This is a genomic window from Ignisphaera sp., assembly GCA_038735125.1.
Taxonomy (GTDB): Archaea; Thermoproteota; Thermoprotei_A; order Sulfolobales; family Ignisphaeraceae; genus Ignisphaera.
Genome location: JAVYNU010000004.1, coordinates 1 through 57,671 on the forward strand (window position 1 = coordinate 1; position 57,671 = coordinate 57,671).

Sequence of the window (57,671 nt, forward strand, 5' to 3'; positions counted from 1 at the left end):
AACAGAGAGAATAGATCTTGTAGTGCCATGCATAACAGCTGTGGGTGCCCCAATAGAGCCGCTGATAATTACTAGAGAAGAATTTGAGAAATTAAAAGAGAAAAGAAATCCAGTTGTAGTAGAAGCGCTAAGCAGTGGAGTACCAATAATGAGTTAACAAAATAGAACGAGATTAGATAAATATCTAACAAAACTTTTGGTTGGCTAATAGTCTTCGCTGTTAGAATTCCTGGTTCAACTTCCTTCTCCTAATGTTCTTCTCTTACACATATAGATCCAATAGACATAGTGTAAATAGGTTCGATACACATCATGAAAGATAAAGAGATTATAACTATAAACTATCTACAGCTATTTGATGATACAGCAATGTGAATGCTACAATAGGAAACATCTGCTAGGCTTAAGCGATGATTTAATAAAGCTTGTTGACAAGCCTATAAGACTGCATGTATATAGTTTGAGTAGTGATATTTTGAAGGCTTTATGGGATTATTGTTAGGTATGTAAGCAAATTCAGTTAATTGACAAAGCTTTAAATAAACTCTTTGAGTTTGTTAAAGTGAAGAGGGTGTATACATGCAAAACTTGAAAAGCTTGAGAACACTCCAAGACAATTATTAGATAAAGCATGGATATATGTAATAAAATGACGGTAACACTTAACACAATAGATCATAGAAGAAGCTAGAAAATTCTTGAATCCTATGATAAAAGCGATTTTGAATTAATTGCAACAAAGCTTGCTAGTATAGCTGTTAACAAGTAGTGTGAAACAACAATCAGCATAAGAGATAGACCTAGCATAAATAGGTGTATAGCCGCATGACAAAACGCTTCTATGATACTTTTTCAATGTGGTGAATAGGCATATATATCTTTAATTTTCGTTTTAATATCTATCAATTTTTATTACACGTGAAGTAACTTTAAAAGTTAATCTAAATTCTAATTAACATTAAAACATTAGTGATGATAATAATTTATAATCATCTATAGCATCTAACAATAAACACTATACAGTAATAAAAATACAGCTCATTACCATAAATTAATGCACATCAAAATGTTTATAGCTATAACTATTTTAATTAAAATATAAATATAGGTACAAAAGATATTTTATACTAGGGTGTCCACATTATGGGTGAGGTAAAAGCCCCTGCTATGCGTTGGGTAATACTAGGTGTGCTGGTATTAGCATTTATGTGTGCATTTGCCTATGCATTTGCTATAACAACACCTTCTGCTGTGATACTAGGTAAGGTATTCAACTTGACTGATGTAGAGGTAGGATATCTAATGATGGCCTTATCGATTGCAGCTGCTATAATGTCGCTGCCTTCAGGCATTATAACTGATAAATGGGGGGTTAGAAGGGCTGGTATGTTAGCAATGGCTCTTCTAACAGTTGGCTGGCTGGTATCTGGTGTAGCCCCTAACTACCCTACTCTATTAGTTGGGAGAGCCATTGTTGGTTTAGGAGGAGTTCTTCTCAGCATCGTTGGACCGCCAGCACTAATTGGCTGGTTCCCGCCAAAAGAAATAGGCACTGCGATGGGTATATGGGCTGTTGCAATGCCACTAGGTCTAGCGTGGGAGATACCCTTTGCAGGATGGATTATGAGTACCTATGGTTGGCAAACAGGATATTTAATAGGAGCCATATTCTCTATCATCTTACTACTTCTCTACGCAGCCATTGTGAAGCCGGGTCCGCTACTGGCACCTCCACCTAAAGCTGAAGCTGGTGTAAAGCCAGTTAGAATGAGTGAAGTATTTAGAAATGCAGATGTTTGGAAGTTCAGCTTATCAGTATTCTTCACAATTATCACATTCCAATCTGTTATGACATATTATGCTAGGTGGCTTATTAGCGCAAAAGGTGTTGAAGAAGGTACTGCATATTTCCTCGCCGGCTTAATAGGTCTGATGGGAATTATTGCAGCGCCATTCTCTGGATGGCTTTCTGATAGACTTGGCGGAAGAAGAAAACTCGTTTACCTTCTCGGAGTAATACTATTGATAATACCGCTAATAGCTCTTCCATATGCTCCAGCTGAGCTACTGATACTTGTGACAATATTGCTTGGATTCTTCACATTCGTAATACCTCCACATATGTTCTCAATACCAACACTAATAGTTAGACCAGAGCTTGCAGGTCTATCGCTAGGAATAACAATAACATTCTTCTACATTGCCGGGATAATTGGAGTGCCACTTGCAGGCACAATATTTGAATCCTATGGCTTTGCAGCAACAACACTATTCCTTGTTGTATGCAACTTGATAGCAGCCGCGTTGGCCGTGCTTGTCAAAGCAAAGTAATTCAATTGCATATATTTTTTATCATTTATTATAATAAATTTTTTGTATAGCAAAACATGACGAAATATGTTTAAGTCTCCAAATTCGGGCATAGACCTAGGAATCTCATGAAACTGAGGCAAAGGATGAGACTACATTCCATATTTCTAGCGTACAACTAGCAACAAATTTATTATGTTAAAAAAATATAGAGGGCTGAGACATATACTCTCCCGCTAAGCTAAAAGGTTGTGCTTAGGGTGTATGATATGAAGTTTGCCTTTTTATCTATGTCGAGAACCAAAGATTTGGGAAAGAGGGTTGCTATAATTGGTGCCGGGCCTGCGGGCCTCTCAGTTACTGGCTACTTAGTTACTAGGGGCTTCGAAGTCGATGTTTATGAGAAATTGCCCCTACCCGGCGGCTTAATGACTTTTGCCATTCCAAGCAACAAAATAGATGTTAACGGTATTTTGGAAGGATGTAAAGATTTAGAGCAAAACTTTGGTGTAAAGTTCTACTTTAAAACAAAAGTTGCTTCTGGTAGAGGTGTAGAAACAGGTGATGAATTTGTCGAAAAAGTTATAGACTTCTATGATATTATCAAAAAATATGATGCCGTAGTAGTTGCAACAGGTACATGGGAAAGCAAAAAGCTTAACATACCTGGTGAAAATGCGGCAAATGTTATACCAGCACTAGAGCTTCTCTACAGGATCAGACTTTCAGAGCTTGGCTATACATCAAACATTAAATTGCCGAATAGAGTTATTATTGTAGGTGGCGGTCTTAGTGCTGTTGATGCTGTTGAAGAATGCTTGAATAGAGGTGTAAAAGAAGTCTACTGGATCTATAGAAGAACAGCAAAAGAAGCTCCGGCAGGTATCTACAACATAAATAGGCTCGTAAATCGCGGTGTAAAGTTCCTTGAATTAACGCAACCTATAGAAATACTAACCGAAAATAATGTTGTAAAAGCTGTTAAGCTTGTTAAAATGAAATTTGAAGGTACTGATGAATCGGGTAGACCAAAACCAGTCCCAGTTCCTGGGTCGGAATTTGTTCTTGAAACAGATATGGTTATAACTGCTATTGGTGAGAAGCCTACCCCACCAATTGGTGTTGGTGATTTAGCTAAGTATGTAGGAGATGATGGGAGGCTGTTAGTGGATTTAAGCTATAGGGTTCCTGGTACAAGCGTTTTTGCTGCAGGAGATGTTGTTCAAGGCCCTACAAAAATAGGTTTAGCAGTTGACCATGGTTTAAAAGTTGCTAGATCTCTCGATAAGCTTGTCTCTGGCTCAGCTCCAAAAATAGCGGAGATGATAGCATCTTTACCTAAAGCACGGTATATAGCCAGCTATACTAAGTGGGCCGACGCCATAGGTAAATCTACTTGTGGATTTCTGGCCACAAGGTTAGGTATTGAGGAGGGTAAATGTTTGTCTGGAAAGCCATTCCTAAAGATAATTGATTACAATAAATGTATTGGGTGTGAAACCTGTAGCGCTATTTGCGGTTTTCTCCACGACGGAAAACCTCTAATAAAAATTGAGAAAACAGAAGATGGTGTTGTAATTCCGATAACATGTATGCATTGCACTAATGCAAAATGTGCTGAGGCGTGTAAACGAAAAGCAATTGTTAGAGGATCTATGAAAGAGGTGTTGATCGACTATTCAAAGTGTAATAACTGTCTAGATTGTGTCTATGCGTGCCCCATACGTGCGATAAGGATTAGAGGTGGAAGAGCAGTTAATTGTGATCTATGCAAAGCATTACGAGAGCATGGATTACCTCCTGCTTGCATATCTATGTGTCCAAGCAATGCAATAATGTTATACGCTACATAGAATAGAGGCTTATAAAACTAATTTTAATTCTCAATTATTTTCTGTATTTATGAAAACAAAGAAAAGAAATATTTTTAAGTCTCTGAAGAGTGTTCTACTTAATAGGAGTGGAATCTGTGAGAAGAGTAAGCCCAATAATTCCAACAAATCAATTAGAAGTAAACTTGGGTACGCCAAATCTTGCAATAATTGATATACGTCCTCCTCAAGAATATCTAGAAGGTCACATTCCCGGATCTATAAACATACCCTTCGATCCATTCAATTCTGATTGGGCTGTAACAAGAGATGATTTGATTCTAGAACTTCCACCTCCGGAACAGCTTTTCCAGACAATAGGCAAAGCTGGGATAACCTCTGAGTCTATAGTTGTTGTGGTTAACAAAGTGGATACAGCATACAATAGAGCTGATGCTACAAGAGTTGCTGTAGAGCTTATCTATGCTGGTATAGATAATGTTGCTGTATTAGATGGGGGTATCAATAAATGGGTTAAAGAGGAAAGACCGCTAACAAAAGAAGTACCAAAAGTCTCTCCCACGCAGTATAAAGGTGTGTTGAGGAAAGACATATTTGTGTCGAAACAGTATGTTCTTGAAAGAATTGGCAAGTCTACGATAATCGATGCCAGGCTTCCTGAAGTATATTTCGGTGTGACTGTAGAGCCTTGGGGGCCTGTACCAGGTCATATACCAACAGCAAAGAATCTTCCAACTCCATGGCTGTGGACCGATGAAGGTCTTTTCAAACCAGTTGAGGTACTGAAACAGATGGTAGAATCTGTCGCAGGCGTGGATAGAGATAAGGAGATAATTGTGTATTGCGGTGTTGGAGGTTATGCATCTGCTTTGTGGTATGTGATGACGCAAATTCTCGGATATACAGATGTTAAGATATATGACGGTGCTTGGCAAGAGTGGGTTAAAGAGCCGAGAGGACCTATATCAGTATTTAAGTGGGAGTAACTAAAACATAAAATAAAAATAATTTGTTTTTATAAATTCATGTCTATTCTCTAACTATTTTTGTAAGCTCTCTGTATAGCTCTATTTCTTCTAGCATCTTCATAACTCTTTCTCTATATTCAGCCTCTCTTTGCCAGTAAGATTTCTTTCTAGGTTTCTTATGCAGAACCTCTTTGTAGTACTTCCATATACATTCTTCTATGTTAAGTTTATCCAGCTCCTCAACTGTTAGTTCAAGAGGATCTTTATCTAGGCACCCAGGAATCATTTCATTATCACCTCTATGGTACTCCCTCCCATGCAAGTGGATGCATAATTTGGTCAGGATCTAAAACGCTCTTTATCTTCTTCACAACCTCCATATACGTTGGTATGACTCCCACTTCACCTGTTCTCGCAACACCGTATTTAGCATCGAATCTTAATCCTAGCTTTACAAGTGCTCTGTTTAGTCTTGGAGCAAATCTGGGGCCTATTTCTTTTATTAATCTTGGATCTGTTGGGTGGCCTGCTATCATAAGCTCGAACATTGCATAGTGGGCATCCTCAACAGGGTATACTATTGCACCTCTTTTGTATTTAACATCCCCTTCATCAGGATCTTTGAGAACAGGCTCCGTTGCATATAGTAGCGTTAACATCTTGAAGTATCTCGGATAGGCGTAGAGAGGTGCAAGTATCATACCGGCCGGGGCACCTACTGTGCCTGGATAAGACCAGTACTTAATTGTGTACTCAGAGTATAGAGATGCAGACATATTTAGTTGTGCGTCTTCAAACATTTGATAGAATGGCAGCTTATCTGTTATTATTCTTCCGCCATACTTCTCGGTTATCTCTCTCACCCTCTTCTCTTCATAGTCTGCCCATCTCTTTGTACCTTGCACGGTTAACATCAGCATCCACTCTGGATTAACTCTATCAATGATATCAACAGCATCTGGCGAATCTGCAAAGTACTGGGTATACTTGAACCCTGTATACATCGCTGTTCCTGTACACAGTTCATTTTTCGCAACCTCTTCTAGAGCTAGTGTAGCTGCATCAACATTGTTGAAGGCTGGCTGGAAAACTCTGACTTCCTCGTCAAGTGGATGGGTTCTTAAGGCAACTTTTGTAACTATACCCAGAGTTCCCTGTGCCATTCTCGGAATATGTCCTAGGTCAGGTCCTGGTCCGTGAGGCCATAAGGGTCTTGGATTCTCATAGTTTGCTAAGCTTCCTGTTCTCAGTATTGTTCCATCTGGCAATACCATCTCATATCCAACAATCTGTCTATTCACAAATCCTAATCTTGCATTAGCCTTATTTGTTATTCCATGGGTGAAGTGAGAGCCTATGTAGAATGTTGAGCATGCACCTGGCTGGTGAATGAACATCCTTCTTTTGAGAAGTTCTGTTTGGAGCTTGAATATTGGGCACCCAGCTTCGACTACCGCTACCATGTTATCTTCATCAATAAGCAGTATGCTGTCCATTCTGCTGACATCAACTATTATACCTCCAGTTCTCGGTATATGCCAGCTAAACTGGCTTCCAGTAGAACCCACAGGGACTACAGGTATTTTGAATTGGCGGGCAACCCTGACTATTGCTCGAACTTCTTCAACTGTTCGAGGTAGAACAACTATAAATGGGGAGTACGACTTCCAGTTAAATTTGAGGTAAGCCGCATAGTCTTTAGAATATCCAATAGTGATTGCAGGGTCGTCCGAAACCCACTCTGGCCCTACGATATCCACTAGGACTTGCTTTACCCTGGCCAAGACATCTGGATCTATGTAGATGTTGTTACTTTCTTCATGTGGGGATCTTAGAACTGAGGTCATATCCGGACACCTTAAACAAGAGCCTTATCTATAAGCTCTATCAGGTTATACACCTCAACACCAAATTCATTAGCAACTGCTTTAAATGATCTGACACAGGATGGACATGTCGTCACTATATATTTTCCACCTACTGCGACAGCTTCTTCAACTCTTCTCCTAGCTGTAACCTTGTTGAGCTTTGGAAACGTGAATTCAACACCTCCTCCAGCACCACAGCAATAGGTGTTTAGTCTATTCCTAAACATCTCAACAACCTCTACACCGATAAGCTTCAAAATTTCTCTTGGGGAATCCCATACAGGGAATGGCATGATATGTCTCGTTAAATTGCATGGATCGTGGTACACCACCTTCATGTTAAGTTTTCTTAGCTTTGCTGACTCTTTCTCTAATAGCGGTAATATAAGGTCTGTGATGAACTTAACCTCGAATGGAAGCTCGATATTGGCATCTCTAACCTCCTTTATGAATGTTCTATAGTCATGGGGGTCGAGGAACACAACAGTTTTTGCACCTGCATCTGCAAGAGCTTTCGCATTGTGCCCTAGGAACTCAAGGCCATCGTCGTAGAGGCCTGCTCTAAAGAGGAGATAGCCACTGTGCCACTCATCTTCATAGAGATACCCAACCTCAACACCTAGCTTATGAAGTATTCTCAGTACGGCTTGGGCTACATATGGAGCTCTATAGCTGTATACATCACCCACAAACAGCATCGTATCTGCTTTCCTAGGTAGCGATACACCTGGGGGTATCCAAGAAGCTCTCTTCTCCAGAGGTTCACCATATGGATTTCTGAATTTCTTCAAGCTCTCTACAATAGGCTTCCAATACTCTGGAAGACCAACCTCTTTGACGTAGTGCTCCTTCATTATCTCCATAATGGTTAGGGGATAGACCCTCATCGCATTTTCGCACCAGAACTCGCAGTGGCCACAATCTGTACAGGTGTATAGTATATGCTCAATTGTTTTGCTCCATGTAATCCTACCTTCGAGAATACCCCTCGCAATCTCAACAGTGCCTTCAGCATAGTATGCCGCAAATCCAAATGTTTCGCCTCTCGGGCATTGGCTAACAAATCTGTGATCTCTTGCATCTGGGGCAAACACGAATCTGCAGTACTTACACTTATTGCATAGAATTGTAAGGTCGTACATTTCTCTAAGTTCTCTTTTTCTAAAGGCTGGGTATCTCCAGATTACTTTCCCACTACGAGGGGTTGAGGCTTGAGAAGTTTGAGTCATATCCCACACTCAAGAAACTCATTCTTCTATTCTTAGTTTTGTGGGATTCATGATGTTGTTTGGATCTAGAGTTCTCTTAATCTTCATCAAGACCTCGTAGTATACTTGGCTTCTGCTGTACATAAGCTTAGCAAGCACTCCATAAGGCCTGCTATAGAATGCCCCTAGTTTTAACAGCTCTTCAGCTGTTTCATAGTATAGCTCTTTCACTCTTGCTACTTCCACACCCTCTAAACTTCTATTGAACACCACATTGCATGCAACAACACCGATCCTATCTGTGGGTACAATGGTTACTCCCAGCTGCTCCATGGGAAAACCATATTTCTTGCATAGTGCTTCGAGAGCCTTATACATAGCTGGTATATCTTTTAAAGAGCATATGAAGGGTAGAAGAGTTCTAGCACCTCTGAACTTAGAGTACTTAATCCAGCCACTTGGATACGAGACTTCCTGCAAGAACCTCTCTTTCGCTTTTGGAATATCTGGTAGCTCATCTAAGAGTCTTAATCCGTGTTTTCCTAGCTTCTCAGTTAAGTCAGCTAGCATAACCTCTATGCCATCTCTTCGACCTCTTAATGAGAATGCTATAAGCCACCTTGGCAACTTTGACATCAAATCTAAGGCTTTTTTCTCGTAGCCAGGGCTTTCCTCTGCAAAGAATAGAGCTGCATCAACGTTATTGAATATCACCATATCTCTTGGGTATCTAAGCCACATAATCTCTCTAACAATTTTATGAAGATCCTTCTCATCATTTACAGCTACGAAAAGTGCTTCAACACTTTCACCAATAGGCTTAAGCTTGACCCACCCCTGCGTAACTATACCTAGAGTGCCTTGCGACTGATACCATATATAGTTCATGAGCCCTGCATATGGAGATGCGTGAGAGTGTACATAAGGCCACTTAATCTGTGGAAAAGCCTGTTGACCAGTTTTCAAGAGCTCTCCTGTTGGAAGCACAAGAGTCATTGTTGTTAGAATTTCTTCGCTGTAGTATACCCAGCCATATAGAGGAGCGAGATCGAGATAGGTTGAAAGAGCCGAACTTGATTTAGGCAGTTCAGCGGGTGTTAGAACTCTAAGTCCATACTTTGATACATGTTGCTGCAGCTGCTCAAATGTTACACCAGCTTGTATAGATGCCATAGCGGCTCTTGCATCTACATCTAGTATCCTATTCATTCTTCTGAGATCTACTATAACACCTCCTGGCGCTGGTATTGTGCCACCCAAGTTATTTGTTCCACCAGAAAGCGGTGTTACAGGTACTAGATATTTATTAGCATATTCAATTATTTCCTGAACTTCGTCTGTAGATTCAGGTCTTATGATGGTCTCAGGTTTTACAGGTTTTACAAAGCTGTGGTCCTTAGAGTATTTCTCAAGCTCCTTCTCATCTGTGATAACATTGTTATTGCCAACAATTTTGGCTGCCATTTCTACGAACTTATCTAGGCCACCCATACCTCCTACCCCTACCACCATCTAACTATGACAACCTTTCTGTCAGTGAAGAAGTCTACTGTATCAATCTGTGGATGATGACTACCAACACCAGCTAATCTTTTGCCGCCAAATGGGAACCATGCAACTGGCGCAGCAATGCCTATGTTGATTCCGACATTGCCTACATATGCTCTGTGCATAAACTCTCTGGCTGCTTTGCCACTGCTTGTAAATATTGCCGCGCTGTGGTGATACTTGTTGTTGTTTATCCATTCGATGGCTTCATCAAGACTCTTAGCCCTTATGAGGTTGGCTACAGGTCCAAATACCTCCTCTCTAGCAACAGTCATATCCGGCGTAACGTCTTCGAGTATTGTTGGCCCGAGGTAGAACCCTTCTGGATATTCTGGATGCCTAAAGTTCCTTCCATCGAGCACCACCTTAGCTCCCTCATTAATACCCTTCTCAATCATCTTTATAACGTTGTCCCTGTACTTCTTGCTCGCCATGGGACCCATATCAACTGTCTCATCTAGTCCGTGGCCAATCCTCAGCACTTTTGTGGCTTCTACAAATGCATTTTTGAACTTGTTGTAGAATGCATCATCCCCAACTACAACAATGTTCTGTATCGCTAGGCACCTCTGCCCCGCGTTTCCAAATTTCGAGTCTCTTAGGGTCGCAACAGTTCTCTCTAGGTTGCAGTCAGGCATCACAACTGCATAGTTAGATGCACTCCCACCTCCTAGGAACCTCTTTCCGTGTGCTGCCGACAGCTCGTAGAGTCTTAGAGCAGCAGAACTAGTGCCAACAAATGCGGTGCCCTCTACAAGCTTGTGTGTGACGAGATATTCTCCAACTTCGTGTCCTGTGTATATCAGGTTCAAAACTCCAGGTGGTAGTGCTTCTGCTAAGAGCTCAAGTACATATGCCATTGGTATCGGGGTTACGCTACTAACTTTCACAACAACTGTGTCTCCCAGTGCTAAAGCAAATGGTATGAACCAGAACGGTATCATTATCGGGAAGTTGTAGGGGCTGATGATAGCAAAGACTCCTAGAGGCTCTCTAATCAGTATCTCATCAATGTCTCTAGCGATATCTCTTTGGAACTCGCCTTTTGATAAGGTGTATATTGTCGATATAGCTGCTTCAATATTTTCAATGCTTCTCCTCAGATCTCCTCTTGACTCCTTAATAGTTTTGCCATGATTTTGAGTGTTTACCCTAGAGAGTGACTCCCTATACTCATCAAAGATGTACTTCATTTTGAAGATGTACTGAGCTCTTTCAGGAACAGACAGCCTACTCCAAGACTTGAAAGCTTCATAAGCAGCTTCAACAGCCTCATCAACAACATTCTTAGTTACTTGTGGAACCTCTCCTATAACCCTTCCAGTTCCAGGATCATATACCGGTAAATATCCCTCTACCTCGGGTTCAACCCATCTACCATTTATGAATGCTTTAAGCTTTCCATAGTGTTGTCTTGGGGGTTCAAGCAAGGGCATGCCTAACACCACCTCATAGACGTTCCAATAAATCCCAGACTTCTGGATCACTTTCAGCAAGCTCCTGAATCTTACCTATAATACCGAAGACCGTTATCCAATCACTAAGACCTATGCTAGAATCGTACTCAACATTATTTCTCTTATCTGCCAAAGCATATACAACCCTCTCTTTCCCAAGAGCCATATCCTTAAATACGTCTAGAGGCATAGAAACCCTCAAACAGGGATTAACAGCCTTTCTTGACTCAACCCTAAAGCTTCTATCATCGTTAATACGAACTGTAAACACAAAGCGCTCTGGCACCTCAAGCTCCACAACATCGCGTCCAACAAGCCTTGTAACATTATAGCCTTTTGCTTTTGACCATCCTGTTGGATCCATAGCCAGATTCGGCGGTGGATATGGTCCAGGGCCTGGATATGGTGTAGGTCCGCCAGAAAACGTTGTCACTGGTTTAAGTCTCCGCTTAAGAATGTCATCTCTGTTCAAAGACTCTTCATACTTTTTCAAAAATGTTTCTAGTAAGGGGTTCAAGTCCACAACCCTAGGTACTATATTATATGTGTAACCTGTATAAATATTTTTCTGTTACAAATGAACAACAATTGGTATAGAAGCACATATTTATGTTTATTGATAAGAGGTTTAGGTCAGAATGCTGGGTAAAAACAAGGTGAAGGAAAAATACTTAACTTCAATTCTAATTTACAATTTTAACTTCCACTCACCCAGCTGTAGAACTATATCCGATTTTTCAAGTTTCCCCGTAGCACTCAAAACCACATCTCCATAATATGATAACGTTATTTCTATCACCCTTTTTTCTGCTGGTTTTAGTCTTATTTTCTCACTATGAAGAGATTTATTGTCTGGGGTCTTGATATCTACTGCTATAACAGCACCCTCGCTACAACTGTTTGTGATCTCGATTGGTATTACAGGTTGATCTACAGTATCGTACCAGACACTTTTAACTACGAAGTTTATACAAGACTGTGTTTGTGCTACCAAGTATTTTCACCTAGCCTCCTGATGCCATGGGCTGGATAATTATTTTATCGCCATCCTTTATTAGTTTATTTGGAGATACCTCTATAACTCCGTTAATCACCACAAAAATATCTCTTTGGAGAAAAAGTTGATACAAGACCTTGCTCAGCTCTTCACCTATGGATGATGGCAGAATCTTTTGAAAAAGATCTTCTAATCTGATCTCTGTAATATTGTCTATCTCAAGCCACATATATCTTTTCCCAACTTTTTCAGCTACAAACCAGCCAAACTCGATAAGTATCCTCATATTTTTGCATTCACCCAGGTAGCTTGCCCAGTCTCTCTAGCTCGTCAGCAACATCCTTAAGCCCAAGCTCCTCTAACTTCTTTCTTGTTGGCAGACCCATCTTGACATCCCAGCCTCTCGCAGCATAGTAGTCATTGAGAAGCTTATCTAACTCGAATATCTGACCTTTTGCAGGCATTCTCAGGAATGGTTCTTTTAGGAATCTCTCTGGCAATGTATCATCTTTTCTTGAGAACCCTTCTCTTGCATTAAAGGCTCTTTCAAGGTTAACAATTCTTTCTCCTACTAGTAGCAAATATTTGACATCTTTAAATGTCTCAATACCTGTTGCTACATAAAGCATCTTTGCAGCTAGATCTAAGGGGACCATACCGTTAGATACCGGAAACTGGCAGAACCCTAAAGCCTCATATGTAGCAAGTTCGTCTTGAACTCTCTTAGCTAGCTCTCCCTTACCCTCAACTGCAAATGGATCGACCTTCTCTGGGAAGCCTAGAATCTCATGACCAACCCACCCATACATGTGGCTTGCCCCAATGTTAGAAGTTGCAAAATTAAGTCCATGTGCTTTAGCTGCTCTTGGATCATATGCAGGTATTTCGAGACCTTTAACTTGCATAGAGTATCTTTCTGCACCACGACCAATGATTTCAGCTGCTCTCTTTGTTCCTTCAGCAAGAATATTCCCTATACCCTCTCTTAAGGCTATCTTCCTTATTAGCTCAATCGCAGGTTCTGGGTCACCCCATCTTGGTTCAAGACCGTCTAGCTCACTTTTTGTCAGAATACCTTTTTCATAGAGTTCGTATACAAATGCTATTGTAGAGCCTGTCGAGATTGTATCAAGACCATACAAATCGCAAAGCATGTTAGCATACATTATAGCCTCTAGGTTTGTTACACCTAATGCACCTCCAAATGACCATTGGGTTTCATACTCCGGCTTATCCCATATGATGCCAGCAAAAGGTCCTTTAGATGTCTTGAAGTATTGCCAGCACTCCATAGCGCAATTATAACAGCCCCTAGTTTTCACCACATATGTTGCTAAAATCTCGGGTTTGAATCTCTCAACATTTTCGAGTTCTAGCTGTTTGAAGTTATACGTCGGGAAGTGGCCTAGGGTGTAGAATAGGTATACAATTCCATCTGTACCAAGACTTCTGAAAGCCTGGAATGCTGGATTTTTGTGGTATAGGTCTAGTTGTTCTTCAGCTAGCTTCTCAAACTCGTCTTCGTTATACAGCTCTGGTCTGCCAGTTCCTCTAATAACTATTGCCTTAAGGTTTTTAGAGCCCATAACAGCTCCTCCACCACCCCTACCGGCACTTCTACTTTCACCAGTTTGAATTGATGCAAATTTGACTAACTTTTCGCCAGCTGGGCCTATGACAACAAGCTTAGCCTCTTTATCAGTCTCACCAAGGAGAACCTCTGCAGCATGTGTTGTTAACGCCCCCCATACATGGGAAGCATCTCTAAACTCCACAGATTCATCGCTTATCCATAAATACGTTGGCTTATCAGCCTTACCTTCAACAACAATGGCATCATAACCTGCGAACTTCATCTCAGCACCGAAGTTTCCTCCACAAACACTTCTAAAATATGTCCCTGTTAACGGAGACTTGAACGTCACAAAGAATTTGCTTGCACTTTGCGCACCAGTACCTGCTAGTGGACCTACTGAGAATATCAACAAATTTTCTGGAGACAAGGGATCAGTACCAGGTTTCACGTGATCCCACAATAATTTGGCTCCAAAGCCTCTTCCACCAATGAAATTGGTTATCAAGTCTTTTGGAGTTTCAACAATTTTAGATGTCTTTGTTGACAGATTCACCCAAAGAATCTTTCCTGCATACCCATATATTTTACTCTCAGACATTTACCCACCAATACATATGCTGTTCCCCGGTTATATATATTTTTCTGCTTTTGTCACAGTCCTAAACAAACTACAACAGTTTAGATATATCAGTCCAATGCTTCTATTCTAAATAGTGCAATAAAAAATAAAAATTAAATTAATCGAATACTACAATTTGCCTACCAATTACCTTTCCTTTTTCTAAGGCCTCTAAAGCTTCTGTTGCCTCTTCTAGTTTCAGTCTTCTTGTAACTACCGCGCTATAGTTAACTAAGCCTTTTCTAGCCGCTCTAATAACCTCTATTTGGTCTCGTAATGTTCCTACAACACTTGACATAATCGCCTTCTCCGATGCTATAAATGGTACTAGAGGACCTATAGTAGCCTCTACACCCATCATGCCGACTAACATATATATACCTGTTTTTGCTAAAACATTGAGGTAGGTTCCAATTGTTTTAGCGTTTGCCACAAGATCTACAACAGCTTTTACACCTTTGCCTTTTGTAGCTTCCATAATAGCTTTAACAGGATCTGTTTTAGAAGCATTGACTGCAAAATCTAGTTTTGATATCTTATCTACGAAGCTTATGGCCTCATCTTTTACGTCAGCGCCTATAACGTTCACATGCCTTGCTAACGCTCTTAGCCACTGTACCTGGTAGCTTCCAAGCCCACCAAGACCAACAACAAGTACATAGTCATCTGGGTCTAGAAATGGCAAAATCTTTTTAGTGGCTCTATATGTTGTCAGCCCTGCGCATGCCAAAGGTGCTGCAGTTGGCAGATCCTCGAGCCCCTCAACATCAACTAAGAATCTGTAGTCCTGTACAAGGAAGTATTCGCGTAACCCGCCTTCTGCTGTTACACCAAGGTGTAGAGGACGATCATTTAGGTGTGTAAGACCTTTAATAACCCACTCATCTTCTTCTGCCCATCCCCATGCATATACAAGAACCTTCTCTCCGATCTTCACATTATCGGGTACTCTGTCTCCTTTAGCAACAACCTCTCCGACAATCTCGTGAGAAATTACAAATGGTAGTTTTGGAGGAAGCCCCCCTGAAGCCCAATCGCCTTTCCAAATATGTACATCTGTATGGCATATACCTGCACTTATCACCTTTACGAGAACCTGCCTATCCTTAGGCTCTGGCGTAGGAACCTCTTCTATGACAAGAGGCTTACCAAATTCTTTTACAATTGCTACCTTGTGTCTGTTTTTCATAGCAGGCACCAAATCACCCGCTATATACTGGTTTACACAGTTATATATAGCTTTATGAGCATAATATGGCGATTCGTTGGTCTATTGCGAAGAACTGTATTTTTGACCATGGTATAAAGTGAGTAATAAAACAGTAAAGTTTATAAATAGTAGCAAGTCAACTCTCATTTAGGGTGAATAAAACGGGTGTATTCGCTATAGATGGCTATATTGAGAAAAATAAGGCTATAGCCTTCTGGATAGTGTTCTTCACCACCGCTATAGGAACGTGGCTATTCCCCTTCATAACAGCATTGTTCATTATAGATCCGTTGCAGCCGATATGGTGGAGCATAGCTTGTGGCACTATTAATACAATAGCAACTATATGGTGGATCCAAGCATCTAGTAGAAAACCTAAAGGGTGATTATGATGCTAGGCACAATAATATTTATCATTATTGTGGCTATTGTATTAGCTATTGGAGCCTATGGCTATAAAATCTCTAAGAAAACAGTCCAAGACTATGCAATAGCTGGTGGCACTCTCGGATATGTTGTTATGGCGGCAAATGCTGCTGCAACGCTTGTCAGTACTGGAACTATGATGGGCTTCATGGGCTCAATGTATCTAATGGGCCTCCCCTACTTCACATATCTAATGATGCCCATATGGCATATGGCTATGCTCATGTTGTTCCTAGGCTCAAGATTTATAGCAGCAAGAGAGGTATACGGCCATTACTCGCCCATTCACACCCTACATCAAAGATACGGCTCTAGGGTATTTACACTTATTCTAGCCATACTATGGTTCTTTACATGTGCCATATATGCTGCAATGCAATTCACGGGTGTTGCTACATTAATAGAAGCTATTGTAGGTATACCATTTATCTGGGCGGCGATAGTTGCTACCATAATTACTGTGGTATACATTCTCTTAGGTGGTTATAGAGCTGTGGCTTGGACTAATGTAGTCTGGGTTGTACTATACTTCCTAGGTTTTTGGATACCAGCAATAACCCTCTTCACAAACTACAGCGTTTTTGATCTTGCTCCAAAGGTGGATCCAAAGGCATTTACGCTAAGCGGCTTTGTAAACTATAGTGCACCCCTACTCCTCTGGACAAATATTGTGAATATGTGGTCTGGACTGGGATTCATATGGTCGTTCTACAGCATTATGGGTAGCAGAAACCTTAAAATAGCAAAGGTGTCATCGCTGTTTGGTTGGCTAAACTACGTAATTCTGATTACCCCTAGCTTCGCTATAGCCACTATATATGGAAGAGCTCTTCTATCACCATCTCAGTTACCAAGAGTTGACCTAGTATTCTATAAACTTATAGAAATATATTTAAGTGCGACATTAACGCTACCATATGCCATAGCTATTGTAGCTGCAGGAATCAGCACTGCTGCAACACTTCTTCTACTCCAAGGTGTTATAATAGAGTCTGGCATTGTGAATCTTGGTCTTGGTATAAAACTTAGTCAGAAAGCAAGAATTAATATAACTAGGCTTGGTGCAATTGCAGGCGCTTTAACAGGACTGTTAATTGCATTAGTGTTGAAGCTACCTGTTGGTTTAATATTCTCATATGCTATGGCTTTCATGGGATTCACAGTTCCTGCTGTGCTAGGAGGTCTTTTCTGGAAGAAGTCCAATACAACATCAGCTGTTCTAAGCATGGTTGCAGGGGTTCTGGTCTACATAATAGGAATGTTCGTGAAATATCCTGTTCCAGGTAACCCAACAAGATTTATAGTACCCCCAGAACTCCTCTACGGCTTCACAATATGTGCATTAGTATACCTGATAGCAACACCCCTAACAAAACATACCAAAAACGAAGATGTTGAAATGATAGACAAGCTCTCAGCATGGATAAAAGAGAACGCATAAATAATGTCTTTAATAATTTTCACTTAATTTTTTATTTAGATATCAATAAAAATTTAATTAATGAAAAAGAGATCACTCCATGAACCAAGTTGTTTAGCCTCCTCTACACAGAAGCTACTTAGCTTAATCATACAGGGAACAACTCATTAAATCAAGGTATATACATCACAAATCCCCTCAAGCAATATTTTAATTTTACTTAACACAACCCCCAGTAAAACTCACCCAGAATTATCTCCTTCTTCCTTTTAACATCTATCTTCTTAGTCTTTTTCCGTTCTCCTCCTACGAGCAGACCAAGAATTTTATCGACAACTTAAATGTCAGACTACAATGAGATAATTAGCTTCAGCAAAAACAAAGCTATAATATTACTATGCGCTTTAACAACTTATAGATAACTCTTCTCCTATAAATTTGGAGATAATACTTTGAATACCTACTGGAACTCCCCATCATTTTCTGATAGAAGCATTAAGCTGGATATTGGCTCCATTCTAGCTAGTCCGTAGGGTGCTACAACGGTCATTCTAACTATGTATAGTTCTGGCATTACCTGCATGTTTTTCTCTACAACAATTTTCTTGATAACTCTGTATAAGCCGAGTTCCCTTCGAGAAGCACTATCTTGGTCTTTGACATCTCCTTAACAATTATCTTAAGAATCTCTGTATCACAGCCTGATACATTTCAATAGCTCTGCTCATAATAAAGATGAGCCACAGGATTTATACTTACAAGAAGAGGCTTCCACCCGAGGTAAAGGAGGAGCTAGGTAACACTATTGGGGAATACGAGCATTACCTTGCCTGCCTTGAGGCATTTCCCTATTTCGAGAACTAATCAATGCCTTCTAAAGAGCCTACTAAGAAAATAGAGACATGGGAGCTAGAAGAACCAGAAGATAGGTATATAGCCATATCTGAGACAAGATTAGCTAATGGTCAGAATATATGTAGAATATTCTAGTGCTTAATCTTATTTTTAATCCTATTTCATCATTATGCAGCTATACCTATGCTGAAAATGATTAGGCTGTTGAAAAGTTTTGAAAATGACTTTCCAGCACAAGGTAATGCTTAACTATAATGAGATATGTGAGACATGAAAAGATATATATTAGCTTTCTTATAATCTGGCTTTAGTGTTGTGTGGTGGTGTTTTTGGGTAGTATAGTCTTTGGTGTTGATGTGCTTGACAAGTATTTTAAAAATGCTTTGGAGCCTCCAGCGACGATTGTTGTTGCTGGCCATCCAGGAGCTGGAAAAACAACGCTTGCATCAACTATTTGCTATGCAAACACTTTGAGGGGGTATAGATGCTTGTACATATCTTTTCAGGAGGACAAGGAGAAGCTTTTCAGGAATATGGCCGGGGTTGGAATGGATCTTCGATTAGCTGAGGAGAAGGGGCTGTTAACATTCACAAAACTCCCGATTGTTTTAGATGTTGAAAAAGTTGTTGAGCACATAAACAGTATTGTTATCGGCTTTAGCCCAACGATCATAGTTGTTGATTCTATCAACTCCATGCTGCTGGCTGTTTCAGACGAGTCTAAAAGGGCTTTGGCTACAGAACTACTTCTATGAGCTGACCAAGCAGATCAATGGTCTTGCTGTTTTAGTGGCTGAGCTTCCCTTTGGTGTTGATCAGCTTGGGCTTGGATCGCTCGAATTCGTAGCTGACGCTGTTGTTATTCTCAAGCATAGGATAGAGGATGGAAAGCTGGTTAGAATTATGGAGTTTAGAAAAATACGTGGCTCGCCACTAACACTAGCTGAGTTGCCGTTCGCAATAATACCCAATACCGGGTTGAAGATATACACACCAATTGTGTTAGAGGAGTTGCCTGCTGAAGGAGAGGCTGTTAAGAATCCATGTAAACTACTCGACACAACCATTGGCGTTGTTCGAAGGGGTCACATAATCCTCTTCCTCTATCCACTCTATGCAAGACCCCCAGATCTATTCCTGCTAATATATGGTTATATGCTGGTTAACAAAGCTAAGTCGCTTCTGATAAGCTTTAGGGCGTCACCTAAAACGATCCGCGATACCATCATCAATAGTGTGGCGCAGTTTGGGATACAGACTGGCTATGCAAAGAGTTTTGTTGATGAGAACATTGTTTTCAAAAGCTTTAACCCATACTCTCTCTCGTCATCTGAGCTTCTAGCACAGCTAATAGAGCTTGTAGAGCATACCAAACCAGATATGGTGATACTCCATGCACTAGACATTCTAGCGATATCGCTAGAGCCAAAGCATTTTCAGGTTATGTACAACCTTCTCAACTATCTAAAGAGCAAAAACATACTAACGATAATAGCATCAGCCGATGTCAACACAGATATTAGAACAGCGCTGATGAGACTATCAGATATTATAATAAGGTTTAGATACAGCCTTGTTAACGGTCTTTCAAAAAAGGTTTTCATTTGGAGAAGAGAAAAAGACCCATTCATAGCCACAGAAATGGAGTTGAGAAGTTGCAGAGACGAGATAGCCAGACTAGCCAAATAAAATTGAGGACAATCATAGAATTGCCTAGAGGTTACTCACGTATTTCAGCATTTTATTCCACTATTAGATGTGAACACGGCAACCATGGCTACTCCTTCGTATTCTGGTTTTTACATATGCTCAGAACCATTCTCTGAAAAGAGAATTGTGCATAAAAATGCTGAGACCTTGTATATAGTCTCTATGGGTAATCCATTATTAAACACTAATTATGTTATTCACATTGTTGCTTTATTATAGAGACTGTCATCCCCCAGAAGGTCATAGCCATTAAGTTGCCTGGCCTAAGAACAACCTTAGTCTTTCTATCCTTAGTAACTATGACAAGAGGATCTTCAGATTCGATAATGCATCCCCCATACTCTTTAGCCACACCAACCAGCTGCTCGGGCTGAAGCTTTTCAACCATATCCTTAACATTTTTACATGTTTCTTCATCAGATGCGTAAATCTCGTAAGCTACTACAACACCATTCTACTTACAGTCGACGACAAACACAAGGACAAACTCATTTTCACCCCACTTATGTTCGCATGAACCAAAATAAAAATTTGTTCTGATCATGCCCTGGACCACACTCTGCAATGGATGTTGCGATAGCCAAAAGATTTTTAACAATATTATGTTGGGGTAACAATTTCATAATTTTTGAAATAGTTTAATCTAAATAATTTTTAATCTTCTATGCCTAACAATGTATGTAAATCTATGAAGCGTGATAAACAGGTTGGTGATGTATTGTGAGGAGTGTTAGGGTTAGGGCTTATTGTAGCTCCGCTAATCTTGGGCCGGGTTTCGATGCCTTGGCAGTCGCACTCGATGCTTTTTATGATGAGGTTGAGGCCAGGGTCGAGAGTGGGGGGTCTGGAAAGATAGTTGTCGAAGAGGTTAGAGGCCCCTATGCAGAATATGTCAAGAATCCAACTACCGTCGTTGGTGTCTTCGAGGTTTTGAAGAATTATCTTGGCCATGAACTTGCAAGCAATGTTGATGTTGTTATCAAGCTTTTCAAGGGGGTTCCAATAGGTGTTGGTCTTGGAAGTAGTGGTGCATCTGCAGCCGCAACTATTGTTGCTTTATCAAATCTCTTCTCACTTGATCTTGGCCCAAGCGATCTTGCCTACATCGCTGGTCTTGCAGAGGGTTATGCCGCTGGCACACCTCACTTTGACAATGTTGCTGCTAGTGTTCTTGGAAAGCTTGTTGCTCTCGCTATTCTTGATAAAGGTCTTGCTGTGAAGAGAATTGATTTTGATGCCTGGTTCGCTATAGCAATGCCTACTAAGAACATTTTTGGAGAGGGGAAGACAAAGGCCATGAGAGAGGTTCTTCCAAAGACTATTGATCTACGCAAGGCAGTAGCTAATTGGAGTAGACTAGCAGTTATGGTGACATCTGCTATGCAAGGTGATCTAGAGACCTTTGGAAAATTGATGGAGTTAGACGAAGTAGTAGAACCAGCAAGAGCAAAGCTAATACCATGCTTCAACGAGGTTAAGGCAGCAGCAAAAAAGACTAATGGGCTAGGCGTTGCTATAAGTGGTGCAGGCCCAAGCATAATAGCACTAGCCAGAGATGAGAGCCACGCAAAGGAGATTGCCAATGCAATGGCAGAGGCATATTCGAAATGCGTTGAAGCTGTGGCTATAGTAACAAAAACTGCGCGGGGTGCTCACATACTATACTCCATAAGCAGATAAACTTACCGCGCAACAGCCTCCTATAGTGGGTGGTTAGAGTACCTGACTAAGGCCCCCAGCTAATCGTGGCTAAGATCTTTTTGATGTTTAGAGGAAAGATTTATATGGGTTGATGGTCAATAATATTTATTGAGAACATGAGCCTGCCTAGGCAATGGGAGCAATGCTCCGAGCCTAAGCGAGTTAAGCCTAGATGAGGCCCCGTGGCGTTGGGCTCGACAGCTATCCACGAGCCCGTGGAATGGGCTAGGAGATCCCTCTGGGCACGACCATGAAATTATATAAAATGTTTGAAATGAACGCCTAGGAAGAAACAGTGCTGCGAGACTAGGCTTCTCATCGCTCAATAGTTAACTTGGCTTGTAAGCTATTACATCTATCTCTATCCTAGCATTTCTCGGCAAGGCCGCTACCTGTATAGTTGTTCTTGCAGGTGGATTTGCTTTGAAATATTGGCTATATACCTCATTGAATTTATGAAAATCTTTTAGATCAACAAGATAGACTGTTACCTTAACAACATCTTCTAGTGTAAACCCAGCCTCTTCGAGAATAGCCTTGACATTTTCCAAAACCCTTCTCGTCTGAGACTCTATATCCCTATCAATAAGCTCGCCTGTTGTGGGGTCAATTGGTATCTGCCCAGAGACAAAAAGCCAGGGGCCAATCCTTATAGCCTGTGAATATGGGCCTATTGGCTTAGGCGCTTTCCCTGTATAGATAATCTGTTTCATTTTAGATACCACCTTCCTATTTACCAAATAAAATTAAAATTTATTCCCTAAAAAGCTTCTTGTATTTGTTCTACTGGAGCTATCATTGCTTTCTAGACGTATGCTTTATCAACAAAAGACTTGTGTACGGTCAGAAAAAGACTATATCAAATAATTGGGCATTCTACTCAATCTATCGGCAAAGTTAGAAGAGGTAATAGTGCAGACATCTTCATAATGGGTTTACAGCCCTTTGTGATTAAGGTTTAAGATAGGGTATGGTCGTGTATTGGAGAAGGATATTAGGATTATGGAGCTTGGCTATAGAGTAGGTTTTCCAATAAACTTAGAGGAATTCGAATTCAAGGAAATCCCAGATGAGGATATTATGAAAGCCGTCAAAGTGATCACAAAACCAGGTGAGACAATAAACAACATATAATAGAAAACTCCAAGCCTTCGACTAAAATAAATTTAACTATATTATTATGTTATTTTATTGCACATAAATTTCCTAGATGAAGCAGCGGAGGCTATGATAACCACAAAAAAATGCAGTAAATGCATATAATACACCTGGCATAAGCAGAGCCTCGATGTCTGTAATACTAATTATGCCATTGATGATAAACTCATAATCGGTTCTAGCCATAATTATTAACTAATACTAACTAATAACTAAAATTCTAAAAGATTTGCGTCTGCTATTCAATCGATATCTTTAAATAGTGTCTAAACATTTATTATGACAATTAGCGGGGAGGATAATGGCTGTTAGTAGAAGATTTTGTAGATCTAGAAAGGATAGGGTATTATGCGGTATTTGTGGTGGTCTCGGAAAATACTTTAATGTTGACTCAAATATTGTTAGGTTGATAACCATAGTCATCTCTCTTTTTGCACCAATACTAATACTTGGTTATGTCATAGTATGTCTTATAATACCTGAAGAAGATGAGAAAGGAGAGTGCAAAACATATGCCCCAAGCTTCACCACAGAGCCAGCGAAATCAGTTCTGATCATATTAGGTCTTGTGTTCATTTTTGTAGGTGTGCTCTTTATGCTATTCATTATCGCTGCAATCATAGCTTCTTTGAGCTCAATACGCATAAGAGAAAATATTGTGGTGTTGGTCGTAGCGAGCATTGTACTCTTGGCAATAGGTTTGATACTCATAGAACGCTCTAGACATAGCATTACGCAGCCACAATCTAATCACCTCTAAGCATCTCCCAAGCCATGTCAAGGATGCTATATAGATGATGATAGGTGATACACTAAGAGCATTATAGATGATCAACTAGTTCTTCTCAACGTTAAAACTATAAAAATTGAAAGTAATAAAAGTTTATATAGGTGTTCTTTGGTATGGAACTCCGAGAGATTTCATTTACGGTGTTTTATTTTGTTTGATTTAGAGTCATGGATCACAACATTTTTAACAGTTTCCATGGCTATTTACATTGTGTCTTTCTCTCTATACCTCATTAGAATCGTTAAAGGGCCTACAATACCAGATATGGTTATAAGTGTTGATGCACTTGGTTACGATCTTGCAGCATTTTTCGTTATTTTAAGTATTTTACTTAGATCTCCTATACTAATTATCTGCGCTATTGTTTTATCTCTATGGATATATGCTCTTGATATTTATATTGCAAAGTATTTAGAGTATAAAGAGTTTGGTGATTAACTAATGGATTTGAGTCTCATAGACATAGTTCTTATTGTTGTAGGCCAGATTCTTATAGCAATAGGTCTTTTCTGCGATTTTGTAGCAGCCATTCTCATGCTTAGATTTCCAAACTTTTTTGTTAGACTTCATGCACTTACCATTGGGAGTATTGGAGGAGCTGTTGTTCCAATGATTGGGGCAGGACTTATAGCCCTTGGCTCACCATTTCTAGGGCAATACAGATGGTTTTTAGCTGGAGGTTCTTTTGTTACAGCATTCTTCACATTTATTTTAGGTGGTGCTGGAAGTCACGCTATTGCAAGAGCTGCATACAAATCTAAAGCAGCTATTTTACGTCCTTGCCATGTTGATCATCTTGCTGAGGATCTTGGTGAGAAAAGTTGTTGAATGGAGTGTTTTCTTTAACAGAGGATATAATATTTGTTGCGATGGGGATTGCAGCAATACTTTCAGTGATATTTGTGGTCTTGGCTATCATAACTAAAGATCTTGTGAAAGCAACTATTTTTTCAGCTGTTCAAAGTACTTTATATGCATTTCTACTTTATCTCTTAATGTCTCCCGACATAGTCTTAGTCTATGTTGCTGTTTCCGTTGGTCTTCTACCTCTAATAACACTTGTTCTTGTGAAGAAGGTTGGGAGATATGAGAAGGTATAGAGATGTAGTCTTCGTATCCTTACCGATAATCACAATAGCACTTATTTTAATACCAACGCTTTTAGGTGCTATAGGGCCTCTTCCACCAATAGATGTTAGAGACCTTGCAAAAACGTATCTATACTTTACATTGGATATATACAATAAAAGTTTGTGGGCCGCTTCCCCAGAAGCTGTAACGGCTATTGTCTGGGATTATAGAGGTTTGGATACATTCTATGAAACAATAGTCTTTTATACAGCTATAATAGGTTGTTTGGCATTGTATAGAGAAGTTGTTAGAAAGCCTGATAGGTCCAAAGGTGAGGGGCTGAGTATTGTTGTGAAGAAAGCAACAGCCATAGCAATGCTTGGCATTGTTGCTGTTGGGGCATCTACTGTTCTCCACGGGATGCTAACGCCTGGTGGGGGTTTCCAGGGAGGATCTATAATAGCAGTTGCCCCAGTCTTAGCGATAGTTGTTTTCTCAAGAATCTTAGTAGACTACTCAAAGATAACCTACGAGAAGGCCATAATGCTTAGAAACTTGAGCATCATTGGAATAGCATTAACAGCTCTAGCACCTCTCATAATATCTCTTGGCAATGCATTTATATTTCAAAACCAGGTAAAAGCCTATACCACCTTCTCATACCCCTCAAGCATACTCGACGTTTTTATGGGAGGCTCACTATGGTTTCTAAACTTGTTTGAAGGTATAGCAGTCTCCATGGCGTTTTTCATAGCATTTAAAGTGCTTCTATATACTGAAGAAACATCGAAGGAGGTTTTAATTGGTGAAGACTATGGATATTAAGACAATTATGTTTGTAGCTACAATAGTTTCTTTGTACATAAACATTGGTGTATGTATATACGGTGTTCTCTCAAAGCCAAATCTAGTTAAAAAATTTATTGCTTTAACCATTTTGCAAGACTCTATAAACACATTTATGATATTAGATGGGTATAGATTGTGGAGAGCTGGTCTTATTCAACCACCTGTTCTTCTAAATTGGAGCCCTACTGAAGAAGATCTCAAACAGTTTATGATGAGAGCTGTAGATCCGTTGCCACAAGCACTTGTGTTAACAGCTATAGTCATAGGATTAGCTGCAAATGTTTTTCTAGCGTCTGTGATCCTTCATCTCTATAGACATTTCGGAACTGTTGATGTTGATATAATTGGAGTGCTGAAGAGGGTGGCAATAAGTGAAGAGCTTAGCTAAAGCCGTAACCCCAATTATAGTAGCATTTGTGATCTATATTATCTACACAGGGGCTGTTACGTTATACGATATTGTAACAGGAGCTTTTGTAGCAATATTATCTGGTGTTGCATTAGCCTCGATGCTTGTAGAGGATTGGAGAAAGAGCCTCGACATTAAGAGATTCTTATATTTGATTAGATACACAATTAGATATTTTATAGTTGATGAGGTTAAATCTCACTTAGATGTTATTAAAATAGGCTTGTCACCTAAAATGCCCATTAAACCAGGGATTGTTAGAGTTCCAATAGAATCTAGATCAGATCACGGCATAATGCTAGTCTCAATATCTATAACTAATACTCCAGGTACTGTTGTTGTGGATATCGATAAGGAGAAGGGTATTCTATATGTTAATTGGATATATGTTAAAAGCGTTGAACCTTTGGAATGCTACAAAGAAATTGCACAAACATTTGATTACTATGCAAAGAAGATATTTGATTAGGTGATGTAGAGTGTACAACCATATAGTCAGTTTAATTCCATTTGTACCAGCAGTCATAGCTGTTCTAATACCTATTGTGTCTATTTTCATAAGAAGTAGATGGCTTATTGCAACACTTCAACTAGTTGCAACTGGATCTATATTTCTATTCTCTATAAAGATTCTACTTGATGTTATTGATAGAGGTGTTGTTGTATATCCATTTGGTGGCTGGCCGCCTCCAATAGGCATTGTATATACAGTTGATTTTATTAATGCTATCTATGGTGTTATAGCAACATCTATTGCTTTAATAACATCGATATACTGTTTCTGGTATTTCAAAGTTGTTGATGGGCCTACGTGGCTATCAACACTTTTGCTTTTGCTAATAGCTGGGGTGACTGGATGTATCTATACAGGCGATATATTCAACTTCTTTGTAATGCTAGAAGTCTTGGCAATTTCATCTTATGTTTTAGTGGCATTCTTTAAGAAGAGGAGGTGGGCTATTGAAGCTGCTGCAAGCTATTCATTTATAGGTGTTTTAGCAACAACATTCTTTCTCTTTGGCGTTGCATATCTCTATCTATCATTTGGAACACTAAATATGGCTGACATTGCTAGCAAATCAAATAATATAGAAGCCCGTATGCTTAGTACATGGAGTGGTGTTTGCAGAGATGGAATATGTTTTGGGAATATACAACTGGCTTCTGCAATGGCTTTAGCATTTATGCTATGGGCTTTAACTTTCGAAGCCGGTCTCTTTCCAAATAACTACTGGCTTCCAAGTGCATATACAGAAGCGCCAACACCTGCCTCAGCAATGTTTGCAGGTGTTGTTGATAAAGTTGGGGCCTATGGAATTCTTAGATTGTTTATCACTATATTCTCTCCTTATAGCTCGATCCTCTTATTCAAGTTGTGGAGCATTCCATTTAGAGACATAATCTTATATATGCTAAGCTTCTTAGGCTTTTTAACAGGGTTGTTAGGAGGTCTCTTAATGACTATTCAAAAAGATGTTAAAAGGTTTTTGTCTTATAGTACAATAAGCCACATAGGACTGTTATTTATTGTTATGGCGGGACTTGCATCAAATCAAAACGAAGATGCTATTGCATTAACTGTTGCTGCACTGCTATTCCACAGTATTACACATGCATTTGGCGAATCTATGCTGTTTATAGGTCTTGGTACACTAGCTACAACTGCAAGAAGTAGAAGAATAAGGGATTTATATGGCTATGGAAGAATCTATCCAGGGATCTCAATAGCTATTGCAATAGGGTCTCTAAGTTTATTGGGGGTAGCTCCACTAGCAGGGTTTTTCAGTAAATACATGCTCTTCTTATCAATGATTAACGGAGGTTTTATATTCTATGCCATTTCCATAATAGTGATTTCAGGAATTACAGCAATAGGTTACTTCAAACTAATTTATGCTTTATTCATACTAAAGCCTTCAAAAATTGAGAAAGCCGATATATCACTTCCAACACATTTATGCTTATCAATGGCTACGATTCTTGTAGTATTGGGAATATTATTCATACAGGGAACACTATACAGCTTTTTAATAAGTAACGCTAAAATTGTTTCAAGTGTTAATGGCATTAAACAGTATATCAAGTCTGTTGAAGATATAGCAAAATTTATGGGTGGAATTCCATGATAGAATTAATCAAATCTCAATATATCGTATTAATAGCTTCTTTGGTTGCCTTCATACCTGTCATTGTGGGGGGTTACATTAGAAAGAGCTTGCTTAGAATTGTTGGCTATGCAGCTATGCTCTCTGCACTTATTACAGGGTTTATCTATGGATATGTTGATTTAACTTCATTCTTATTTGCATTTCTATCACTCATAGTAGGATTTTCATCATCTATGTACACTAATCTATATGAAGTTTTGAAATATGGTTCATCAGATCTTCACATACTTATAGACCTTTTCGCATTTTCTATATACATAACATTTATTGCTCCCAATATAATGCTTTTCATAATTTCTTGGCTTATTGCTGAAATTGTCGGATTTTTCGCAATTGTCTATGAGATTAAGGAAGAGACGTTGAGAGCTGGTTTAAGATATCTTGTTGTCTCTATGGTTCCAGCGGATTTAGCTTTAATGACGTTGCTAGCCTATCTAGCAGTTCTTATAGGGTTTTCAAATGCTATATCTTTACCGGTTACCCAAATCCAAGATACGATAAGTTCTATGCCATCATACATATCAATTATAATTCTGCTAGGCTTTTCTGCCAAAGCTGCTATAGCCCCCCTCCACTTTTGGCTACCAGATGCACATTCCCTTGCCCCTGCACCAGCATCATCAATTTTATCTGGCATAATGGTTAAAATGGGGTTATATGGAATTTTAAGAATTCTCCCCGCCATCGACATATCTACAACCCCCATAATCTTCCTCATTCTAGGTGGCATATCAGCTGTCTATGGAGGTCTTCAAGCAATAGCTCAATCAGATATTAAAAGAATTTTAGCATATAGTACCATAGAGAATACAGGTTTAATGATAATCTCTACAATGCTATATAAGCTGACTAATAGCCCAATATGCTTTGCCGCCTCTATCACACTCATAACTGCTCATGCTCTTTTCAAATCAGCTCTATTCCTAAATTCTGGTACCGTTGAAGTTACTACTCACACTAGAGAAATTGAGAAGTTAGGTGGTTTATCAAGGGTTATTCCACAAGCATCTACATCAGCTTTAACATCAATGCTTTCTCTAATGGGTGTTCCACCAACAATTGGCTTTATAGCAAAACTTCTTTTGATTCTATCGTCTATAGAGTTTCTAATAAAAAATGTTGTTGGTGGAACACTATTGTTAGCCACAATAGCTGTTGCATTAGCATTGGCAATTATATATGGAGTTAAATACCTAGCTGTTTACTGGGGCTCTTGGAAAGCAAAGGACATTGAAGTTAGCAAAAATGCAAGTAGTATTATTAAATGGGAGTTTATACCAGGCTTTCTGGGCATAGCCATGGCTCCTTTAATTCCTGTTCTTCTAAACATCGCAATAACTGCAGAAATTGTGCTTGCCATAGCTTTTAGCACAGCTTTATTTATATTAACAATTACCTATGTGCATACACGTGTAAAAAGGATTTCATATGATAGTATATGGCTTGGAGGCGAAATGCCTTGAGCTACACAGTTGCATCTATAATTAATAGAATTGTCGATGCTTTAAAGCATAGAGTTGTGAGACTTAAACAGCGAAATAGACATATATTATCCTATGTGATAAACTTCGCATTAAAGCTTCATGACATTTTATCTAAAGAAGATAATATTATTAACTTTATGAAGGCAGTTATGAAGACCATTACAATTAATATGCAAAGAGAAGATAATATTATTAACTTTATGAAGAACACTACAATTAGCATGCAAAGACTTCAATGCTCATTAGAGGATTCCCTATCAGTTCAATCACTTCTTCTTCAAATTCTATCAGTTATATCAATAGTTGTTGTAGTGATGGTGGCATGGCTAATGCATTAGAGCTTATATCAATAGCTATTATTTCACTTATTCTATACTCTCTATTACCACCTCTACTAGACGGCATTGAGCGTAAGATAAGAGCTGATATACAAAGTAGAGTTGGTCCTCCAACAGTTTTACAAACTTGGTATGACATATTAAAGTTGATGTCTAAAGAAGTTGTAGCAGCATTAAATGTAAAAGTCGCAACAATTATTCTTTCCATGACCATAACATTACTATTATTTATAGGAGTCTATATCTCTGCACATCTAGCTTTTCAAAACATAAACATCTTCTTTATAGCTACAACAATAGTTTTGGCAATCTCTACGCACATTCTCAATACACTAGTATATACAATATCTTCGAATCCATTTTCATTTATAGGAACGTTTAGAGCTTTAACAATTAATATAGGAAATGAGGTAGGTTTCATCACATTCTACACGCTATCTGCACTAACTATGCTAACTAGTCTTGGAGGTATAACTCTTTTCATAATTTCATTCATACCCCTCCTAATCTCTGTTTTCGTCGCTGGTAAGAGGCTCCCATATGATTTACATGAAGCCGAGCCAGAACTTGCTTCTGGGTCTATAATAGAGTTTTCTGGACCTATTCTAGGCTTATATCTATATAGCCACACTTTAGATAGATATGTTTTTGCATCTATACCAATATCCTTAGCTTTAGCAATATTCAAAAATTATTTGACTAATCCTTTCATATATCTCCTTCTACTACATATTTTCACAATACTTCTATTTCTATTATTTGCTATTGTAAGCATAATGTTGGGAAGATCGAGAATAGATATAGCATTCAAAACAGTCTTCTTTATATATCTTTTAGCTATTCTAATGTGGGTTGGCGTATATGTTTTCACAAACTTCATATCTATATGATAATAGCAACATATTAGACAAAGTTATTAAAAATGTTGGGGGCTTGGGAGCTGAGGTCTTAGAGCGTAAACCTGATTTTACAAGAGTATTTGTTTCTAGAGATAAGCTAGTTGATGTCATCAAAGAGTTGATGAAGCTAGAAAACGTTTATTTAAGGACTATGACAGCATCTGATGAGAGGGAAGTTAATGGCTTTTTTAAGCTATATTATGTTTTTGGTGTTGACTCTCTTCACCACACAATTATTGTAGAAATTCCTCTATCTGAAAATAGCCCATCCGCACCAACGCTCATAGATATTGTTAAAGCTGTTGACTGGTATGAGAAAGAAGCCCATGATCTCATGGGTATAGATTTTGAGGGTAGAAAGCTACATAAATTTGTTTTACCTGATGACTGGCCAGATAAGGTGTATCCTCTAAGGAAGGAGTATGGGATAGAGGATTTGAAGAAGCTATACAAACCTGTTTTCGAATATGCGAAAAAGGTTGAGGCTGAAGCGGCTGTTATCATCCCTATAGGCCCCTATCACCCAGCATTACACGAGCCAGAATACTTTGAGCTTTATGTTAGAGGTGAGAGAGTTGTTGATGCAAGATATGTTGGCTTCATGGTTCATAGAGGTATTGAGAAGCTTGGAGAAAATATGAAGTATGATCAAGTTCCGTTTCTTGCTGAGAGAATATGTGGTATATGTGGCTTTGTGCACTCAACATCATATTGCCAAGCAATTGAAAACGCACTTAAAATAGATGTTCCTGAAAGAGCTCATTTCATAAGATCTATTATTCTAGAAATTGAGAGAATACACAGCCACCTCCTATGGCTTGGGGTAGCCCTCCATCTTCTAGGCTATGACACAGGCTTTATGCATGCATGGAGAATTAGAGAACAGGTCATGGTTTTAGCAGAGCTTTTGACTGGTAGCAGGAAAACATATGGGATAAATATTGTTGGTGGTGTTAGAAGAGATATAGACGAGAATAAGATTAGGAAGTGTCTAAATGTTTTAGACAATGTAGAGAAAGAGTTTAAAACATTTATAGATGTTGCGCTTTCAGTACCCCAAGTCAAGTCTAGGCTTAGAGACACAGGACTGCTTCCGAAAGGCGAAGCCCAAAAACTCTCGCTCGTCGGCCCAACTGCCAGAGGCTCTGGAGTCCCAAGAGACGTCAGAAAAGATTATCCATATGCAGCATACAAACATGTTTCATTTGATGTTATTGTCTATAGCGAGGGCGATAACATGGCCAGAACCCTTGTTAGAGTTGACGAGGTTTTCGAAAGTATAGACATAGTTAGACAGCTTCTAGATAAAATACCCAAAGGCCCTATAGCTGTAGAGAATTGGGATGCAGAGCCATATAAAATTGGTATTGGAAGTGTTGAAGCACCTAGGGGAGAGGTAATACACTTTCTTATAACAGGTAGATACTCTCCATATAGATGGAGAGTTAGGGCACCAACATATCAAAACCTTCCAGCTGTACCCATAATGCTTAGAGATTCAGAGCTTGCAGATGCCCCAATAACAATTGCTAGCATCGACCCATGTTTTTCATGTACAGATAGGGCTCTTGTTATAGAAATTAATAGGGGGAGTATTAAGGAGGTGCCCCTTTTTGTAATATCAAATAAATTTAGATTTGGTGTTTAAAGCTATGGTGAAATTCGTAAAAATAATTCCCATAGCATTAAAGGTAGGCACTGTTACAAGAAAATACCCATTTGAGAGACCTCTCATAACAGAGTCGTTTAGAGGTGCTATAGAAGTTGACCCAGTGAAGTGTACTGGGTGTGGGGCATGCACAAGAATTTGTCCACCTAAAGCACTGTCTCTCATTAGAGAAGGTGAGACGCTTATACTAAGATACTTTGTTGGTAAATGCATATTCTGTGGTATGTGTGCTGATATATGTCCTGAAAAAGCTATAGCCATTACAAAGGAATTCGAGCTTGCATCTGAAAATCTAAGTGAACTCAATGTAGATGTTGAACATGAACTGAAGAAATGTGTTAAATGTGGGGCAACATTTGTGTCTACAAAGCTTTTGAATAAGGTTAGAAGCCAGGTAGAGGCTTTACCAGACGACATTGCTGAACTGTGTCCGAATTGCAGAAGATTAGAAATTCTAAAGAGATTTACGGGTGGAAGGTAGAAAATCCATGGATATTACAACAATCTCTAGCTTTAGTAAAGAGGATTTAGAGAAAGCACTTAAAAGAATTAAGAGAAGCATTTGGGTTTACCACATCAATACGGGTGGTTGTAATGGATGCGACATAGAGATTCTAGATGTTTTAACGCCGTGGTTTGATGTTGAGAGATTCGGTATTAAACTTGTTGCAAGCCCTAGACACGCTGACTTAGCCTTAGTGACAGGCCCTATAACAATAAAGACTCTTCCAAGAGTTGTAAAAGCTTTGAGGGCTATGCCAAGACCTAGACTAGTTCTTGCAATAGGTTCCTGTGCTGTGGGCGGAAATATATGGTTTGAATCATATTCAACTATAGGAGGCTTCTACAAAATCTTAGATAAGTTGCATGAGCTTGGAGTAGAAATAGATAAGATTGTTTATGTCCCTGGCTGTCCTGCAAGACCAGAAGCTATTATATATGGAGTTGCCCTCCTCCTAGGGCTTGTAAAACAAAAAGTTCATTATGTGAGGAAAAAGGCATGAAAAAAGCAAGAATTGTAATATGTAAAGAGGTTGAGCGTGAGCCCCTGCCAATTTTACTGCCAAGACACATTACATCCCCTATAGCTGTATGCAGAGATGTCGTGGAGATGGATTTAGAAAAACTTTCAAGAGAAATCCTGGAAGATATAAACGAAAGGGGATATGCATTAATAACATCATCTAATGGAAATAAAGAAGCTATTAAGGGGATTGCAAATATAGAAATTGAAGAGAATGAATATATAAAGATTTTTGTAGAGTGATTGAAAATAGTTTAGAGGTGAATTGTATGAGATTTGCATTCCTATGCAGGGAAGGTGGAGGAAAAAGAGGTTCTGTAGCTGTTGTAGGTGCAGGGCCAGCGGGTCTAGCAGCAGCAGGATATCTTGCATGCGAGGGTTTTGAAGTTGACGTCTATGATAAACTTCCATATGCAGGAGGCATGATGATGTTTGCTATACCAAGTTACAGGATCTATCCTGACAACATTATTGAGGGTGTTGAGGATCTTAGAGATAGGATGTCAGTTAAATTCTACTTTAACACAAAGGTTTTTGCAAAAGGGCAGAAGAGACATGATGAAGGAGATGAATTTGTTAAAAATGTTGTTGAGCTTGAGGATATAGTTGAGAAGTATAAAGCTGTCTTAATTGCTACTGGAACGTGGAGCTCAAGGAAACTTGATGTTGAGGGTGAGGACAGCAAAAACGTTTTCTCAGCCCTCGAATATTTATATCATTGGAGAATATATGAAGAGGGGCTTGTATCAGAGAAACCACCAAAAGGAAACAGGATTGTGGTGATTGGAGCAGGTCTCTCAGCTGTTGACGCAGCTGAAAAGGCTTTGGAGACGGGTGCAGAGGTTTTCATGGTCTATAGAAGAACTATTTTCGAGGCTCCCGCAGGGGTATACACAATAAACAGCTTGATTAGAGAAGGTGTTAAGTGGATGGAGCTTCTCCAACCAACGAAAATAATATCTAAAAATGGTTTTGCAACAGGTGTTGAGTTTGTGAAGATGAGGCTTGGTGAACCAGATGAAACTGGCAGGCCAAGGCCAATACCAATACCAGGTTCTGAATTTGTTATAGAAGTGGACTTGGTTATACTTGCGGTTGGAGAGATCCCTACACCTCCATTCATGGGACAATACACATCGGTATCATCAGATAAATCAGGTAGAATAATTGTTAATAGATATCATCAGACAAGCAAAGCAAATGTTTTTGCTGCAGGAGATGTTGTTACCGGACCAACATTTATAGGCAAAGCTTTTAGCGGTGGTCTTAGAGCAGGAAAAAGTATTAGTAGTTATCTGAGTTATGGAAAGCTTTGATGGTGATTGTATGAGCAACAAACCCTCCTCTATCATTCAAGAGATTGGGATAAGAAGATTTATATTATATGATAGATGTATTGGTTGCTACACATGCGAAGAGGTTTGCAGATTCCTGCACGACGATGAAGCCACATTCATAAGACTATACGAAATCGAAAGCGGATTAAGAAAACCTATATCATGTTTCCACTGCACCAAAGCACCTTGTGTAACAGTTTGCCCTACAAAGGCGCTTATCTTTGATAAGGATGGAGCCGTAATAACAAGAACCATGAGATGCATAGGATGCACATCATGTGTTATAGCATGCCCATTCGGAATACCAGAGCTTTTGCCAATAGGTCATGTAGTTAAATGCGATCTCTGTTCAAAGCTTAGATCTCAAGAGCTGGAACCTGGATGCATAGCTACATGCCCTACAAATGCCATTGTGTTTGGAACTCCGGAAAACATTACAAAGACTGTTCGTAAATTGACTCTCACAAAGCTTGTTGAAGCTTTTAAAGAAGGGGGTAGAGCAATTAGATAATGCACCAATATAAATTTTTGATAGATAAAAGGCTTTAAATAATTATAAAAATCTGCTGTCTTTATGTTGTCTCACTATTTCATATGTCATAGTTATTGGTATTCTATTCTTTGAGAGAATAAAATCAATTCTTCTAAGCTATAAACTTCTTAACTTATTCGATTGCTATATACGCCATATATTCCATAACTTTTGTTGCATGAAATGCTTTATGTCTAAAATTTAGCTGTTCATTCAAAGCTGTGAGTTGAGATGCTTTAGGAGTGTTGGAGCAGGTTTATAGAAATGTGATTACATAATTGAACGATAGTTATACTGACTTTATGATGTGGTGGTTTTCTCCCTAAAACGCGAATCTTCATGTTGGTTGTAGATGATTGCATTTGTTGTTTTCAACTCCTGCTTTAGTTCTGTGAGATATCTTTCAATAATTTCAATTCTTTTAATAGCCATCCTCTTTCCAGGTTCAGTAAACATCATTTTCGGCAACTTTAGAATCTTATCATAGAAGTGCTTCAAGCTATCTTCAAGTGATCTACCTTTATTACAGCTATGTGAAAAGACTCTTGCTATGCCTATCGCCCCCATAGCATCTAGTTTATCAGCATCACTAAGTATCTTAGCTTCAATAGCTCTGGGTTCTTTACCCTCAGAAAAGCTATGAGATTCTATGGCTTCTACAACCCTGGTTATTCTATCCTTTGGATAGTTTGCAAGCTCTAAAAGTATCCTAGCAATCTCTGCACTTCTCTTAGCATGTCCCTCATCACTATAGAGCCTCCCAATATCATGCAGAAGAGCTACCAACTCCAAAACCTCTCTATCAACAGATTCTTCAATACTGCTAGCAATCTCCAAAGCCAGCTCTCTAACCCTTAACACGTGACCAATACCATGCGCAACATCGTCTGGAACCAGCATTATAACAAGTTTTTCTATCAAATCAACAACTCTGCTCCTCTCTCCAATAAGCATATTCAACCCCGAAAAATGGCTTTTAAAGAATTGGATAATGTTAATAGATTAAAAATGTGATCTATTTTATAATTTAAACCAGGGATGGTGCTGACGCTGGAGCGGGTGGTTGTGGAGTTGTCTTAAGTCTTTCAATGCTTCTACCAAGGGCTATATACATAAGTATCCATGCTACGAACATTGCAAATGGTATGATTATGCCTAGTATGAAGAGTATTCCAGCTGCTAGATAAAGACCATCATGTTCAACATCATTAAATTTAAATGCAAGTATTATAATCCCTATATAGCCTAGGATCACAAGTATCAAACTAATTATTATTATAACCATACCGGCAGCTAGCGCCATAAGAGCTCCTCCTGTAATGAATTGCCCACCGTGAGACATAGTGGCAGGGAGATAGAAGATGATCCCCATAACAGCAACAATAATTCCTACTATTAACAGTATCACTCCCCATACATATCCAATTCTTATAAGTGTTGAAGCTGTTGAGAACCTGTCATCGACTTTGGAAAGCCTTCTAACACCTGGAACCAACCCCATATACAAGCCAATCAAAATCACTGTAAATCCTATGAGCAAAAAGATTATAGCTACAATGCTTCCAAATATTGCATGTAGTACATTGTGTGGAGCTGCAGGTGCTGCTAATATCGTTGGCATTGACAACACTATCATCAGGTCTCCAATACCGGTGAGCAGGTATCCTATCACCATTAGCAGTGCTACTGATCTAATCTTCTGTAGAGGCTCTGCCAATGATGGGCTAGCAGCTGGTGTAGACACCTCTCTACACCAACATTGTTTATGAAGAGCAGATATATATAAATTATTGAATTTACTTGGATTTGTTTGCCCTAGGCGACTTCTTCACCGCTACAATAAATGTTTATATATCTATCTACTGCATAGTGTATTTGGTGCTATTTATGAAGAGAAGGACATTGCTAATTATAATAGTTTCGATGGCTGTTATTGCATCGATTGTTTTGGGGGTTACCATATGGTCTTTCATGCAGCAGATTGAGAGACTGAGGATAGGGGCAGTAGCATTGATAGAGCTCAGCGGGACTATAAGCTATAGCAGCGCTTCTCTAAATATAGTTTCAAGCGGCTCTATAACACCATCCGATGTGAAGTACTATGTAGATCAAGCCCTCTCTGACCCATCTATAAAAGCTGTTGTCATATCAATTAACAGTCCAGGTGGGTCTGCGGCGGCATCTGAAGAGATATACCAGTTGATTAAGAGGTTGGCCAAGTCGAAGCCTGTTGTCGTCTATTCCCCAGAGGTTTTGGCTAGTGGCGGCTACTACATCTCTCTACCAGCACAAAAAATTGTGGTGAATCCACATGCACTTGTAGGCTCTGTTGGCGCTGTCATGGAGATCATTAACATTGAGGATCTCCTCAATAAGCTCGGGGTCAATGTAACTGTGCTAAAATCTGGTGTGTACAAGGATATCACATCCCCGTTTAGGCCACCGACGCAAAAAGAGATTGGGATTCTGCAGGACATCATCAATAAGACTGCCCAGGTATTCATAGAGAGGGTCAGGGAACACAGAAACATTAGCGATAGCGAAGTTTTCCAGGCGAGGATATACCTTGGCGAAGACGCTGTCAAAGTGGGTTTGGCAGACTATGTCGGCACACTAGACGACGCGGTCAATATAGCTAGGCAACTAGCTGGCCTATCTCCACAGGCACCAGTTATAAAGATCGAGAAGCCAAAGGGCTTGCTACAACAGCTTCTAGGCTTAGATATTGGGATCAAAGGTGTTGAGATAAAAATTGGCGGACCAAGTAACTTAGAAAGCTATTTATCAACAGAGTTCGTGGGCAAGCCACTATACCTGTGGATGCCCAGCCCAAGCTAATCTAGATGCAAACCAGTTTTAGAGTTATGGCTTTTAGCATTAAATAAAAATTAGATCCTTAGACCATAAATGCATTGAAAACCTCTCTTTAACTTCGAATTTTTGTTCTGAAATCCAATGCAAGCAACAGGGACATACATTACCCAGAGCTAGCTATGCGAGGGTATGGTCAGGGTATACTAAATGTTTTGTTCAATTGTTTTCAGAGCTGTGTAATTATTGATCATGAGGCTTGTTGGGGGGTATAAGCATCATTAGCTTAATGCTCTCATCTATATACAGATATATACTTTAGATATCTACAGAAAAATATCTTTGGCTGATCAGATATGGGCATGGACAGATTTGTTGGAAAGGTATGTGTTGTGACCGGTGGTGCTAGGGGGATAGGCGCTGCCATAGCTTATAGACTGGGTTTAGAGGGGTGCAAAGTAGCTATACTAGATATTGACAGTGATGCTGGTGAGCATAGGGTTAAGATATTTGGTTCTAGGGGCATAGAATCAATTTTTGTATATGCTGATGTATCTAATGAAGAGCATGTTAGAGATGCTATGGACACTGTCTACAAAAGGTTCAAAGCTATAAACGTTCTTGTTAATAATGCTGGAATAGGATTCCATGGCAAGAGTTTAGAGGAGCAGTCACTAGATGAGTGGAAAAGGGTTATAGATGTTAATCTTACTGGCCCCTGGTTATGCTCGAAACATGCTGTTAGGTATATGAAGATGAACGGCGGTGTTATAATCAATATTGCTTCTACAAGAGCATTTCAGTCAGAGCCAAATACAGAGCCGTACTCGGCTTCCAAAGGTGGGTTAGTGGCGTTGACACACTCTTTAGCGATATCCCTTGCAAGATATGGCATAAGAGTTGTTTCCATCTCGCCTGGCTGGGTAGATACATCAGCTTGGCAGATCCCACCAAAAGAGTCTAGGCTATCACCATTGGATCACATGTGGCACCCTGCTGGAAGGGTTGGGAGACCAGAGGATATAGCTACTCTAGTAGCCTTTCTAGCATCTGATGAAGCATCATGGATAACTGGTGTGAATATAGTTATAGATGGTGGTGTATCCGCTAAGATGGTGTACCTAGATGAGAACGTTATTGAAGAGGGCTTGGCAATGCTCTTCCAAGACAGGGATCTTGGGAAGATGTTTAGAGAACTTATTGAGAGGGTTAAGGGGTATAGAAGTGTAGAAGATGCTAAGAAGAAACTTGGGGAAATCCTAAAAACACTGTAGAGCTGTTTTACATAAGGAGCAACACTAAAAATTTTATATATGACTACACAAAAACCCTAATTGGTGGCATAGACTATGAGAATAGGGGTTATAGGAACAGGTATAATGGGGTCTAATCTAGCCAAATGCCTCTCTTCTAAGGGTATAGATGTAAATATTTATAGCAGAAGCTATGAGAAGGCAGTAAAGATAGCTTCTGAGATAGGCGGGAAAGCCTATGACGATGTTAAGAAGCTTGTAGCTGATAACGATGCCGTGATTGTTTTTGTTACCGATGATAGTGCTGTACTCGATGTTGCTACCGCCATAGCTTCTGGGGGCAGATTTAAAAGAGGACTATTGATAAACGCTAGCACAGTAGTGCCATCAACTAGTATTGCAGCAATGAAGATTCTCAGAAATGCTGGTGTAAACTATTTAGAGTCTCCTGTTTATGGAAGTGGTGATGAGGCTAGGGAATGCAGGCTCTTATCAATGGTTGGAGGAGATAAGAACCTATTTGAGGAGAGCAAAAAGATTTTCGAGTTGTATAGCCAGAGGGTTATATATGTTGGCGAAGTTCCAAAGGCTATGACACTCAAGCTAGCGTTAAACCACATAGGCCTGTCCATACCGGGTATATTAGCAGAGTCTCTAGCACTCCTAACAGCATGGGATGTAGACATAGACGTTTTTAGAGAAGTTGCAAAGAATCTTTGGTTTGGCTCTATCATTGAGAGGTACTGGAGTAGAGTATTTGAGGAGAGGCCACCCAGATTCAAAACTTGGATGGCTGGAAAAGACTATATGTGTATAGCATCAGCATTAAAAGAGAAGAGGATACCGTCGATAGTAGCAGAAGCAATGTCAACCCTATATATGATGGCTAGTTCAACAGGATATAGAGAAAAAGACTATCCACAAATAGCAAAATATTTCATAGAGCTTGCCAACAAAACAAAGACACTAGAAAACAGCTAAAACATGAATCAAATAGCTATAAACCTAACAGATTTTTGGAAGTATTGCCCAGCCTAATAAGTTAAAACCGCATTAAGTAAGTCGCTGTTCTATTACCATTAACCGAGGCATTTAACCAATCATTCTAGATTCTATATAGTTACTAGAGCTATGAGTAGAACTATGGGTAAGGATTAAAGCTAAGATTGTTTTGTTCAAAACCAGTTCTCTGGTCTTGGGTTAACACCATCTCCTCGCAAGGTTTTATCATGGCTATTCTAAAGCTCTTTTACTAAAATACTATTTATAGTCTCCCAGTGTAGTGGTCTCCGCCACTTACTGTTTATCTATACCCTAAACAATCTTTGCTAAACTTGAGATCGAATGTGCTTTGGCTAAGCTGTTATATTCACACAAGCTAAATTTATATTCCGTTTAATGCAAATTTTGTTTGTGAGGCGTTGTTTAATGGAGGAAGATGATTGGGACGAGTTTTATAGAATGGCTCGAGAAATCTTTAATAAGTTGTTCAACGAGTTTCTAAAGGACTTTAATGATCTGTTTGAATACCTTGGAGAGGATCCCAGTAATAGAAGATTCTATGGTTTTAAAATAGAGATTGGGCCAGACGGTGTACCAAAGATATATAGATTTGGCGATGAGTGGCAAGATAAACCAAGGGTTACTGTAGTAGATGAGAAGCCGGGTGTTGATGAGCCTCTAGTAGATGTTTATGACGAGGGTAATTCTATAAGAGTTGTAGTTGAGTTTCCAGGGGTTAGCGAGCAGGATATAGCTGTTGCACCTATTGACGATAGACACCTTCTTTTAGAGGTTGTCGACGGCTACAAAAGGTATAGAAAAGAGATTGAGTTACCAGCTGATGTAGAGTCTGGATCCATTAAGCACTCTTACAGGAATGGACTAATAGAGATAGTTGCTTTGAAAAAGCGGAAGAGGATAGAGAGAGACCAACACTAACACCCACAAATTTCTGGTTATTGTAGCCTCAATTTTTGATTATATCTAACCACTTATATGAGTGACTAGAACTATGATCAAAGATGCAAAGTTCAATGACAACAATTATTCTTACCACCCTTTCCCACTTCTTGTCAAATGTATAACAGCAATGGGTTTGCACAAAGCTTTGTCAATTCTAACACTATTTGGATATGGGTATCAGGTATTCCATGCACTAGACAAGCAACTTGTTATCACTTGTTGGTGGCAACAGCTCTATAGCTTCAAAAAAGTTTTATGAGTAGTATTCCTTCTGATGTAGGGATTGTGAAAACCATGTAGTTTCTACCTTCAATAACATCTTTGTAGAAGTTGTGTACCATGTATGCATTGTGAAATGCTATAACACCTCCACCTGCAATCTTGCTCAAAGCCCTTACAAGAAATGCTCTATATAAATTCTTATCTATATCAACGAATGCGAAGTTTATATCACCGTCTCCAAAGGTTTCGATAAAGTCTACAGCATTTTGATTCACTACTTCCACATCTACACATCTAGTAGTTATCTTACTGAAATTCTTTTTCAAAACTTCATATCTCTCCCTATTCCACTCCACAGCAAACACAGTGCCTCTAACACATAGATCTTCGAGAGGGGCAACTATCCAGAGAGTTGAATAGCCCACACCAGCACCAGCATCAACAGCTATAAACTTTCCGTAACGATTAACCATTGTAGATATAATTGTGTATAGAACCAGCCCATCCTCCCTATCAATTCTTGGCACAAACATTCTATCAGATATATCCTCGAAATACTCAATGAAATCGAGTAACCTGTTCAATTATATCAACCATGTAGTAACAATTTCTATTCTACATAATCGATCTAATAAACTTGTGTCAAATAATACATTAAGTTGCGATCGAAAGCATTGCCCCTTATAATGGGAGGGAATCAGAGCTTCTTGCCCGCTCATTTCTTCAGTCTGATCTAGGTTCATCATATTTCAGCCCGGATTTCACTCATCAAATATGCTTCAATCGTTTAAATCTATTAATCTGTTTTTAGAAACATATATCTTTATAATAACTTTTGTGGATGGCAAAGGCTTTGACTGGAGTCTCTTTAGAAAAGCTGTTGGATGATGCTACAATCAACTCTATGACAATATTTTAGGTCTAGATAGCGAGATCTATGGTTTTAGCTAACTATTCTCTGAATCTCTATTCTTTGCCTAGGCTCTTTTAATCCATATGTTGCTATGACTAGGTCTCCGTAGCTTACATATCCAAGCTCTATGGCTTTCTGCACCGTTTTTTGAAGACCTTCTTCATAGTTGTTTGATTCTACGCGGAGTGGCTGTATCCCCCATAGTATAGCCAGTTTTCTCATTATGGATATGTTTGAGGAGCCTACATAAACTGGTATTGTTGGTCTTAGCGATGATATTCTCTTTGCTGTGTTTCCGTATAGGCTGAAAACAACAAGCTTGGCATTCATATCCTCTGCAAGCTCTATAACACCCTTTGCAAACATTAGCCTCAGCTCACTTATGTTTTTCCTAGCTTTCTTGGCTATGTCCTCGAACTCGCTTTTGAGTGTGCTTCTCTCTACAAAGTTAACAATTTTTATCAGCCACGACACAGCCTCTAGAGGGTACTTGCCGACAGCCGTCTCCCCAGTCAGCATCAAAGCATCTACACCCATCTCAACAGCTGTACTAACATCAACAACCTCTGCTCTTGTTGGAACAGGTTTCTCAACCATTGACTCTAGAAGCTGTGTTGCCACAATAACTGGCTTTCTGTGTTGCAGAGCCTTGTCAACAATTGTGCTCTGAAGAGAGTGTATCTCCTCTAACCCAAAGTTCATCCCCAGATCCCCTCTTGCAACCAGAACAACATCGCTTTTCCCAATAATCTCATCTAGATTCTTTATAGCACTCTTGGTCTCTATCTTAGCTATTATCCCAATGTCTTCTCTTCCAACCCTCCTAAGATAGTCCCTTAGAATATCTATGTCGCTCCCACTCCTAACATAGCTAAGCCCAATATAGTCGAAATCATGGGCTATAGCAAACTTCACATTGTTCATATCAGCCTCGCTAAGAGGTGGCAGATCAATCTCCTTATTGTATACAGTAACAGCTTTTCTAGATGTTATAACAGATTCTGTTAGAGCAGTTATCTCAATGTAGTCTGTCTGAATCTCTGAGACCCTGAGCCTCGTTCTCCCATCATCCATGACAAGAATGTCCCCCTCCTCAACAGCATCAAAAAACTTGTTTATAGGCATTGGAATAATCTTCTCATTTCCACCTTTAGCCTCTAGACCAGATACAATACGAGCGGTTTCACCTTTCTTCAAAACTATAGGTTGCTCAACCCTGCCAATCCTAATTGAAGGCCCTTGCAGATCACCTATCAAAGCAACTGGTCTTCCAAGTTTGCTTTCAGCAGACCTAATTGCTTCAACATATTTTGCCCAATCCTCGGGAGAACCATGAGAGAAGTTTATTCGAAACCCTGAGACCCCAGCCTTAATCATACTTAAAATCGTTGCAGCATCACTACTTGCAGGGCCTATAGATGCTATAACCTTTGTGAATAAAGGCATTGTCATTTTCACCAAGCCTATAGCTTATACCAACCTTGTTTATAGGGGTATAAATATTTGATCAACAGCATTGTTAGAATTATCAACTCTGCTGAGAAACCTCGACAATAATCTTGTTTGCAACCCCTCTCGAAAGAGCGACCACCCTACCAAAACCACTGTCAAGAGCTACTATGACATGGCCAGAGCTATTGTCTATAACCTTTATCTTCGCCCCATTGACAAACCCCATTCCTATCAGCCTTGCCTTCAGCCCTGGACCCGCAACAATGTCTACTACCGTAGCTACTGTATTTGGTGGCAGATCCGCTAGATACACCTTTAATCGCCTCTGCGATAACTAATCCACTCTAAAATTTTTTGCTAGAGTTAATAAGTTTGACTAGTCTAAAATCTTTAGAAGCAATTCAATGCTGCAGAAGAATGGCTGTTCCATAGACCAAGAGAGATGCTAGAAGTGCTACAGCTACTATATAAGCTACCACAAGTAGTGTGAATCTAATGCTCTTGCTCTCAGCATATATCATACTTACTGTGGCTAGGCATGGGACATAGTACATGAATAGAACTAGTATTGCAATACCCTGGGCAACTGTTAGCCCAAGCGCTTGGAGGGCAGATTGATACTCCTCAGCACCAGTCATAACAGCTATTGATGCCAACAGATTCTCCTTAGCTATAAAGCCTGTTAGCAGTGCAAATCCAATTTTCCAGCTAGAGTCCTCGCTCAATCCATACAGAGGCTTTATTACATATCCTATTAGCCTCCCAATGTTGGAGGCCCAGCTTTGAGAGGGATCTTCAACGAATCCCTCTGGCCCAAAGCTTGTTAAAGCCCATACAACCGCTACTAGAAGCACAAGCACTGTTCCAGCTCTGACAATGAAGTGTTTTGTTAGTGACCAGCTATCCCACCAAACAACCTTTAGACTCGGTCTGTGCAGACTGGGAAGCTCCAGTATAAGTTCTGGAGGTGTTGAAACCCTCAACACACCTCTTCTAAAAATCTTCGCAGTCAATAGGTAGAGTAGTGCACCACCAAAATAAACACCTATAACCACAAGTGCTTGGAGAGCTGGATTGCCCGGGAATAGAAAGCCTACTAGTGCAAGCATGACGATTAGTCTTGCCTGGCATGGAATGAAAGAGGCAGCAGCTATTATCTCGAACCTCTCAGCATCGTCTAAAGCTGCTCTAGAGGCCATGACCCCCGGCACATTGCATCCAAGAGATATGAAGAGGGGGTATATGGCCCTGCCGCTCAAACCGAATTTTGCGAATAGGCTATGCATGGATATTGCCATTAGCGGCCCTAGACCAGAGTCCTCAATGGCAGACATAATCATCATGGTTATCATTATCAGTGGGATGAATGAAGATACAACACCAACACCCTCTATAATACCGTTGGCGAGTAGACTAGCTAGAACAGGGTGTGTAGATCCCAAAGAGCTTTGTACCCAGTTCTTGAGATAGTCGAAAGCCTGCGATATTAGTCCAGAGATTGTGTAGGACTCTAGCGCCTCTGCCAAGTCGCTTCTTCCAAGAGCCTCTAGAATGACTGTGAATGGAAAGCCTGTGTTAACCGCAAATGCTATGAAAATAGCTGAAAACAGTGTCGCAACTGTTGCTACAAAGCCTGTATAGGGATTCCCAAAAACCTTGTATGCAAACCCCTTCTTCTCGAATCTCTCCAAAGGCTCTATGGCTATGAGGCTTGTGAAGGTGCCTCTAATGAATCTGTATATGCTTTCTGCAATGTGTTCACCAACATCAATGTTCATAGATTTGGCTGTTTCCTCCAGCACCCTGGCTATATGAGACAGGCCAATCTTCTCAGCAATATCGATGTTCCCTCTAGCAATCAGTGTTGCAAGCCCTCTAGGGTCGATCCTATCACTCATAAAGCTGTTTGTAATCTCTTTCACAATGCTATTCAATGTGTTTTCTAGAGAGCCATAGTCAATGTGTATACCCTTAGCAGCTTTTCTACTGGATGTCTCGACAACAGACTCTAAGGCTTTCAGCAAATCCTCTATGCCCTCCCCCCTAAGAGCTGATATAGGTGCCACAGGAACTCCTAGGATCCTACTCAGCCCATCTAAATCAACTCTTATTCTACGCTTGGTAACCTCGTCCCACTTGGTCAAAGCCACAACAGCTCTATCCGTTAGCTGAAGAACTTGTAGAGCTAGGTACAGTCCCTCTAAACCTCTAGTCAAATCAACTAGTATTAGAATAGCATCCCAATCCCCAAAAACTATATAGTCCCTAGCTATCTTCTCATCAAGAGAAACAGCTTTTAAATCATAGATCCCGGGGAGATCAACAAAACACATGGTTTTGTCTCCATACCTCCTTCTACCAATGCTCATAGCAACTGTTGTACCTGGGAAATTGCCTACCCTTTCTCTTCTGCCCGTTAAGACATTGAATAGAGTTGATTTACCGACATTAGGCTGGCCCACAACAGCTACAACAATGTTGCATTGTTCTCTACGAAGCTCTGACAAACTATATACACCAATCGATCTAGCTAATAGTAAGGTTAATAAGTTTAGATGTGTCTAAAATTATTATTTCGAATTGAATATTATAGAAGACTCGAGGCAACATACAGAACTTTGAAAGACTTCTCAATATTTCTAATAATGCTGGAAACAATGTTTATCGGAAGAATCTTTTCAACAACACCCAGAGATTCAGCAACGCCAGCTCTGGAAAACGCCTTTATCTCAACATCAAAGCTTTGATACCTCACCCTCAGAGTCCTCATAGTAACACCAAAAACATAGTCAACCTCTTTAACAATATCGTAGTTTGCTTTGCCTAGCCACAGAACATACTCTAGAAATTTTCTCCCAAGAGACTCTAGACCTGTTTTTGGACTTGCCTTCACCGCCTCTATGGAAGGACCTGCTCTCATAGCATCCATGGCTGCCTCAACATATGTTCTTAAATTGCTTGGCAAAACACGTAGAATGTTCTTCTCACTAGGGTTTTCAACAATCTTGTCTGCAATGGCAGAGGCTGCTAAAACAAGGAGTTTCTCATCTTCTGACAAGTTTATGACAGGGGCTTTGCCAAGCTCATGTTCTCTAAAAACATCTAATTTGCTGTTTTGCCGAATGTAGACAATGGCTTTGCTCTCTTGAATATATATCGTTGCTATGGGCTCGAGGAAAACCCTTTGGGCTGGGAGCTCGTCAGAGTCTATAACAATTGGGAAGAGAACACCATGAACAGCTATATAGTATCTCCCAACAAGAAAAGTGAGATCCATGTATTGGATCCTCGCCTTAAACTCCTGGGAATAGTATGGGAAAGAGTCTAACAGGTCTAGAACATCTATAAGAGTCTTGGGCATATAACAACAAGACCTCTGAAAACTCCTAGCATCTAATAAAATTTTTCAAGTTTAAATGTTTTAGCTATTTGATGCTTTTCTAGGAGTTATTATTTTGTTGCTTTTTTCACGGCGGCTGAACTTATTAACCCAGTACATTGAATATTCCTTGGTGTCTACATGCATGGAATAGACCCAGCTGGTCATATAGCTGAAGAGGATGTCGATGAAATATTGAATAGAATGGCTTTAGAACTTACAAAGGTTCCTAAAACTGAAGAGAGGGCAAGGTGCTGTAGAACATCATACGGGTTCAGATCTATACACAGCATAGAGGAGTTCATGAATGCTATAACTAACTGCAAAGTGGTGTTTGTTCTTGTGACAACGACTTACTGCCCATACTGCAGAATGTTTAAACCGATATTTGCTAAGGTAGCTGAGGAGTTTAGGGGGTCAGCCGCATTTATAGAGGCCAACGCCGACTATGTTCCAGAGGTCGCAATGGGATTTGGCGTATACTCAACACCGACAACTGTTGTGGTGATAGATGGAAGGGCTGTTGATGCACTGCTTGGGTATATGCCATACCAATACTTTAGGAGCTATGTAGAGGAGGTTTTGAAGAGTGCTAGATGTGGAGAGAACTAGAGCTCTATAAACTCTCTCCCAGAGGCTATAGGGAATCCCACCCTAATTAGAAACTCCTTCAGGCTTCTCCTAGACAGCTTGCTCAATCTGTGAACAACATCGAGGGGTAGTGGGTATCCAGCTGGAGAGAACATCTTCACGCACCTTACAATTGCGTCTACATCAGGCTTTCTATCTATGTATGGAATGCTCAACTGGAACACTTGGGAGTTTCTCTGGAGCCGTACATAAGTCACTATAAAGCCTTTTAGACCGCATTCCTCGAGCCCAAGAAACCTCTTTATATCTCTGTTTAGCTCTATGTCCAAAGGCTTTGAGTAGCCAGCTTCGAAATATGGTGATATCCCATATATTCTAGCCATTTCAAATAGTTGAAAATCTGTATAGTTAGATCTTGTGTAGAAGCTAACAGTACTCGATTTAGCTGTGAAAACCGGTGTTGTTTTTTGCGCCAGCTCTTCGATTATCTTCACCTTTCTGCTGTATACGGAATCCAGATCCTTTGATCCATGAACACTTTCAATAGTCATGTTCTTGGCAATGTCCCTTCTCGTGACAAGAAATGAGAGTAGAGAGCCATCGAGAAGAGCCAAGTCAGTGTTGTTTCTCGACACTATTCTCCCAATGGATTCAACCTCATTCAGATAGGCATATGCTGTCAAAGCCTTTTTGAATGCAGACCTTCTTGTCGCTACCCTTCTACCTGACGACTCTATAAAGCCAGAGTCGTAGAATCTATCGCTATCCTTTGTAGTTATCTTCCCACCCTCAATTGTGTAGAGCTGTGATATCCCCTGCAATGCGTATAGCATTGCAATTCTCGACTCAATTAATATGAAGCTGGAATCGGATGCTGCAACAGCTCTGCATCCACATCCATCATCACCTATGAGAATCCACTCTATAGGTGAAATTGCCTCTGCTACACCACCCCTTTTCTTATCTATCTCCAAACCCATCTTATCTCTCAAAACGAGGAGGAGCTTCACAAGCTCTGGATACATTGTAGCCGCCATGCAATCGCCTCAAAGCCTTGCTACATATGTTACCCCGAAGTTCTTTAGCTTTACCTCGCTAGACGCATCAAGATCTGTTGGGATGACCCTCATCGCCACAACCCTGTTCTTAACTCTGTAAACTGTTAGCATATCCAATGCAATTCTACGGACATCTGCATCCCTCGGCAAAGCAGCCATGTCAAGACCGGCAACACATGCAAAGCTATAGGCTATAAGATCTCTGACCATGACCGAGCCCTCTCTCACACGATCACTAAGCACAAGATCCTCTGCCACAGGTAGCATAACTTCGTTGAAGCCTATGTGCCTCACTCCAATCTTTTTGATCAGCCCCCTCAAAAATGTGTTCAGAGCATATATTGTGGATAGTGTTCCTGGAGACCCCATTCTAGAGTTGCTCAGAGATTCTATGAGACTTGCAATGCTCTCTTCCTCTTCGATCCACGGCGATAAGGAGTAGTCTATACCCAGAAAAGCTACACCGCTACACCTAGCAGACTCCTCAAGCCTCTTACCAACATTCTCAAGAAAGTCTCTAAGAAGCTGGGTTCTGCTATAAAGCAACGCCTGCGATGCAACATCAACATATCTGAGAGATATACTAAACCCGAGAACATTGGATATGTTTGCTGTTGCTGGGAAATATGGGGTCTCTATCCACATACCAAAAGATATTGCAAATCTTGTGAAGAAGTCTAGCTCCACATTTCTATGCCCAGAATAAACATGTTCAACAACCCTGTTTACGCAGTCCACATCCCCGCAACTTGTTGAGAAATATGCTGAATCAATATTTGATAGGTTATGCAACTCTTTTAAGCATTGACTAGACGGTGCAAGCGGAAATGCCACAAGTATTCTATCCCCCATGGACCCGCTAATCTCATTAACTATGTGCTCAATGTCTCTACAATCCAACGAATTTTCCGGCAGTATAGGGAGAATGAACCTCTTTGTCCACACCTCCAAGCCGACACTCTTTAAACAGCTGAAGACCTTGTCACCAAATGATATTGCATTCGACACAATCTCGTCTTTCGACCAGCTGTGGACAGGAATATGAATGGCTATGGCTCTAGGTTTTGCCATGTGATCACAGCTCAAATTTTAAATCTAGGAAAAAATACTTATACTTGTCGCCGCATCTTAGTGGTGTTGATAATTAATGAGCCTAGGAGACTATATAGCTAAGGTAGAGCTTGTTGTTAGAGACTACAGCGAGTTCAGGATACTAACCGAGGAGCTCTACAACACTCTGCAATTCGAATCTAGACTTAGAAATGACAGAAAGTTTGTTAAACTCGATTGTAAATGCAGAACAGTTTTCATAGGAGATGTACATGGAGACTACTACACACTTTTAAACATTTTAGAAAGGGTCAAGGCACTAGACATTCTTAGAGATGGGGGTAGAATAGTTCTTCTTGGAGACTATATCGATAGAGGTGATGAGCAGATCAGAACAGCTGCCTTAATAGCCATGCTTAAGAGGGATTGGGGTGATAGAATAGTTCTTCTAAGGGGGAACCATGAGCCCCCTCCACAGCTTCTTCCATCGCCACACGACTTTCCATATAGACTCATGGAGGCATTCGGCTATGCGAATGGTGAAGAACTCTACAGTTTGTTTCAAAAAATATTTGATTTGCTTCCCCTAATACTCTACATACCAGACACCCTAGTTGCTTTTCATGGAGGTCCCCCAGTATCGAGACTCCTAAAATTTAATGGAGTTGAAGATATTTTGAATGTTGATGCAAGTGATTTTGAAGAGATTCTATGGAGCGATCCAAGCGAAGAGATTGAGGAACATGATTTCAACTTTGTTAGGGGAGCTGGGGTTATATGGGGTAGGAAAATAACTGAAACCCTTTTGAAGAAACTCAATGTGGTTGTTGCGGTGAGGGGGCATGAGCCATGCAACGGCTACAAGTTTAACCATGGAAAGAGGGTCCTAACTATATTCTCCATGAAGGGCTACTATGGAAATTCGTATGCTGGTGCACTTGTTATCGAACTTGATAAGCTTGTGGATAGAGAAAAGGCTTTGAGTTATATAGAGAATGGTATTGTCCTTGTGTAGAATCATTTCGTGGTCCGCTCATCACATTTCAGTCAGGCTGGCTAGGACCAATCATCAGTTTTAATACTGTGGAAAAAGACTAATATTCTATTTAGATGCTACTATGTGTCTGCCGACTAGATAGAACCATCTGCCAGCCCCATGGTGAATAGGACTAGCTTTCTGCAGCTGCCACCCCCACTCCGATACAGCATCAGCTTTTGCATAGTAGTCTAGAACCTCGAAAACGTATAGCCTCGTTTCGCCAGCGTCTACAAAGCTCATGACCCTACCCTCTAGCCATCCAATAGCGTCTTGCCAAATAGGTGCGCTAACCTTATTTGCTTTTGCCAGGTTAAGGCCGAACATCTTTATCTTGTCAACGCTTCTCCCAGAGACACTCCCAAGCTTGTATACAACATCTACATGCTGAGCAGATGGTATGTTGAATGTAGCCTCCTTCGAGTATTCAATGCATGAGAATGTATATGACTCTCTATCGATTGCAACAGCTATTGTCGGTGGCTCTTCGGATACTGGTGTTACCCAAGAGGCTGACATTGCATTGTATCTCCCACCCTCACAAGTTGTTATAATGACGACTACAGGTCTTGGGTGTAGAAGATAGTAGAAGTGCCTGGGCTTTGCAAAATCCATTTTCACCAGCCGACAAGCTCTCTATATGTCGCAGCATCCATGTTGAACATGTAAGCAATTTCTCTAATCTCATCGACAAAGTCTCCAGGTATCATAATGTGGTGGTTTGATGGTGCGTACCTGGGTATATGCTCAACTGGAAAGTCGAATTCTAGCATTATCTGTGTTCTGCATGTTGAGTATGTCAGTAGACCCGATTTTACTATCCTCCCCTTATCGGCTACGGCTATGGTGAAGTCCCTGTCGACAGACACTACAGTTGCTACTGTATTTTCTACAGATGCTGTTATTGCGTATGGGGCTCCAGACTCAAAATGCTGTATAGCCCTAGGCTTTCCAGAGACTAGGTCGAGAGCTATTGTGCAGTGGGCTAGCATAGCTGATCTGGATTTGAATGACACTACATTTCCTATCCACCCACTCCTACCTGTCAAACCCCTTGCTAGAAGCATACCGAAAACAGCTGTTAGATCTGCTTCGCAAACAGCTGTAATCCCCTTGCTGTTTAGCAGCGATAGTGGTATGCATGGTGTTACACCATATTTTAGTATGAATGGGAAACAGTCTATTGTTACAACATCGTATTTGTTCTCCTTGGCAAGGCTCTCAAGAGCTATGTAAAGCCTGGAAACCTTCTCCAAAGCCTCTTTAGATGCCTCAAACTCTATCTTCGACTCTATCTCTCTGGCGACAGCCTCTACCCTCTCCCTTGGGGCGGAATCCATCATCGAGGCTATTCTTGATGTAGATACAATATCGACTGTTGCATTGAATCTAGACTCAAAAGCATCCTCTACATCACCCTTTTCCCTATCAGCAACCACAGCGACCTTAGAGCCGTCAATGAATGCAACAGCTCTTGCAACAGCCATCAGCTTGTCAACAACATTCTCACAGTCGATAGAGTAGTACTCTTCACACCAGTAGAGCCCAGCTGAATACCCATCCCTCTCAATCTTGCTTCTAGCAGAAACAGCTGAGGCAAGGCTATTGTGCTCCGTATGGGCAAGTATAAAGACCTTGTCTATAGAGCCTGTAGACACAAACCTGTAGATAAGGTTACTCGTGCCACCAGTCAAGACAAGCGCTATTGGTATAAACCCCTGGTATCTGCTACCCAGCTTCTCAGCAGCCTCGGCAGACACAACAATTTCGCTGTGGAACTCTATACCATATCTACTGAGATGCTTCCTAAAAACCTCTAAAACATTGGCGTAGTACTCCTTTCCATGAATCTCAGATGCAAAGGGGACAACAACAATAGGCTTCAAAACACATCACAAAAACTACTTTGCTACCACAACCTAAAAACTGTTATCCCTACACAAAGACAGGCTAAAGCATGTGACAGAAAAACGCAAGCCCTTTGCCTACGGCCCAGACCCTGCTATTCTAAGAGGTGGTGGCCCTTTCAACGATTTAACAGCACACTTCCTCTTCATCATCACCTTCAAATCTCTTCAGCTACCAATATTACGTACAAAAACCTTTATCATTTTCTAGTCTCACAAACTGTGGATACTTATCGACTGGATTAGAGCCCGTTTCTTTCAAGCTTTCAACAATTGCATTTTGAGATGACGTTAATTAATCTTTGATTATAAATTAATGAGGTTTGTAACCGATCTATTCAAACCTCACTTCAATACCTAACTTACTTAGCGCTTTTGCAATTTCAGGCATTTCAACAACTGTTTTGAACTGCGCAATGGCATAATATGCATATGCTATTCTTCTCATATTTTCTCTCCTAAGCAACTTTACCTCCTTTATAGGCTTAGGCACCGTGAAAACAGCTTTAATGTTCAAAAACTTGAATATATCATCAAATGCCTTTTTGTCAGATGTTACAGCGAAGCCCTTTGCCAACGCTATTCCGATTTCACATGGCCGCTGACTAGAATTCTCATCGATTTGAAGTCCTAGTGTCCTAATCTCATCTAGGATAAGGCTGGCTATGGCTGATCTCAATTCCTCATATGGGTTCTTATAATGTGCGACATGCCCCAAAAGCTCTACATAGGCACATAAAGGTGTTTTGACATTAATTTTTGATTCATGTAATAACATGTGAAGTGATGTGTAGAATATGTTTGTATCCATAAGAGCCTCTGCCCCTATCTCAGATAGAAAATCTGTCAAAATAACATCTTTGTATTTCTCACAGTCATATGTGCACTCCTCAACAGCTAGTGGGATGAGTCCAGAGAACTTCGCTATCAATTCTATTGCTCTACCTGCCTCACTTTCAATGGTATTGAATTTTTTGATTTGAGAGCCAAGACTGTGCACAAGCTCTATAACCTCATCATAGTTGCAATAGTCTCTTGCTTCAGCAACTATCTTAGGAATTTTGTTAACTGTAATTGTGATTCTGAGTCCTCTACATCTAAAATCCAATGGATATATAATTGAAGACGTTGCATACTCAGCATTGATTTTGTATTGAGTATATGCAACGCCTCTTCTAAGTCGAGATAATGGAGGTTTTACAAAGTTGTCGAGAAGCTTCTCCAGATCTTGCTTCTCAATGAGAATTTGACTAGGTTTTACAATAGATCTCACATCATCTGCACTTGGATGTAGAATTGCTATTGGTTCCAAAGGCTTTGGTGTAAAGGGATAAAAAAGGTTGTTCCAAGGGCCGAAGAAAAATGGTGTGTAGATGAGGGAAACACTTTCTCTTTGCCTAGAAGCTGCTAAGATAGTTGCTGAGACCTCTAGTCTAGAGCCCGTGTAGGTAGCCATAACAATTCTACTATCTTTTGAGATGCCTCTCAAAACATTGTAGACAGTTTGCGAAAGACCATCAAATGAATTCAGGTCGCTTGGGTCTGGGAATATGGGATATAAACTAAATTCAGTATTCTTCACATAATTCCTCAATAGGTTTACAGCATTTGAAGCCTCGGCTTCTCTAGTTTTAGAAGAAAAGACTATTATTTGACCGCATCCAAAGACCTCATATAATCTAAAGACTGAGGTTAGAAAAGATTCAACTGGGTCGCTATAAAAAGTTATTGCAGCGCATTCCTCACCCAATAGTATTGCACCAAACAAATTTGTCTACATATCCATTGATGGCCTCTTTACAGCCTTTCTATAGATTTTAGCTATTCTATGATAGATCCGTAGACAACTTCTATACCAAGTTCTTTGGCTCTCTCCAAAGCTTCACGTAGCATGTTCACAGCTATCAAAAGCTTTTTATAGTTCTCAATGTTTTTCTCCTTAGCGAAAATACTGCATTTTGTGTTAAACCATTCGACATCATCTTCATCTGCAAAGCTCTTCACCTCTATGAAATACGTTGCCTTATCACTTATGTAAATGTCTATTTCTAGTTTAGCCCCCTTCTGAAGGTACTTACCATCGTAGTCTCTGAAAGAGATCTTCTCAATTTTCTCAACATCTATGCCAAATCTTTCGATGGCGTCTTTGTATAGGGATAGAATTGTCTTCTCTAGGTCTCTCCCCAGCCTCCTACCAATAGATCCCAAAGCAACCTTAAGCTCTCCAACAATTTTAGCAAGCTCTGCAATCTTCTCCCCGTGAAACTGTAAAGTCTTCTCAATAGCCTCGAACCTCTTATACGTTTCCTCCCACCTCCTCTCCTCCAACTCAACAAACCTATTGAAATCCTCTCTAAGAGCCCTCAACTCATTCTCAATAGCTTCGAACCTCTTGTAAGCCTCCTCCCACCTCCTGTTATTCTCCTCCCATCTCTTCTCCTGCTCTTTGACAAACATTAAGAAGTCTTCTCTAAGCTTCTTCAACTCCTCCTCATGCCTATCAAGCCTCTTCAAAATCTCGCCATAGCCTAGGAGGCCGGCTATAGCATACCTAAACTCCTCATCCTCCTTCAAAAGCTTGAGAAGCTCTTGCTTAGTACTTCTATTCTCCATAACCTTTTTATCCTCCCACCAATTTTCTAGTGTTTTAAAAAGCGTTATAAGCGTTGCTCTTTAGTTTCTACTGAATTCTTATCTCATAGACTATTACATTCTGTTTATTTACCCTATTTAGTATCTCCTCTTTTGTGAGTTTCTCAAGAGCTATCTCTAAGTATTTTTTGTCTGGGTCGAATCCATACCATTTTTTGAAGAGTTCTCCAATTTCTTCTATGCTCCATGAGCATTTGCCTCCTCTTCTGCACTCCTCCTCCATGGCGACTTTAGCAAACTGTTTGTAGTCTGATGCTCTTGACCATGGGAATTGGAACCACACAAAGCTTCTAGTCTCGATGAATACATAGTCGGGCTTTAGCTGCGATGTAGATGTTTTCCAGACTAGGGTTGCTGTCTTAACATCTCCTGCTCTCCATTTTTTGATCAGAATCTCCCTAGCTTTTGCGAGGTGCAGGCCTGTGGCAGATATCTCTTCAACTGCGAGTGCTTTAGACCCATTCAAATCAATTTCAAAGTTGAATGCTGTTTCTATGCTGAGGCCCTTAACAACATCGGCTATACAAAGCTCTATGCCAGAGCCCTTTGCAAAGCACCTTATTAGCTCAGCTAAATAGTTTTCGCCAGGTCTTCTAGACTTTTCTCTCCATCTAATAGGCAAATAAAGGATTTTGTCAACGTCTAGAACGTCAGCTAGAATCCTAGAGACTGCTAGACCACCTCTACCAACAGCGACTACAACATCTGGCTTAAACCCACTACCATCAACAATCCTTGCAAGTCTCAAACTCCATTCAGCAACTTCGCTCCACGAAACATGCTTAACAGGGTAGATAACCATGGGATTCACCAGCACAAGCGCATTACAGCACAGATAAAACGCGAGTCAATTAAAGCATTGCCGCTATATAAGTTCAAAGAAGTTAAAATTTAAATAAGTTTAGAGATGCGGTCTTTGCGTAGCACAAGTTTTTAATGTTTCCTCAACATATTTTTCTTTGGTGATGATATCTGGTTACAGCATTTGTCAATGGAAATATCTACCTGTCTTTCAAGCCCGTTAAGAGGGTTGAGGCCATCGTTGTTGGGTGGGGTAGGATACTCTACGCCGGTAGCAATGACATTGCGAAAAGCGTGGCTGGTTTGCTTGGCGGAGATGTTGTCGATTTGAATGGTGCAACTGTCCTGCCTGGCTTCATAGATTCTCACATCCACTTGGATGAGCTTGGTCTTCAGCTTGGCATGCTCGATCTCCGTGGTGTTAGAAGTATTAGGGAGCTTAAGGAGAGGTTGAGAGAGTTTTCAAGATCTGTTGACACTCTATGGATTATTGGATTTGGATGGGATCAAGAGCTTTTCGAGGAGAGGAGGTGGCCAACTAGATGGGATCTCGACGAGGTTGTTAGCAATAGGCCGGTTATACTCTACAGGATTTGCATGCATGTCGCTGTCCTCAACTCAAGGGGTTTGGAACTCGCAAGCGTTTCAACTATTGAGTCCCCCAATGTTGTTAGAGATGATAGGGGTGTTCCAACAGGTATTGTTAGAGAGGATGCCCTCAACATTGTTAGAGAGAAGATCGAGGACTCCATATCCGTTGAAGACTATAAAAAGATTCTTCTAAAAGCTTTAAACCACCTGGCCTCGCAAGGCGTTACAACAGCTGGCTTCGTTGGCTGCGACCCAAAGGTTTTGAAGGCCTTGACGGAGCTTTGGAAGGAGAGGCAGCTGCCGATAAGGGTTAGGGTTTATCTAGACTTTAGAAAGTCTTGGAGCTTCATAGACATTGCAAGAGATGTTGGGCTTAGGAGTGGCTTAGGAGACGAGTACCTGAAGATAGTGGGGGTCAAGCTCTATGCAGATGGCAGTTTAGGTGCTAGAACAGCATGGCTATCAAAACCCTATTCAGATGACCCCTCGACCAGCGGCTATCCAGCAACGGATCCAAGGGATCTTAGAGCAGCTGCGAGAAAAATCCATGAGTCTGG

General features: G+C 40.2%; 60 protein-coding genes (1 of these 60 running past the window's edge). 33 read left to right on the forward strand and 27 right to left on the reverse strand.

The genetic code is table 11. From position 1 onward, the window contains the following. The first annotated feature begins 1,143 nt into the window (after positions 1–1,143). The 3 genes from QW284_05505 (at position 1,144) to QW284_05515 (ending at position 5,128) form a co-directional block, all read left to right on the forward strand. Entirely contained in the window at positions 1,144–2,331 is a 1,188-nt protein-coding gene (locus QW284_05505; protein ID MEM0339121.1) for an MFS transporter, read from the forward strand. Positions 2,332–2,579: 248 nt separating this feature from the next. Next, positions 2,580–4,163, forward strand: a complete 1,584-nt coding sequence (locus tag QW284_05510) for an FAD-dependent oxidoreductase (protein ID MEM0339122.1) — start codon at positions 2,580–2,582, stop codon at positions 4,161–4,163. Between the two features lie 116 nt (positions 4,164–4,279). After that, positions 4,280–5,128, forward strand: coding sequence for a sulfurtransferase (locus QW284_05515; protein ID MEM0339123.1), 849 nt, complete (start codon positions 4,280–4,282; stop codon positions 5,126–5,128). 43 nt (positions 5,129–5,171) lie between these two features. Here the strand turns inward: QW284_05515 and QW284_05520 are convergent, their stop codons facing one another. From QW284_05520 to QW284_05565, 10 genes are all read right to left on the reverse strand, one after another. After that, positions 5,172–5,396, reverse strand: a complete 225-nt coding sequence (locus QW284_05520; protein MEM0339124.1) for a hypothetical protein — start codon at positions 5,394–5,396, stop codon at positions 5,172–5,174. A 13-nt stretch (positions 5,397–5,409) separates the two neighbouring features. Further along, positions 5,410–6,957 (reverse strand): FAD-binding oxidoreductase, encoded by a 1,548-nt coding sequence (locus tag QW284_05525; GenBank protein MEM0339125.1) that lies wholly within the window; start codon positions 6,955–6,957, stop codon positions 5,410–5,412. A gap of 11 nt (positions 6,958–6,968) precedes the next feature. Continuing rightward, entirely contained in the window at positions 6,969–8,207 is a 1,239-nt protein-coding gene (locus QW284_05530) for a (Fe-S)-binding protein (GenBank protein ID MEM0339126.1), read from the reverse strand. 18 nt (positions 8,208–8,225) lie between these two features. After that, complete coding sequence (locus tag QW284_05535; protein MEM0339127.1) at positions 8,226–9,677, reverse strand: FAD-binding oxidoreductase; 1,452 nt, start codon at positions 9,675–9,677, stop codon at positions 8,226–8,228. An 11-nt stretch (positions 9,678–9,688) separates the two neighbouring features. After that, entirely contained in the window at positions 9,689–11,170 is a 1,482-nt protein-coding gene (locus tag QW284_05540) for a CoA-acylating methylmalonate-semialdehyde dehydrogenase (protein MEM0339128.1), read from the reverse strand. Between the two features lie 13 nt (positions 11,171–11,183). After that, on the reverse strand, positions 11,184–11,708 hold the full coding sequence (locus QW284_05545) for a hypothetical protein (protein MEM0339129.1): 525 nt from the start codon (positions 11,706–11,708) through the stop codon (positions 11,184–11,186). Between the two features lie 171 nt (positions 11,709–11,879). After that, positions 11,880–12,185 carry a hypothetical protein gene (locus QW284_05550; GenBank protein ID MEM0339130.1) on the reverse strand — a complete coding sequence of 102 codons (306 nt, stop codon included), beginning with the start codon at positions 12,183–12,185 and terminating at the stop codon, positions 11,880–11,882. Positions 12,186–12,195: 10 nt separating this feature from the next. Continuing rightward, a complete protein-coding gene (locus QW284_05555; GenBank protein MEM0339131.1) occupies positions 12,196–12,474 on the reverse strand; it encodes a hypothetical protein in 279 nt (92 codons plus the stop codon). Between the two features lie 10 nt (positions 12,475–12,484). Beyond that, positions 12,485–14,362, reverse strand: a complete 1,878-nt coding sequence (locus QW284_05560) for an aldehyde ferredoxin oxidoreductase family protein (GenBank protein ID MEM0339132.1) — start codon at positions 14,360–14,362, stop codon at positions 12,485–12,487. A 139-nt stretch (positions 14,363–14,501) separates the two neighbouring features. Continuing rightward, a complete protein-coding gene (locus tag QW284_05565; protein ID MEM0339133.1) occupies positions 14,502–15,572 on the reverse strand; it encodes an alcohol dehydrogenase catalytic domain-containing protein in 1,071 nt (356 codons plus the stop codon). A gap of 173 nt (positions 15,573–15,745) precedes the next feature. On the opposite strand from QW284_05565, the gene QW284_05570 reads away from it, so the two are divergent. Together QW284_05570 and QW284_05575 are read left to right on the forward strand one after the other, a co-directional pair. Next, a complete protein-coding gene (locus QW284_05570; GenBank protein MEM0339134.1) occupies positions 15,746–15,979 on the forward strand; it encodes a hypothetical protein in 234 nt (77 codons plus the stop codon). Positions 15,980–15,984: 5 nt separating this feature from the next. Then, positions 15,985–17,460, forward strand: coding sequence for a hypothetical protein (locus QW284_05575; GenBank protein MEM0339135.1), 1,476 nt, complete (start codon positions 15,985–15,987; stop codon positions 17,458–17,460). 439 nt (positions 17,461–17,899) lie between these two features. Here the strand turns inward: QW284_05575 and QW284_05580 are convergent, their stop codons facing one another. Continuing rightward, a complete protein-coding gene (locus tag QW284_05580) occupies positions 17,900–18,022 on the reverse strand; it encodes a hypothetical protein (GenBank protein MEM0339136.1) in 123 nt (40 codons plus the stop codon). A 601-nt stretch (positions 18,023–18,623) separates the two neighbouring features. On the opposite strand from QW284_05580, the gene QW284_05585 reads away from it, so the two are divergent. Continuing rightward, on the forward strand, positions 18,624–19,049 hold the full coding sequence (locus QW284_05585; protein ID MEM0339137.1) for an ATPase domain-containing protein: 426 nt from the start codon (positions 18,624–18,626) through the stop codon (positions 19,047–19,049). 34 nt (positions 19,050–19,083) lie between these two features. Further along, positions 19,084–19,983: an ATPase domain-containing protein gene (locus tag QW284_05590; GenBank protein MEM0339138.1), complete on the forward strand. Its 900-nt coding sequence runs from the start codon at positions 19,084–19,086 to the stop codon at positions 19,981–19,983. Positions 19,984–20,197: 214 nt separating this feature from the next. On the opposite strand, the gene QW284_05595 is transcribed toward QW284_05590, so the two are convergent. Continuing rightward, positions 20,198–20,392, reverse strand: a complete 195-nt coding sequence (locus QW284_05595) for a hypothetical protein (GenBank protein ID MEM0339139.1) — start codon at positions 20,390–20,392, stop codon at positions 20,198–20,200. A gap of 332 nt (positions 20,393–20,724) precedes the next feature. Between QW284_05595 and QW284_05600 the strand changes: the two genes are divergently transcribed. Further along, positions 20,725–21,684 (forward strand): homoserine kinase, encoded by a 960-nt coding sequence (locus QW284_05600; protein MEM0339140.1) that lies wholly within the window; start codon positions 20,725–20,727, stop codon positions 21,682–21,684. A gap of 350 nt (positions 21,685–22,034) precedes the next feature. On the opposite strand, the gene QW284_05605 is transcribed toward QW284_05600, so the two are convergent. Continuing rightward, positions 22,035–22,418 carry a RidA family protein gene (locus QW284_05605; protein MEM0339141.1) on the reverse strand — a complete coding sequence of 128 codons (384 nt, stop codon included), beginning with the start codon at positions 22,416–22,418 and terminating at the stop codon, positions 22,035–22,037. A 268-nt stretch (positions 22,419–22,686) separates the two neighbouring features. Between QW284_05605 and QW284_05610 the strand changes: the two genes are divergently transcribed. The 18 genes from QW284_05610 to QW284_05695 all read left to right on the forward strand — a co-directional run bounded on the left by QW284_05610 (position 22,687) and on the right by QW284_05695 (position 35,412). Then, a complete protein-coding gene (locus QW284_05610; protein ID MEM0339142.1) occupies positions 22,687–22,839 on the forward strand; it encodes a hypothetical protein in 153 nt (50 codons plus the stop codon). Between the two features lie 325 nt (positions 22,840–23,164). Continuing rightward, entirely contained in the window at positions 23,165–23,623 is a 459-nt protein-coding gene (locus QW284_05615) for a PspC domain-containing protein (protein ID MEM0339143.1), read from the forward strand. A gap of 180 nt (positions 23,624–23,803) precedes the next feature. Continuing rightward, complete coding sequence (locus QW284_05620) at positions 23,804–24,091, forward strand: monovalent cation/H+ antiporter complex subunit F (GenBank protein ID MEM0339144.1); 288 nt, start codon at positions 23,804–23,806, stop codon at positions 24,089–24,091. Positions 24,092–24,094: 3 nt separating this feature from the next. Next, positions 24,095–24,481 carry a monovalent cation/H(+) antiporter subunit G gene (gene mnhG / locus QW284_05625; GenBank protein ID MEM0339145.1) on the forward strand — a complete coding sequence of 129 codons (387 nt, stop codon included), beginning with the start codon at positions 24,095–24,097 and terminating at the stop codon, positions 24,479–24,481. Positions 24,482–24,486: 5 nt separating this feature from the next. Then, positions 24,487–24,753 carry a hydrogenase subunit MbhD domain-containing protein gene (locus QW284_05630; protein MEM0339146.1) on the forward strand — a complete coding sequence of 89 codons (267 nt, stop codon included), beginning with the start codon at positions 24,487–24,489 and terminating at the stop codon, positions 24,751–24,753. Further along, on the forward strand, positions 24,740–25,549 hold the full coding sequence (locus tag QW284_05635) for an MnhB domain-containing protein (GenBank protein MEM0339147.1): 810 nt from the start codon (positions 24,740–24,742) through the stop codon (positions 25,547–25,549). The genes QW284_05630 and QW284_05635 overlap by 14 nt, the downstream gene beginning before the upstream one ends. Beyond that, positions 25,539–25,961 (forward strand): sodium:proton antiporter, encoded by a 423-nt coding sequence (locus tag QW284_05640; GenBank protein MEM0339148.1) that lies wholly within the window; start codon positions 25,539–25,541, stop codon positions 25,959–25,961. The genes QW284_05635 and QW284_05640 overlap by 11 nt, the downstream gene beginning before the upstream one ends. Further along, the gene (locus tag QW284_05645; protein MEM0339149.1) at positions 25,945–26,451 is read left to right on the forward strand and encodes a Na+/H+ antiporter subunit E; all 507 of its coding nucleotides are present in this window, start codon (positions 25,945–25,947) and stop codon (positions 26,449–26,451) included. The genes QW284_05640 and QW284_05645 overlap by 17 nt, the downstream gene beginning before the upstream one ends. A gap of 10 nt (positions 26,452–26,461) precedes the next feature. Beyond that, entirely contained in the window at positions 26,462–28,108 is a 1,647-nt protein-coding gene (locus QW284_05650) for a proton-conducting transporter membrane subunit (GenBank protein ID MEM0339150.1), read from the forward strand. Next, positions 28,105–29,613, forward strand: a complete 1,509-nt coding sequence (locus tag QW284_05655) for a proton-conducting transporter membrane subunit (protein MEM0339151.1) — start codon at positions 28,105–28,107, stop codon at positions 29,611–29,613. Before QW284_05650 ends, QW284_05655 begins: the two co-directional genes overlap by 4 nt. After that, positions 29,610–29,972, forward strand: a complete 363-nt coding sequence (locus QW284_05660; GenBank protein MEM0339152.1) for a hypothetical protein — start codon at positions 29,610–29,612, stop codon at positions 29,970–29,972. The genes QW284_05655 and QW284_05660 overlap by 4 nt, the downstream gene beginning before the upstream one ends. After that, a complete protein-coding gene (locus tag QW284_05665; protein MEM0339153.1) occupies positions 29,957–30,862 on the forward strand; it encodes an NADH-quinone oxidoreductase subunit H in 906 nt (301 codons plus the stop codon). Before QW284_05660 ends, QW284_05665 begins: the two co-directional genes overlap by 16 nt. Further along, positions 30,834–32,519 carry an NADH-quinone oxidoreductase subunit C gene (locus tag QW284_05670; GenBank protein MEM0339154.1) on the forward strand — a complete coding sequence of 562 codons (1,686 nt, stop codon included), beginning with the start codon at positions 30,834–30,836 and terminating at the stop codon, positions 32,517–32,519. The genes QW284_05665 and QW284_05670 overlap by 29 nt, the downstream gene beginning before the upstream one ends. Before the next feature lie 4 nt (positions 32,520–32,523). After that, positions 32,524–33,021 carry a 4Fe-4S binding protein gene (locus QW284_05675; protein MEM0339155.1) on the forward strand — a complete coding sequence of 166 codons (498 nt, stop codon included), beginning with the start codon at positions 32,524–32,526 and terminating at the stop codon, positions 33,019–33,021. A 7-nt stretch (positions 33,022–33,028) separates the two neighbouring features. Next, positions 33,029–33,544 (forward strand): NADH-quinone oxidoreductase subunit B family protein, encoded by a 516-nt coding sequence (locus QW284_05680; protein MEM0339156.1) that lies wholly within the window; start codon positions 33,029–33,031, stop codon positions 33,542–33,544. After that, positions 33,541–33,807 (forward strand): hypothetical protein, encoded by a 267-nt coding sequence (locus QW284_05685; protein MEM0339157.1) that lies wholly within the window; start codon positions 33,541–33,543, stop codon positions 33,805–33,807. Before QW284_05680 ends, QW284_05685 begins: the two co-directional genes overlap by 4 nt. A 26-nt stretch (positions 33,808–33,833) precedes the next feature. Continuing rightward, complete coding sequence (locus QW284_05690) at positions 33,834–34,880, forward strand: FAD-dependent oxidoreductase (GenBank protein ID MEM0339158.1); 1,047 nt, start codon at positions 33,834–33,836, stop codon at positions 34,878–34,880. Positions 34,881–34,890: 10 nt separating this feature from the next. Continuing rightward, the gene (locus tag QW284_05695; protein MEM0339159.1) at positions 34,891–35,412 is read left to right on the forward strand and encodes a 4Fe-4S dicluster domain-containing protein; all 522 of its coding nucleotides are present in this window, start codon (positions 34,891–34,893) and stop codon (positions 35,410–35,412) included. Between the two features lie 321 nt (positions 35,413–35,733). Here the strand turns inward: QW284_05695 and QW284_05700 are convergent, their stop codons facing one another. Continuing rightward, positions 35,734–36,387 (reverse strand): HD domain-containing protein, encoded by a 654-nt coding sequence (locus tag QW284_05700; GenBank protein MEM0339160.1) that lies wholly within the window; start codon positions 36,385–36,387, stop codon positions 35,734–35,736. Positions 36,388–36,460: 73 nt separating this feature from the next. Then, a complete protein-coding gene (locus tag QW284_05705; GenBank protein MEM0339161.1) occupies positions 36,461–37,177 on the reverse strand; it encodes a DUF973 family protein in 717 nt (238 codons plus the stop codon). A 143-nt stretch (positions 37,178–37,320) separates the two neighbouring features. Between QW284_05705 and sppA the strand changes: the two genes are divergently transcribed. From sppA to QW284_05725, 4 genes are all read left to right on the forward strand, one after another. Continuing rightward, positions 37,321–38,271, forward strand: coding sequence for a signal peptide peptidase SppA (gene sppA, locus QW284_05710; GenBank protein MEM0339162.1), 951 nt, complete (start codon positions 37,321–37,323; stop codon positions 38,269–38,271). 329 nt (positions 38,272–38,600) lie between these two features. Continuing rightward, complete coding sequence (locus QW284_05715; GenBank protein MEM0339163.1) at positions 38,601–39,518, forward strand: SDR family oxidoreductase; 918 nt, start codon at positions 38,601–38,603, stop codon at positions 39,516–39,518. 75 nt (positions 39,519–39,593) lie between these two features. Then, positions 39,594–40,478, forward strand: a complete 885-nt coding sequence (locus QW284_05720) for an NAD(P)-dependent oxidoreductase (GenBank protein ID MEM0339164.1) — start codon at positions 39,594–39,596, stop codon at positions 40,476–40,478. Between the two features lie 447 nt (positions 40,479–40,925). Next, complete coding sequence (locus QW284_05725; GenBank protein ID MEM0339165.1) at positions 40,926–41,438, forward strand: Hsp20/alpha crystallin family protein; 513 nt, start codon at positions 40,926–40,928, stop codon at positions 41,436–41,438. Positions 41,439–41,704: 266 nt separating this feature from the next. On the opposite strand, the gene QW284_05730 is transcribed toward QW284_05725, so the two are convergent. The 5 genes from QW284_05730 to QW284_05750 all read right to left on the reverse strand — a co-directional run bounded on the left by QW284_05730 (position 41,705) and on the right by QW284_05750 (position 47,410). Beyond that, a complete protein-coding gene (locus tag QW284_05730) occupies positions 41,705–42,268 on the reverse strand; it encodes a class I SAM-dependent methyltransferase (protein MEM0339166.1) in 564 nt (187 codons plus the stop codon). A gap of 359 nt (positions 42,269–42,627) precedes the next feature. Beyond that, positions 42,628–44,043: a pyruvate kinase gene (gene pyk, locus QW284_05735; GenBank protein ID MEM0339167.1), complete on the reverse strand. Its 1,416-nt coding sequence runs from the start codon at positions 44,041–44,043 to the stop codon at positions 42,628–42,630. A gap of 82 nt (positions 44,044–44,125) precedes the next feature. Continuing rightward, positions 44,126–44,362, reverse strand: a complete 237-nt coding sequence (locus QW284_05740; protein ID MEM0339168.1) for a FeoA family protein — start codon at positions 44,360–44,362, stop codon at positions 44,126–44,128. 88 nt (positions 44,363–44,450) lie between these two features. After that, entirely contained in the window at positions 44,451–46,556 is a 2,106-nt protein-coding gene (gene feoB / locus QW284_05745) for a ferrous iron transport protein B (GenBank protein MEM0339169.1), read from the reverse strand. An 80-nt stretch (positions 46,557–46,636) separates the two neighbouring features. Continuing rightward, the gene (locus QW284_05750) at positions 46,637–47,410 is read right to left on the reverse strand and encodes a hypothetical protein (protein MEM0339170.1); all 774 of its coding nucleotides are present in this window, start codon (positions 47,408–47,410) and stop codon (positions 46,637–46,639) included. 159 nt (positions 47,411–47,569) lie between these two features. Here QW284_05750 and QW284_05755 point away from each other — a divergent pair, with 159 nt between their 5' ends. Next, positions 47,570–48,040, forward strand: coding sequence for a thioredoxin family protein (locus tag QW284_05755; protein MEM0339171.1), 471 nt, complete (start codon positions 47,570–47,572; stop codon positions 48,038–48,040). Here the strand turns inward: QW284_05755 and QW284_05760 are convergent. Both QW284_05760 and QW284_05765 read right to left on the reverse strand, forming a co-directional pair. Next, positions 48,037–49,056: a DNA double-strand break repair nuclease NurA gene (locus tag QW284_05760; protein ID MEM0339172.1), complete on the reverse strand. Its 1,020-nt coding sequence runs from the start codon at positions 49,054–49,056 to the stop codon at positions 48,037–48,039. The two genes, QW284_05755 and QW284_05760, sit on opposite strands and share 4 nt — an antisense overlap. Before the next feature lie 9 nt (positions 49,057–49,065). Beyond that, positions 49,066–50,148 carry a DUF711 family protein gene (locus QW284_05765; GenBank protein MEM0339173.1) on the reverse strand — a complete coding sequence of 361 codons (1,083 nt, stop codon included), beginning with the start codon at positions 50,146–50,148 and terminating at the stop codon, positions 49,066–49,068. A 76-nt stretch (positions 50,149–50,224) separates the two neighbouring features. Here QW284_05765 and QW284_05770 point away from each other — a divergent pair, with 76 nt between their 5' ends. Then, entirely contained in the window at positions 50,225–51,142 is a 918-nt protein-coding gene (locus tag QW284_05770) for a metallophosphoesterase family protein (protein MEM0339174.1), read from the forward strand. Between the two features lie 87 nt (positions 51,143–51,229). Here the strand turns inward: QW284_05770 and QW284_05775 are convergent, their stop codons facing one another. The 5 genes from QW284_05775 to QW284_05795 all read right to left on the reverse strand — a co-directional run bounded on the left by QW284_05775 (position 51,230) and on the right by QW284_05795 (position 56,524). Beyond that, complete coding sequence (locus QW284_05775; protein MEM0339175.1) at positions 51,230–51,778, reverse strand: flavin reductase family protein; 549 nt, start codon at positions 51,776–51,778, stop codon at positions 51,230–51,232. Positions 51,779–51,780: 2 nt separating this feature from the next. Continuing rightward, positions 51,781–53,049, reverse strand: a complete 1,269-nt coding sequence (locus QW284_05780) for a hypothetical protein (protein ID MEM0339176.1) — start codon at positions 53,047–53,049, stop codon at positions 51,781–51,783. Positions 53,050–53,404: 355 nt separating this feature from the next. Beyond that, a complete protein-coding gene (locus QW284_05785; protein MEM0339177.1) occupies positions 53,405–54,820 on the reverse strand; it encodes a hypothetical protein in 1,416 nt (471 codons plus the stop codon). Between the two features lie 71 nt (positions 54,821–54,891). Next, a complete protein-coding gene (locus tag QW284_05790) occupies positions 54,892–55,683 on the reverse strand; it encodes a DUF3782 domain-containing protein (GenBank protein MEM0339178.1) in 792 nt (263 codons plus the stop codon). 67 nt (positions 55,684–55,750) lie between these two features. Next, on the reverse strand, positions 55,751–56,524 hold the full coding sequence (locus QW284_05795; protein MEM0339179.1) for a phosphoribosyltransferase family protein: 774 nt from the start codon (positions 56,522–56,524) through the stop codon (positions 55,751–55,753). A 293-nt stretch (positions 56,525–56,817) separates the two neighbouring features. On the opposite strand from QW284_05795, the gene QW284_05800 reads away from it, so the two are divergent. Next, a protein-coding gene (locus QW284_05800; GenBank protein ID MEM0339180.1) for an amidohydrolase crosses the window boundary here: on the forward strand, positions 56,818–57,671 show its 5' portion. Its footprint extends 604 nt past the window's final position; only the first 854 of its 1,458 coding nucleotides appear in the window; its start codon is at positions 56,818–56,820; the stop codon falls past the right edge of the window.

What these genes read in the sequence shown, in the direction of transcription:
- QW284_05505 (MEM0339121.1), top strand. Translation starts at nt 1,144, where the DNA reads ATGGGTGAGGTAAAAGCCCCTGCTATGCGTTGGGTAATACTAGGTGTG.
- QW284_05510 (MEM0339122.1), top strand. Translation starts at nt 2,580, where the DNA reads ATGAAGTTTGCCTTTTTATCTATGTCGAGAACCAAAGATTTGGGAAAG.
- QW284_05520 (MEM0339124.1), bottom strand. Translation starts at nt 5,396, where the DNA reads ATGATTCCTGGGTGCCTAGATAAAGATCCTCTTGAACTAACAGTTGAG.
- QW284_05525 (MEM0339125.1), bottom strand. Translation starts at nt 6,957, where the DNA reads ATGACCTCAGTTCTAAGATCCCCACATGAAGAAAGTAACAACATCTAC.
- QW284_05530 (MEM0339126.1), bottom strand. Translation starts at nt 8,207, where the DNA reads ATGACTCAAACTTCTCAAGCCTCAACCCCTCGTAGTGGGAAAGTAATC.
- QW284_05535 (MEM0339127.1), bottom strand. Translation starts at nt 9,677, where the DNA reads ATGGGTGGCCTAGATAAGTTCGTAGAAATGGCAGCCAAAATTGTTGGC.
- QW284_05540 (MEM0339128.1), bottom strand. Translation starts at nt 11,170, where the DNA reads ATGCCCTTGCTTGAACCCCCAAGACAACACTATGGAAAGCTTAAAGCA.
- QW284_05555 (MEM0339131.1), bottom strand. Translation starts at nt 12,474, where the DNA reads ATGAGGATACTTATCGAGTTTGGCTGGTTTGTAGCTGAAAAAGTTGGG.
- QW284_05560 (MEM0339132.1), bottom strand. Translation starts at nt 14,362, where the DNA reads ATGTCTGAGAGTAAAATATATGGGTATGCAGGAAAGATTCTTTGGGTG.
- QW284_05565 (MEM0339133.1), bottom strand. Translation starts at nt 15,572, where the DNA reads ATGAAAAACAGACACAAGGTAGCAATTGTAAAAGAATTTGGTAAGCCT.
- QW284_05575 (MEM0339135.1), top strand. Translation starts at nt 15,985, where the DNA reads ATGCTAGGCACAATAATATTTATCATTATTGTGGCTATTGTATTAGCT.
- QW284_05580 (MEM0339136.1), bottom strand. Translation starts at nt 18,022, where the DNA reads ATGCAGGTAATGCCAGAACTATACATAGTTAGAATGACCGTTGTAGCA.
- QW284_05595 (MEM0339139.1), bottom strand. Translation starts at nt 20,392, where the DNA reads ATGGTTGAAAAGCTTCAGCCCGAGCAGCTGGTTGGTGTGGCTAAAGAG.
- QW284_05605 (MEM0339141.1), bottom strand. Translation starts at nt 22,418, where the DNA reads ATGAAACAGATTATCTATACAGGGAAAGCGCCTAAGCCAATAGGCCCA.
- QW284_05615 (MEM0339143.1), top strand. Translation starts at nt 23,165, where the DNA reads ATGGCTGTTAGTAGAAGATTTTGTAGATCTAGAAAGGATAGGGTATTA.
- mnhG (MEM0339145.1), top strand. Translation starts at nt 24,095, where the DNA reads ATGGATTTGAGTCTCATAGACATAGTTCTTATTGTTGTAGGCCAGATT.
- QW284_05635 (MEM0339147.1), top strand. Translation starts at nt 24,740, where the DNA reads ATGAGAAGGTATAGAGATGTAGTCTTCGTATCCTTACCGATAATCACA.
- QW284_05640 (MEM0339148.1), top strand. Translation starts at nt 25,539, where the DNA reads ATGGATATTAAGACAATTATGTTTGTAGCTACAATAGTTTCTTTGTAC.
- QW284_05655 (MEM0339151.1), top strand. Translation starts at nt 28,105, where the DNA reads ATGATAGAATTAATCAAATCTCAATATATCGTATTAATAGCTTCTTTG.
- QW284_05665 (MEM0339153.1), top strand. Translation starts at nt 29,957, where the DNA reads ATGGCTAATGCATTAGAGCTTATATCAATAGCTATTATTTCACTTATT.
- QW284_05670 (MEM0339154.1), top strand. Translation starts at nt 30,834, where the DNA reads ATGTTTTCACAAACTTCATATCTATATGATAATAGCAACATATTAGAC.
- QW284_05675 (MEM0339155.1), top strand. Translation starts at nt 32,524, where the DNA reads ATGGTGAAATTCGTAAAAATAATTCCCATAGCATTAAAGGTAGGCACT.
- QW284_05680 (MEM0339156.1), top strand. Translation starts at nt 33,029, where the DNA reads ATGGATATTACAACAATCTCTAGCTTTAGTAAAGAGGATTTAGAGAAA.
- QW284_05685 (MEM0339157.1), top strand. Translation starts at nt 33,541, where the DNA reads ATGAAAAAAGCAAGAATTGTAATATGTAAAGAGGTTGAGCGTGAGCCC.
- QW284_05690 (MEM0339158.1), top strand. Translation starts at nt 33,834, where the DNA reads ATGAGATTTGCATTCCTATGCAGGGAAGGTGGAGGAAAAAGAGGTTCT.
- QW284_05695 (MEM0339159.1), top strand. Translation starts at nt 34,891, where the DNA reads ATGAGCAACAAACCCTCCTCTATCATTCAAGAGATTGGGATAAGAAGA.
- QW284_05700 (MEM0339160.1), bottom strand. Translation starts at nt 36,387, where the DNA reads ATGCTTATTGGAGAGAGGAGCAGAGTTGTTGATTTGATAGAAAAACTT.
- sppA (MEM0339162.1), top strand. Translation starts at nt 37,321, where the DNA reads ATGAAGAGAAGGACATTGCTAATTATAATAGTTTCGATGGCTGTTATT.
- QW284_05715 (MEM0339163.1), top strand. Translation starts at nt 38,601, where the DNA reads ATGGGCATGGACAGATTTGTTGGAAAGGTATGTGTTGTGACCGGTGGT.
- QW284_05720 (MEM0339164.1), top strand. Translation starts at nt 39,594, where the DNA reads ATGAGAATAGGGGTTATAGGAACAGGTATAATGGGGTCTAATCTAGCC.
- QW284_05725 (MEM0339165.1), top strand. Translation starts at nt 40,926, where the DNA reads ATGGAGGAAGATGATTGGGACGAGTTTTATAGAATGGCTCGAGAAATC.
- pyk (MEM0339167.1), bottom strand. Translation starts at nt 44,043, where the DNA reads ATGCCTTTATTCACAAAGGTTATAGCATCTATAGGCCCTGCAAGTAGT.
- QW284_05750 (MEM0339170.1), bottom strand. Translation starts at nt 47,410, where the DNA reads ATGCCCAAGACTCTTATAGATGTTCTAGACCTGTTAGACTCTTTCCCA.
- QW284_05755 (MEM0339171.1), top strand. Translation starts at nt 47,570, where the DNA reads ATGCATGGAATAGACCCAGCTGGTCATATAGCTGAAGAGGATGTCGAT.
- QW284_05760 (MEM0339172.1), bottom strand. Translation starts at nt 49,056, where the DNA reads ATGGCGGCTACAATGTATCCAGAGCTTGTGAAGCTCCTCCTCGTTTTG.
- QW284_05765 (MEM0339173.1), bottom strand. Translation starts at nt 50,148, where the DNA reads ATGGCAAAACCTAGAGCCATAGCCATTCATATTCCTGTCCACAGCTGG.
- QW284_05770 (MEM0339174.1), top strand. Translation starts at nt 50,225, where the DNA reads ATGAGCCTAGGAGACTATATAGCTAAGGTAGAGCTTGTTGTTAGAGAC.
- QW284_05775 (MEM0339175.1), bottom strand. Translation starts at nt 51,778, where the DNA reads ATGGATTTTGCAAAGCCCAGGCACTTCTACTATCTTCTACACCCAAGA.
- QW284_05790 (MEM0339178.1), bottom strand. Translation starts at nt 55,683, where the DNA reads ATGGAGAATAGAAGTACTAAGCAAGAGCTTCTCAAGCTTTTGAAGGAG.
- QW284_05795 (MEM0339179.1), bottom strand. Translation starts at nt 56,524, where the DNA reads ATGGTTATCTACCCTGTTAAGCATGTTTCGTGGAGCGAAGTTGCTGAA.